The following is a 57,306-nucleotide window of genomic DNA, read 5'->3' on the forward strand; positions in this document are numbered from 1 at the left end:
GGCGGCCAGGAAGACATGATCGTCGATGTCGCACTCGATATGCTCAAGGAACGGGAGGCGGCGAACTGACGGGGCCGGCATGTGGCGGTGGGGCGCTTACCCGGCGAGTTGTGCTCCATCCACCGCCAGCGTCGCGCCGCTGATCTTGCGCGCGTCGTCCGACGCGAGGAAGGCGACGGTTGAGGCGATATCCTCCGGCTCCGCCGCGCCGCCCGCCAGCTTTGGCGCGTGGCGCATCATCAGCGACCAGTCGATGTCGCCGGCGGGCGGTGCGGCGTTGCCCATATTGGTGTTGACCTGCCCCGGACAGACCGCGTTGACGCGCACGCCGCGTGCCGCGAACTCCACCGCGAGCGACTTGGTGATCGCCACCACGCCATGTTTCGACGCGGAATAAGCGAGGCTGTAGGGGATGCCCGACAGCCCGGCGGTGGACGCCATATTGACGATGGACCCACGCGATCGAACAAGGTGCGGAAGGGCGGCGCGACACAGCGCGAAGACGCTGAACAGGTTGACGCGCAACACCCGCTCGAACCGGGCCTCGTCGAAATCGACCGTCGGCCCCCAATCGAGCATCCCCCCGATGTTGCACAGCACGTCCAGCCCATCCTGCGCGGCGGCGGCGACCAGCGCCTGGCAGGAGGGAGTGTTGCTGGCGTCGTAACGCTGCACCCGCACCGGGCGCTCGATCGCGGCGGCGGTTTCCTCCAGCCCCTCCTGGTTGATATCGCCGATCGTCAGCTTCGCGCCTTCGGCGGCGAAGCGCAGCGCGGTGGCCCGCCCGATGCCCGATGCCGCGCCGGTGACCAGCACATTCTTGTCAGCGAAACGCATGGGCTCTCTCTGCTCTTGATTTGCGTAGCATATTTAGCCAGAAATCTACGCAATGGCATTAGAAAATACCATAGAGGCCCGGGTCGCGCGCATGGAGGAGGATCGCGCGATTCGCGATCTGAAAGCGCGCTATCTGCGCGCCTGCGATGCCAAAGACCCCGATGGCGTGCGCGACACGCTGTTGCCGCACGGCGCGGTGATCGCGTTCGAGGGGTTCCCGCGGTTCGAGGATCGCGAGCCGTTCGTCGCGGTTTATGCGCAATTGGGGTGCGCGCCAGGGGTGTTCGATATCCACCACGCGGCCAATGGGATAATCAGTTTCGAGGATGAGGGCCGCGCGCGCGGATCGTGGTCGCTGCTGTTCTTCAACATCAATCTCGCCGCGCGCACGCTGACGCAGATGGGCGTGGAATATGACGATATCTACGTGAAGCAGGATGGCCGCTGGTGGATCGCGGAAACGCGTTCGCGCCAGACGTTCGCGCTGGTCCAGACGGTCGATGCCGACGGAAAGCCGGCGGTGAGCATCATGGGGAAGACGGCGGGGGCGTTCGGTGCGGCGGAATAATGGCGCAAGAAGCGTAATATATATGGCGGGAGAATAGCGTTGCTGGACTTGGAAGCCCGTATCGACCGCCTGGAGTCTCTGGATCAGATCCGGCAGCTTCCGGCCAAATATGCCCTGGCGCTCGACATGCGCGACATGGATGCGATGGTCTCCCTGTTTCCGGCGGACGTGCGCGTCGGCAAGGATGCGAGCGGGCGCGCCGCGCTGCGCGCCTATATGGATCGAACGCTGCGCTCGCCGTTCACCGGCACGTCGCACCATATCGGCGGCCATATCATCGAGTTCGACGATCCCGATCGCGCGCATGGCGTGGTCTATTCCAAGAACGAGCATGAGACCGGCGACGAATGGGTCATCATGCAGATGATGTATGTCGACGATTATGTTCGTGTCGACGGGCGCTGGCATTTCGCGCGACGGCTGCCGCTCTATTGGTATGCCACCGATCTCAACAAGCCGCCGATCGGCGCGAACAAGATGCGCTGGCCGGGGACCGATTGGGCGAAGGGCAATTTCCACAAATTGTTTCCGAGTTACGAAGAATTCTGGGCGCGTGCCGGCGACAGCGCCGCGCCGGTCGCCGCGCCCGCGCCGCTCGACGGCTTCATCAGCGCGATGCGCCGGGGCAATGCCGCGCCGCGCGTGAAAGTGCGGGCGGATTGAATAACGCCGGTCGCACGTAATGGCCGGCACGAGAGGATGGGATAGGATCACGATGACCGCCAAGAGCTTCCGGCACCTGCTTTCGCCCGGCCGCATCGGCCGGATGGAATTGCGCAATCGCATCGCGGTAACCGCGATGGGCGTGAGCCTTGGCGAGGATGATGGCCAGTGCGGCGAACGGCTCATCGCCTATCACGCGGAGCAGGCGAAGGGCGGCGCTGGCCTCATCATCACCGGCGTCGCCGGCGTCGCCTGGCCGATCGGCGCCAGCGAGGAGGCGCAGATCGCGATTTCCGACGATCGCTTCATACCGGGGCTGAAGGCGCTGGCCGATGCGGCCCATGCCCATGGCGCCAAAATCGTGCCGCAGCTTCATCACGGCGGCCTGGCCGCGATGGGGGACATGATCGCTGGCCGCCCCCGCTTGTGCCCCTCGCCACCCGAAGCGCCAACCGGCGATTTCACCGCGACGTTCCTGATCGAGGAACTCAAGGCGGCGCCGTTCGGACGCATCAAGAGCGTCGAGCTGAAGGTGATGACGCTTGAGGATATCAGGCTCGTCGTCAGCCAATTCGCGGCTGCGGCGGATCGCGCGAAGCGCGCCGGTTTCGATGGCGTGGAGATCCATGCCGGGCACGGCTACCTGCTGTCATCGTTCATCTCGCCCAAATCGAACAAGCGCGCCGACGAATATGGCGGCCCGCTGGAGAATCGTGCGCGTTTCCTCCTTGAGGTGATTCGCGCGGTGCGCGAGGCGGTCGGGCCGGATTTCCCGATATGGTGCAAGCTCGATTCGCGAGAGATCGGCAAGAAGGGCGGCATCACGATCGAGGACGCGATCGAGACGGCGCGGATGGCGGAAGCCGCCGGGGTCGATGCGATCACCGTATCCGCCTATCACGATAGCGGTCAGCCGAAGCTCCATTCGGGATCGCATACGCCGCACGAGCCGGGGCTGAACATTCCGTTCGCCCGGCGGATCAAGGCGGCGGTGGGCGTGCCGATCATCGCGTCCGGCCGGATCGAGCCGGAGGTGGGGGATGCAGCGATCGCCGACGCGTCGCTCGATTTCGTTTCGATGGGGCGCAAGCTTCTCGCCGATCCGCACCTGCCCAACAAACTGGCGGCGGGGCGAGCGGAAGACGTGCTGCCGTGCATCTATTGCTACACCTGCATCAGCGCGATCTATCTCGGCGATCCGCTGCGCTGCGCGGTGAACCCGGAGACGGGGTTCGAGCACCTGCGCCGCGAGGGGAAGGCGATGCCGCCGAAGCGCGTCGTGGTGATCGGCGGCGGCCCGGCGGGGATGGAAGCGGCGCGGCGCCTGCGGGAGAAGGGGCAGGAGGTGATCCTGCTCGAATCGAGCGCGCGGCTGGGCGGCACGTTGCGTTTCGCCGCGCTCGCTTATCCCGCGAACGAGCGGTTGCTCGATTGGCTTCAGCGGCAGGTGGCGGCGTCGGGCGCCGATGTCCGGCTCAATACGCGCGCCACGCCGGCGTTGCTGCGCGAACTGCGCCCCGATGCGGTGATCGTCGCGACCGGCGCGTTGCGCGAGATGCCGCCGATCCCCGGCTGCGATCTGCCCAACGTCCTGTCTGGGGACGATATGCGCAAGCTGATGCTCGGCGAAAGCTCCGACGAACTGAAACGCAAGACGAGCTTCGCCACGCGCATCGCGACCAGGGTGGGCGCGGCGACGGGGCTGACGGCCAATCTCGATTTCGTGCGCAAGGCGACACATCAATGGATGCCGCTGGGCGATCATGTCGTGATCGTCGGTGGCGAGCTGGTGGGATTGGAACTGGCCGAATTCCTGCTCGAACGCGGGCGGACGGTGACCGTGGTGGACGAGGCACCGCGCTTCGGCGCGGGGCTGACAGTGGTGCGGCGGATGCGGCTGCTTGAGGAGTTGAGGGAACATGGCGTCGCGATGTTCCCCAAGGCCGCCGACATCCGCGTCGAGCCGGGCGCGGTCACCTTCACCGATGCGAATGGCGAAGTGCAGCGTCCGCGCGCCGATCATGTGATCGTCGCCAAGGGCGCGGCCGGGGACGAGGCGCTGGCCGATGCGTTGCGCGCGGAAGGGTTCGACGTGCATGCGATCGGCGATTGCACCGGCGTCACCTACATTGAAGGCGCGATGCGCGGCGCGGCTGACGCGGTGGAAGCGATCCTGACGGCGGCCTGAATAGGCCGCGCGCCCGGCTCACATCAGAAGAAGCAACTGCCCCCGTTCGCCACCAGCACCGAACCTGTGACGAAGCTGGCGTCGTCGCTGGCGAGATAGGCGACGGCGGCAGCGATCTCGGCGGGGCGGGCGAGGCGACCGAGCGGCACGGCGGCCTCCATCGAGGTGATCCATTCCGCCGGAATGCTCTGCATGATCGGGGTGTCGGTCGGCCCCGGCGCGACCGCGTTGACGCGGATGCCGCGCGGCGCCAGTTCGCGCGCGAGTTGCCGGGTCAGCCCGATCACCGCCGCCTTGGAGGCGCAATAATGCGGCGAGCCTTCACCCGATTGCGCGCTGGTCGAGCTGATGTTGACGATCGTGCCGCCCGCTTCGTCCGCCGCCAGCACCCGCACGAATTCGCGCGCGAGGAAGAAGGCGCCGTCGAGGTTGACCGCCATCACCCCGCGCCAGCCGGCATCCTCCATATGGATCAACTGATCGGCGAAAGCGGTGGGCTTCGTGCCCGCCGCGATCTGCGCGTTGCGTTCCGCCATGCCGGCGTAGAACGGCTCGCTGCCATCGCCCGGCGCCGCGCCGATCCCGGCGTTGTTCACCGCGATATCGAGCCGCCCGAATGCGGTGCGCGCCTCACGCACCGCGGCTGCGACCGATGCGCTGTCGCTCACGTCGCAACGGATTGCCAGCGCGCCGCCGCTGCCACGCGCGTCATCGAGATTGAGATCGAGCGCGGCGACCTGTGCGCCCTCCGCCGTCAATCGCTCGACGATCGCGCGCCCGATGCCGCGCCCCGCGCCGGTGACGATCGCGCCGCGCCCGTGAAGCCGTCCTGCCATGATGCTGGTCCTTATGGTCAGTTGTTGGCGCCGGTCATGTCGCGCGCCGCGATATAGCCGAAAGTCAGTGCCGGCCCGATCGTGACGCCCGCGCCGGGATAGCTCTCGCCCATCGCCGAGGCCGCGTTGTTGCCCACCGCGTATAGGCCCGCGATCGGCTTGCCCTCGCGATCCATCACGCGCGCGCGCTCGTCGGTCAGCAGGCCGCCGTTGGTTCCGATGTCGCCGGGGTGGATCGGGAAGGCGTAGAACGGGCCTTTGGTGATCGGCGCCAGCGAGGGATTGGGCGTGACGCGCGGATCGCCATACATCTTGTCATAGGCAGCGTCGCCGCGATGGAAATCGGGGTCCGTTCCCTTCGCGGCATTGTCGTTGAAGCGCGCGACCGTGGCGGCGAGCTTCGCCGGATCGACACCGATCTTTCCGGCGAGTTCCGCGATCGTGCGGCCCTTGCGCATGATCTTGCGCACGCCCTTCGATTGCAGCCGATCGGGGACGAGCGGGAGCAGCGGCCCCATCGGATATTTGTGGCGGAAGCCGTGATCGAAGATCATCCAGCTCGGCTCGGCATCGCCATGTTCGCGCTGGCGCGCCGCCATCTGCTGCCCGACGATATGGTAGGACGCCGCCTCGTTGAGATAGCGTTCGCCCGACTGGTTGACCATGATGCAGCCCGGCAAGGCGCGCTCGATCGTGCACAGCCGCCCGCGATCCTCGCCCGGCACGTAGAAGACCGGCGCCGCCCATGCCGATTGCATGTTCAGCGTCGCCGCGCCCGCCGCCATGCCGGCGCGGATCGAATCGCCGGTGTTGCCGGCGATGCCGCCGCTGAACAATGCGCGCGGATAGCTTGGCGCATAGGCATCGCGCATCGCCTGATTCTTGTCGAAGCCGCCCGCCGCGAGCACCACGCCGCGCCGCGCGCGGATACGCATCGTGCGGCCCTTGTGCCGCGCCACGAGGCCCGCGACGCGACCGCCCTCCTCGATCAGTTCGATCATCGGGGTTTCGAGCCACACCGGCACATTGCGCGCGTTGAGCGCGATCCTGAGGCCGCCGACCAGCGCGTTGCCGAGCGTCAGCCGCCGATCCTTGCGCGAGCGCAGCCGAAAGGGGAGATCGAGCCAGTAACGCGCCAGCGATTTCGCAAGATGCATCTGCCAGCCCGGCGCGCGGAACAGCAGCACATAGGTTTCGTCGAAATGCCAGTTGAGATAGCCGAACAGGCTCGCCGCCGGGGAAGCGAAGCGCAACGTTTCCACGTCGCGTCCGAGCTGCCGCCCGTCGATCGGCAGCGGCATGTGCGTGCGATAGCCGGTCGGGCTGCCGCCGGGGTTTTCGGCATGGTAATCGGGATAGGGGAATGCCTGATAGTCGATCGGCGTATGCTCGCCCATCCAGCGCAGCATCGAGGCGGCATTGGAAACATAGGCGCGGATATTGGCATCGGGCACATTATCCGCCGAAAGCCCGCGAACATAGGCGAAGGCATCATCGACATTGTCGTGGAAGCCCGCCGCCGCGGCCTGATCGCTCGCGGGAATCCATATCCCCGCGCCGGAGGTGGCGGATGTGCCGCCCCACAGCTTTTCCTTCTCGATCACCAGGACATCGGCATGGTTTTGCGCGGCGACCAGCGCGGATAGCAGCCCTCCCGCGCCCGATCCGACGACGATCACGTCGACTTCCTTATCCCACCCCATCGCGTTCACCTTTTATCATTGTCCGCCGCCGGTGCCGCCGCCGGTCAGGACGGCAGATAGAGTTGCGCGGCCTTGCCGCCGTCAACCGGAAGCGCGGTGCCGGTGATGTAGCTCGACGCATCGGAGAGCATGAAGATGATCGCCTCGGCCAGTTCGTCCGGCTGGCCGCCGCGCCCCATCGGGATCGCCTCGGCTGTCTTGGCGGCGGTATCGGGGGCCTTGGTCGCGAAATCCTCGGTGCTGGGCGTCTGCACCTGTCCGGGGACGATCGCATTGACGCGCACGCCCACGCGCGCCGCCTCCATCGCGGCGACGGCGGTGAACTGGATCAGCGCCGCCTTGGATGCCGAATAGCTCGACATATATGGCGCCGCGCGGATGCCGCAGGAGGAGGAGATGTTGACGATCGAGCCGCGCTTGGCCGCCATCATGATCTTCATTGCCGCCTTGGTACCCACGAACACCGCATCTGCATTGACCGCGAAATCCTTGCGCCAATGCTCCAGCGACAGCTTGCTGATCGGAGCATAATGCACCGACATGGCATTGTTGACGAGCATATCGAGCCGGCCATGGCGCGCGGCGACATCCTCGATCAGCTTCGTGAAGGCGGCTTCGTCGGAAACGTCGAGCTGCACCGCCTCCACCTTGCCCTCTGCTGCGATCTCGGCGCGGGCTTCTTCCAGCTTTTCGGGGCGGCGCGCGCAGATTACGACAGTGGCGCCACGTTTCGCGAGCAGCCGCGCGGTCGCCCGCCCGATGCCGTCGCTGCCGCCGGTGATGATGGCGACGCGCCCTGCGAAATCCTGACTCATTGGGGTGTCCTCTCCAAAATTTTCACGCATTCTGCTGGTATGAGTGGCAATTTGTCAACGTAATGCGTAAGTGATAGCGAATAAACATACGAATATTAGGAGGTGTGGATGGGGCTGATGGCCGGAAAGGTCGCGCTGGTCACCGGGGGCGGGCAGGGCGTCGGCCAGGGAATCGCGCTTGCGCTGGCGAGCGAGGGCGCCGCGGTGGCGGTCAGCGGGCGCACCATCGAGAAGCTGGAGCACACCTGCAGCCTGATCGCCGAACGTGGCGGCACCGCGATCCCGCTTGCCTGCAACGTGAAGGAAGCCGGCGATCTCGCGCGGATGGTCGACGAAACGGTGGCGCGACTCGGCGGCATCGACGTGCTGGTCAACAACGCGCAGGAGGTGCCGAACGGCAAGCTGATGGAGGTCAGCGACGCGGCGTTTCTCGCCGGGTTCGAATCCGGCCCGCTGGCGACGCACCGGCTGATGAAGCTGGTCCATCCGCATCTCGTCGCGCGCGGCGGGGGCGTCATCATCAACCTCATCTCCTCCGTGTCGGTGCGCTGGGACATGACGGGCTATGGTGCTTATGCGGCGGTGAAGAAGGCGATCCACGCGCTGACCCGCGCGGCGGCTGCCGAATGGGGCCGCGAAGGCATCCGGGTGCTGTCGATCGCGCCGCACGCCGAATCGCCGGGCCTGAAATGGTGGATGAAGAACAACCCGGAAGAAGCCGAAGCCTTCTTCCGCACCATCCCGCTTGGCCGGGTGGGGCGGCTGGAGGAGGATATCGGGCGCGCGGTGGTGGCGTTGTGTTCGCCGGATATGGCCTATCTCACCGGGGCGATCGTGCCGCTCGACGGTGGGCAGGCGCATTTCGGTTGAGCCGGGTAATAACGGGAACAAGGAGTGGATCAGATGACGGAACCGAAGATCGCGCTGGTGACGGGCGCGAGTCGCGGCGCGGGGCGCGGCATCGCGCGCGGGTTGGGCGAAAAGGGCATGACCGTTTATGTCACGGGCCGCACCGTTACGCCGGGCGATGCGCGCGGCTGGGACGGCACGGTGCTGCCGGGCACGGTCGCCGAAACCGCAGCGGAAGTGACGAAGGCGGGTGGCGTCGGCATCCCGGTGGTGTGCGATCACGGCGATGATGCGCAGGTCGCCGCGCTGTTCGAGCGGATCGGGCGCGAACAGGGCCGGCTCGACATTCTGGTCAATAACGCCGCCTATATCCACCATCAGTTGATCGAGAAGAAGCCTTTCTGGGAGAAGGAGCTGGATGCAGTGCGCATCCTCGATGTCGGGCTGCGTTCGGCCTATGTGGCGAGCTGGTATGCGGCGCGGATGATGGTGAGGCAGGGCAGCGGGCTGATCGGCTTCGGCTCCTCGTTCGGCGCGAGCTGCTACATGCACGGCCCGGCCTATGGCGCGCAAAAGGCGGGGATCGACAAGCTCGCGCACGATATGGAGCATGATCTGCGCGGCACCGGCGTGCGCACCGCCTCGATCTGGATGGGGCCGCTGCTCACCGAGCGATCGGCGATCGCGAGCAAGACCAATCCGGAGCAATATAAGGATTTCATCGCCACGGCCGAAAATCCCGAGTTCACCGCGCATATCCTTTATGCGCTGGCGGCGGAGCCGCGCGGCGCGGATTATTCGGGGCGGACGCTGATCGCGGCGGAGATCGCGCGCGAGCTTGGCATCACCGATCGCGGCAACGATCGCCCGTCCTATCGCGAGATGCTGGGCAATCCGCCACTGCCCAATCCGGCGGCGGTTTATTGAATGCGCCGCGCGTGCGCAGGGGATTGCGTGAATGCGTAGTGTGTAATAGGTAAAGTTACGCAAAACAGAATGTCGATGGAAAAAACCATCGCGCTCACGAAGTGAGAGAGGATGATGGCGGCGCAGTTTAACCTTGCCGATTTGTTCGAGATCGTCGCCGGCGCGGTGGGGGAGCGAATCGCGATCAGCCATGATGGCGGCGCGATCAGCTATGCCGAACTCAACGCCCGCGCCGATCGGCTCGCGGCGGCGCTGGCGGATCGCGGCATCGCTCGGGGGGCGACTGTTGGCCTGTATCTGATGAACGGCCCGGAATATCTCGAAGGTTTTCTCGCGGCGATGAAATGCGGGGCCGCGCCGTTCAACATCAACTATCGCTATCGCGCCGGGGAGTTGCGCCATGTGCTGGACAATGCCGGCGCGGCGGCGGTGATCCATGGCGCGGAATTCACCCCCGTGTTGCGGGAGATTCGCGCGGACCTGCCCGCGCTCAAGGCCGCGATCGCGGTGGAGGATGGTTCGGGCGCGGATATCGCGGGATCGGAGCGTTACGAGGATCTGCTCGCCACCGCGCCGCGCGCCGGCTTCGATCGCGGCGAAGACGATATCATCCTGATCTACACCGGCGGCACCACCGGGATGCCCAAGGGCGTGATGTGGCCGCACAAGGCGCTCCTGTTCGCCTGCCTGGGTGGCGGGGGCCATTTTCACCCCGACGGCCCGATCGCCGCGCCGGAGGAAATCGCGAACCGCGCGCGCGAAGGGCATCCGCTGCGCATGTTCCCGATCGCGCCGCTGATGCACGGCGCGGCGACCTGGGGGGCATGGTCCGCGCTGCTTGGCGGGTTGACCGTGGTGCTCGATCCGATCCGCCGCTTCGATCCCGTCGCGATCTGGGACAGGGTGGAGCGCGAACAGGTCAACATCATCGCGATCGTCGGCGATGCGATGGCGGTGCCGCTGTGCGATGCGCTTCATGCCAATCCCGATCGCTGGAGCCTCCGCTCGGTGGTCAATTTTGGCTCGGGCGGCGCGGTTTTCTCCGGGCATGTCAAGGAAGCGATCAAGGCCAAGCTGCCGCCACACGCCATGGTCACCGATGGCATGGGCTCCACCGAAACCGGCATCTCCGGGATGGCGGAGGCAAGCGCGGATGGCGTGATGCGGCTGCCCGCCAATGCGGATCAGCAGGTCGTGGTCGGCGATCGCTTCGCCGTGGCGGGCGAGATCGGGCTGATCGCGCGAAGCGGCCATACGCCGATCGGTTATTTCGGTGATCCGGTGAAGACCGCCGAAACCTTCCGCATGATCGAAGGCAGGCTGTGGGCGGTGAGCGGCGATAGCGGGCGCCTTGATCCCGATGGCCGGATCACGATGTTCGGGCGCGGCGCCACCTGCATCAATACGGGCGGCGAGAAGGTGTTTCCCGAGGAGGTCGAAACCGCGCTGCGCACTCACCCGGCGATCCTCGACGCGGTTGTCGCAGGCCAGAAGGATTCGCGCTGGGGCGAGCGGGTGATCGGGATCGTTTCGCGCCGCGATGGCGCGGCGGAGCCGTCGTTCGAGGATGTCGCGGCGCATCTCAAGCGGCAACTCGCCGGTTACAAGGTGCCGAAGGCGCTGGTGTGGGTCGATGCGGTCAAGCGCTCGCCCGCCGGCAAACAGGATTATCGCTGGGCCATGGAGCTTGCAGGGCGCGCATGACGAAAACCGATCCCTTTCTGACCGAGTTGACCGCGCCGGACATGCCGTTCGCCATTGGTGAGCGTCGCGGGATGCGCCGCTTCACGAATGCGCCGCCGACGCTCGACGCGCTGATCGAAAGCGCGCGGCGGCACGGCAGCGCGACCTTCCTGGTGGAGGGCGGGGCGCGGCTGACCTTTGACGAGGTGTTCGCGCGGCGCGACGCGCTGGCCGCCGCGCTGCCGATCGCGTCGGGCGATCGCGTGGTGATCTGTATGCGCAATCGCGCGGCATGGATGATCGGTTTCCTGGCGGTGATGCGCGCGGGCGGCGTCGCGGTGCTGGTCAACAGCCGTGGCGCGCCGGAGGAATTGCGCGCGGCGGTCGAGGAATGCTCGCCCGCGCTGGTGCTTGCCGATCGCGAGCGCGCGGCGCTGCTCGATCAATCCGGGTTCGGCGGCGCGATCCTGCGGGCGAAGGATTTCCCGCTGGAGGGCGGCGCTGGTTTCGTGCCTCCTTCGCGAGGGGCGGACGATCCGGCGGCGATCCTGTTCACCTCGGGCACGACGGGGCGGGTGAAGGGCGCGGTGCTGACCCATGGCAATATGGTCACCGCGCTGATGAGCGTCCAGCTTTCCGGCCTGATGGTGCTCCACGATGTCGCGCGGCGGCTGGGGCTGGCGCCGGAGCAATTGCTGGCCGGGGCGCCGCAGGCCGGGGTGTTGCTGGTCTATCCGCTGTTCCACATCTCAGGGCTGGTATCCGCGTTCCTGTCGCCGCTGCTCGCGGGCAGCAAGGTGGTGGTGATGCGCCGCTGGGATGCGGACGAGGCGCTGCGGCTGATCGCGGTGGAGCGCATCTCGATGTTCACCGGCGTGCCGACGATGCTGTGGGACGTGCTCCATCGCGCGAAACTGAGCGAGGCCGATCTGTCCTCGCTCACCAATATCGCCTCGGGCGGGCAGGCGCTGCCGATCAACCTGCTCGATGCGATGCGCGAATTCTGCCCCGGCGCGGCAATGGGCACCGGCTATGGCATGACGGAAACCGCCGGCACCGTGGCGATGGCTGTGGGCGACGATTTCATGCGCCGCCGTGCCTCCGCCGGGCGCGTGCTCGATCTGTACGAGTTGCGGATCGAAGGGCCGGGTGGCGAGCAATTGCCGCCCGGCGAGGCGGGCGAGATCGTCGTGCGCGGGCCGACGGTGATGCAGGGTTACTGGAACCGGCCCGAGGAAACCGCCGAGGTGCTCAGCGCCGACGGCTGGCTGCACACCGGCGACATCGGTTATGTCGACGACGAGAATTACATCTTCATCGTCGATCGCAAGAAGGACATGGTGATCTCCGGCGGGGAGAACATCTATTGCGCGGAGGTGGAGCGCGTGATGAGCCTGCTTCCCGAGGTTGGCGAGTGCGCCGCCTTCGGTATGCCGGATGAACGGCTTGGCGAGCGGCTCGTCGCGGTCGTCGTCGCCAGCGGGCTCGATGAGGATTGCATCCGGCACCATGTCGGCGAGCATCTCGCGCGCTACAAGGCGCCGGTGCGCGTCGGCGTGTCGAAGGAGCCGCTGCCGCGCAATCCCATTGGCAAGATCGACAAGAACAGGTTGCGCGCATTGTGGCCGCACCTAGCTGGAGACCAGTAATCGTGCCCATGCCCAAAGACATCAGGATCATTGATTGTATGCTCGGCATCCCCGAGGCGGAAAATCGTGATGACTGGTTCCAGTTCTTCCGCCCGCTGCTGAAGGATGCGCAGTCGCTCGATCAGTTCGCGATGCCCGCGCAATATATGTTCAAGGATATCCCGGAAACGGGCAAGGTCGACGATTTCGTTTCCTGGACGGTCGATCAGATGGATCGGTTCAACATCCAGAAGGCGCTGGTCGGCTGGAACGACAACGCCACCTCGCGCCGCGCGAAGGAGCGTTATCCCGATCGCTTCTTCTTCGATGTGCCGAGCAATCCCAATAACGGGGTGGACGAGGTGCGGCGGATCAAGCGGCTGCATCAGGAAGTGGGAATCTCTGCGATCAGCGTGTTCCCCGCAGGCACGCTGCCACAGGTGGCGATCAACCATAAATATATGTTTCCGCTCTACACCTGCGCGGCGGAGCTTGGCATTCCGATCCTGCTCAACGCGGGCATCCCCGGCCCGCGCATCCCGATGGAGACGCAAAAGGTAGAGCATCTTGATGAGGTGTGCTGGTTCTTCCCCGATCTGAAGGTGGTGATGCGCCACGGCGCGGAACCATGGGAAGACCTTGCGGTCAAGCTGATGCTGAAATGGCCGAACCTGTATTATTCCACCAGCGCCTTCGCGCCGAAACATTATCCAAAAGCGATCATCAATTACGCCAATACGCGCGGCGCGGACAAGATCATCTACGCCGGCTATTTCCCGATGGGGCTGAGCCTCGATCGCATTTTTTCCGATATGCAGAACGTGCCCTTCAAGGATGAGGTCTGGCCGAAATTCCTGCGCGAAAACGCCATCAAGGTCTTTGGTTTGGGAGAATGACGATGTCCGAGCATGAAAAGGGCGCGCCCGTCGATGCGCGTGTTCCACCCGTCGCCGTCTGGCAGGTGCTCGAAAAGCTGAAAGGGCAGGCTTTGCTCGACTGGCGCCTCGCCGAGGTCAAGAATCGCCCGTCGGTGAAGGAACGCAATCTCGATACCGGCTTCGCCTTTGGCTGGTATCCGGTGATGCTGTCGCGCGATCTTGAGGCGGGCGTGGTAAAGCCGCTGCGCTATTTCTCGACCGATCTTGCAATTTGGCGTGGCATGGACGGCAAGGTTCGTATGCTCGATGCTTATTGCAAGCACCTCGGCGCGCATCTGGGGCACGGCGGCAAGGTGAGCGGCAATCTGCTCGAATGCCCGTTCCACGCCTGGCGCTACGATGGCGAGGAAGGCGTGGTGAAGGAAATCCCCTATGCCCGCGCGATCCCGCCGCAGGTGAAGCGTAAATGCACCCGCACCTGGCACGTCACCGAGGCCAATCGCTGGATCTGGATGTGGTATCACCCGCAGGATGTCGCCCCGATGTGGGAGGTGGTGGAGCAGCCCGAAGCGACCGATCCCGAATGGACCGATTTCGAAATCCACGAATGGAATGTGTGGGGCAGCCTGCAGAACATGGCGGAAAACGGCGTGGATTTCGCGCATTTCCAATTCATCCACGGCACCGCGAACCTGCCCAAGGGCGAATTGCGCTGGGGCGAATGGGGGCGCGGCGCCGATGTGCGAGCCAAGATGGGCACGCCGATGGGCGAGGTCGACGGGTGCATTTCCTATGACACGATGGGGCCGGGGCAGAGCTGGACGCGCTTCACCGGCATCTCTGAAACGCTGCTGATCGCGTGCCTCACCCCGGTGGAGGAGGATCACGTCCACGCGCGCTTCTGTTTCACTCAGCCGAAAACGCAAGCCGAAGGCCCGATGGGCGGGCTGGCGCGCGCGATGATCCGGGACATCTGCAAGCAGTTCGACCAGGACAAGGTGGTGTGGGACAGGCAGAAGTTCGAGCCGAACCCGATCATCTGCGACGGCGACGGCCCGATCCCGCAATTCCGCCGGTTCTTCGGTCGCTATTATGTCAAGCCCGAGGGCGATCCCGCCGAGGGCAAGGTCGAGCCGCTGAAGGCCGCGAGCTAGGCGACGGGCATGGCCGAAAGGGGTGTCGAGCGCCTGCTGGGCGAGCGCGATGCGCTCGGGCTGGCCGCGCTGGTGAAGGCCGGGGAGGTTTCCCCGGCCGAACTGCTGGAGGCGGCGATCGCGCGCGCCGAGGCGCTCGATCCGCAATTCAATTTCATGGCGCAGCGGCATTACGATCGCGCGCGCGCCGCGATCGCGCGAGGGCTGCCCGATGGGCCGCTTGCCGGCGTGCCGTGGCTGCTCAAGGATTTGAACACCTATATCGAAGGCGAGCTGACCGAGAACGGCAGCCGGCTCTATCGCGGCAATCGCGCCACGCAATCCTCCGAACTGGTGCGCCGGATCGAGCGTGTCGGGATGGTGATCTTCGGCAAGACCACGACGCCCGAATTCGGGCTGACCGGCACCACCGAATCCGCGCTGTGCGGGGCGACGCGCAATCCGTGGAACCCGGCGCATATCGCGGGCGGCTCGTCCGGCGGGGCGGCGGTGGCGGTGGCGGCGGGGGTGTTGCCTGCCGCGCACGCCACCGACGGTGGTGGCTCGATCCGCATCCCCGCGTCGTGCTGCGGGTTGTTCGGGCTGAAGCCCAGCCGTGGCCGCGTGCCGATGGGGCCGGCGCGCACCGAAGGGTGGGGCGGGCTTTCGGCGCACCATGCGGTGACGCATAGCGTGCGTGATTCCGCCGCGATCCTCGATGCGACGCACGGGATCGAGCCGGGCTCGCGTTATGGGGCGCCCGCGCCGGCAGAGGGATTCCTCGCGCAGGTCGGGCGCGATCCGGGGCGGTTGCGCATCGCGTTGATGACCGCGCCGCCATCGGGCAGCCCGGTCGATCCCGAATGCGTCGCGGCGACGCGCGCCGCCGCGCGGCTGTGTGAGAGCCTGGGGCATATCGTCGAGGAAGCGGCGCCCGCGATTGATGCCGCCGCCTTCGGGCAGGCTTCGTTCGTGCTGATCGGCGCATCGGTGGCCGCCGATGTCGAGCAGCGTGCAGCCGCGATCGGCAGGGCGGTGGGGCCGGATGTGCTGGAGCCGATCACGCTCGGGTTCGTCGACTATGGCCGCCACACCACCGGCATGGATTTCGCACGCGCCAATGCGACGGTGCAGGAAATCGCGGTGACAGTCGCGCGGTTCATGGCCGATTATGACGTGATCCTGTCGCCGACGCTGGGCACGTTGCCGCTCGAAATCGGGGTGATCGGCCTCACGCCGCCGAGCGATTTCGAAACCTGGGGCAGGCTGGCGAGCACCTTCGCGTCGTTCACCGGCGTCTATAACGGCACCGGGCAGCCGAGCATGTCCGTGCCGCTCGGCATGTCTGAAAGCGGGCTGCCGATCGGGGTGATGTTCACCGCGCGTTATGCCGAGGAGGCGCTGCTATTCCGGCTCGCGGCGCAACTGGAGACCGCCGCGCCATGGGCGTGCCGCCGCGCGCCGGCGCGGGCGGGATAATCGCCGGACATTCCCAGTCACGTTGATGCCGCCGGCGTCAGGGGCGGTGCGCGCCTGTCAGCCGCGGGAATCGGGTGGCGTCCGTGCGGGCCGCGTCCGCGCTTCGGCAAAATGCACAACCTGGGTCCGATGTGAAACGCAACCGATGTAAAAATACGGCGCATGATGCGTCTTCTCGTAATGCCACTTGACATATGTTACGCAAATAACGAAAGTGCGCAGAACAAATCCTGCGACAAGCAGGGCTTCGCCTAGGAGAGATCAGATGCTGAAGGGGAGGAATTACGGGTTGTGGCTTGTCGGTGGGGCCAGTGTGCTCGCCATTGCCACACCGGCATTCGCGCAGACTCAAGATCGGGCGCCGCAGCCTGCCGCGAACGACGCGTCCGCCGCGAGCACTGGCTCCGGTCTCGCGGACATCGTTGTCACCGCGCAGAAGCGTGAACAGAATCTCCAGGCCGTCCCGCTCGCCGTCAGCGCGATTTCCGAGGCGAAGGTCCAGCAGCTCGGCATCAAGGATGCGCGCGACGTGAGCGGCCTCGCGCCCAACGTCACGATCGACCCGCCGACGACCAGCATGACCTCGGCGGTGATCTCGATCCGCGGCATCGCGAGCGGCGCGCAGGAATCGCTGAGCCTCGATCAGGCCAACGGCCTGTATGTCGATGGCGTTTACATCGCGCGTTCGGGCGCGGCGGCGCTCGATGTCACCGATATCGAGCGGGTCGAGGTGCTGCGTGGTCCGCAGGGCACGCTGTTCGGTCGCAACACCACGGGCGGCGCGATCTCGTTCATCTCGCGCGATCCGTCGGAAAAATTCCAGGGCAGCGTCAACGCCGGCATCGGCAATTACGGCCTGTGGACCGCGCGTGCGTCGATTGATCCCGGCGAGATCATGGGCATCAGTTCGACCTTCACTTATGCGCACAGCCAGCATTTCGGCTATGTCGACAATATCCTTCAGCCCAGCCGCCTGAAGGATCCCGGCTCGCGCCAGATGGATTCGTTCCGCGCCGCGCTCAAGGCCAATCTGGGCGGCACCGGCAGCATCAAATACATCTTCGACTATTCGAATGTTCGCGGCAACAACGCCTCGTTCCAGTTGCTCGATGTGGCGAACGGGACGAAGATGCCGAACGTGATGGTCGGCGGCCTTTCGGTGCCGATGCCGGCGCAGGCGCCCGTGGCGGGCTATCTCAACGAGGTGACCTTCCTGGAGCCGGGCTGCGCCGCGCTATCCACCCCCAGCCGCGTCTATCGCGACAAGACCTGCCTCAACAGCGATCTCGGCGCGCGTGACCAGATCTGGGGCCACAACCTGCAGATCCAGAACGATTTCGGCGGCTTCAAGGTGAAGTCAACCACCGGCTATCGCATCTGGCACAGCGACGCCTATGGCGCCGATCTCGACGGGTTGGGCACGATCAAGGGGCCGCTGTTCACCAACACCACGTTGCTGAACGGTATGCCGCAGGCGCTGCTGCAGAATATCTATCCGGCGGGAACCGCGGCGTTTCTTGCCGGCTCGCCCGTGCCGACGACGACGGCGGACATATTCCAGACCGTCAATTATCGCCGGCACAAGCAGTTCAGCGAGGAAGTCGAAGTTTCGGGTGATACCGACAATCTCGATTGGGTCGTCGGCGGCTTCTATTTCTACGAGAAGGGCTCGGAATATAATCCGCAGACCTCCGGCTTCGTGCTCGATACCAACACGATCTTCGGGAATCCGGCTGGCCCGTTCGGCGCGCTCGGCCCATTGCTCGCCGCGGCGAACCCCGCGCGTTACCGCATGGTCGTCACCAAGGGGCTGGTCAATTATGTGACCAACGCGGAATCGACCGCCGTTTATGGTCAGGCGACCTATTATGTCGGCGGTCGCGATGCGCCGCTCAGCCTGACCGGCGGCCTGCGCTACACCTGGGACAGCAAGAATATCATCCTGTTCCAGAACGGCGCCGCGCCGCTGGCGACCCCGGATAGCGAACACGCCAGTTTCCAGCGGCTGACGTGGAACGCGATGGCGCGCTATGCCTTCGATCGCGATATCAGCATCTATGCGCGCGCGGCGAGCGGTTATCGTTCGGGTGGCTTCAATCCGGCGGATACGCCGCCGCTGGCGGCTTTCAAGCCCGAGACGGTTACCTCGTATGAGATCGGCCTCAAGAGCGAGTTGTTCAACCGCCACCTGCGGCTCAATGTCGCCGGTTATTACAATAAATACAAAGATATGGCGGTCGTCATCCCGATCCCGGCGACGGGCGGCGCGTTCAACACCAAGATCATCAACGCGGGCAGCGTCGATTATGCCGGTGTCGAGGTCGAGGGCCAGGCGATCCTCACCGACAATTTCTCGATCGACGGCAATTTCGGCTACGTCAACGTCGACTATAAGCAGCTCAATATCTTCGCCACGACGCTGCCGGGGGCGCCCGCGATCAACGCGGCGTCGATCGCGCATTCGACCTACACATCGCCCTACACCGGGAACATCGCGTTCAACGCGCAATTCCCGATCGGGGATGACGGAGCGAAGCTGATCGCGCGCGTGGGCTACACCTATCTGGCGGCGCAATATCCGTTCAACAACGTGCTCTCCGCGCCGTTCCTCAATTCGATCAAGAGCGATACGCAGAATCTCGTCGATGCGCAGATCATCTTCGACAAGATTTCGCTCGGCGGGATCAAGGCCCAGCTCAAATTCTGGGGCAAGAACCTCACGAACCAGCACAACATGCTGCGCGCGATCGACTTTGGCCCGCTGGGGCTTGCGGGGGGCTATTATGGCGAACCGCGCACCTATGGCGCGACGATCGGGTTCAAATTCTAAGGCGTATCGAGCGCGGCCCCTCCCTCCCTCTGGGGGCCGCGCTCCAGTTTTCAATGAAGGTTTGAGATCATGCGCGGATTGGCAGGCAAGGTCGGCATCGTTGCCGGCGGTGGTCGCGGCATCGGCTCGGCGACCGCACGCCGGCTCGCGGCGGAGGGCGCCGCCGTGGTGGTCGGCGATATCGCCGCAGAATGGGCGGAGGAAGTCGCCGCCGATATCCGCGCGGGGGGTGGCCGCGCGCTCGGCATCCGGCTCGATGGCACCGCGCCGGAATCGCAGGCCGCGATCGTGGAGGCCGCCAGGGCCGAATTCGGCGGGCTCGATTTCTATCATTCCAATCTCGCCGGCGGAACGCAGGGCGATGTCGATGCGCTTGATTGCCCGCTGGAGGTGTTCGACAAATCGGTGGCGATCAATTCCAGGAGCCACCTGATCGCGACGCAGGCGGCGCTGCCGGCCCTGCTGGAGCGCGGCGGCGGGGCGATGATTTACACATCATCGGGCGCGGCCTCCGGCGGCAGCGCCTGGCAGGTGGCCTATCCGATGACGAAGAATTCTATTCATGCGCTTGCGCGGCATGTCGCATCGCGCTGGGGCAAGCAGGGCATTCGTGCCAATGTGATCTGCCCCGGCGTGGTGCTGACCGAAGCGGTGAAAGAGCATATGACCGAGCAACAGGTGGAGCAGAGCCATCGCCGCGTTCCCCATCCCCGGCTCGGCAAGCCGGATGATATCGCGGCGGCCGTGGCGTTTCTCGCATCGGAGGATGGCGAATGGGTGAACGGGCAGGTGTGGCACGTGAATGGGGGGATGCAGATGCGGGATTGACGCGCGCTGGTGGCGGGCGCCGCCTCAGCAACAAATGGCTCGTGCTGTTCCTGTTGCTTGGCGTCGGGCTGTTCAATCAGGGCGATCGTTTCCTGCTTGCCGGGCTGGTCGAGCCGATCAAGGCCGAATTCGGCGTGTCGGACGGCTTCATGGGGCTGCTCATGGGGCCGGCGTTCGCGTTGCTCTATTCGCTGCTGGCGATCCCGATCGCGCGCGCGGCGGATCGCATGTCGCGGATTTTCATCATCGTCGTCGGCTGTCTGGTGTGGAGCGGGTTCACCGCTGCCTCCGGGCTGGCGCAGGGGCCGTGGACGCTGGCGGGCGCGCGCGTCGGCGTGGGCATCGGTGAGGCCGCTTTTCAGGCGCCGGCCTACGCATTGATCGCCGCTTACTTCGTGCCGGAGCAGCGTGGCCGCGCCTTCGCAATCATGGGGCTCAACACCTATATCGGCCAGACGCTGGGCTATGTCGTCGGCCCCGCGCTCGCGGCGGACGCGACCTGGCGCTATCCCTTTATGGTGATGGGCGGCAGCGGCTTCGCGATCGGCGTGCTCGCGCTGCTGCTGATCCGTGAGCCCGCGCGCGTCGTCCTCCACGCCGAGGTGAAAGCGCCCCGCCTTTCGGTGTTGGCGCGCCAGCTCGTCGGCATCGCAAGTTACCGCAACATGATGCTTGGCATGGCGCTGGGCGTGCTTTCGGGAATTTCGTTCGGCCTGTGGGGACCGGCGCTGTTCGCGCGCGCCTATGCACTGCCGATCAAGCAGGCGAGCACGCTGTTCGGGCTGGCGTTCGGCCTGGCGGGGCTGGTGGGCATGTTGTTCTTCGGCGTGCTGGCCGATCGCGCGTCGAAGCGCGAGCCGGCCGCGCCGTTGCGGCTGGCGGCGCTCGCGCTTGGCGCGGCGACCGCGCTCATCATGGTTGTCACCTGGACGCCCTCATTGGAAGTCGCGCGCTGGCTCGCGGTGCCGTGCGGCCTGTTTGGCGGCGGCTGGTCGGTTGGCGTGGTCGTCGCGCTCCAGAATCTGCTGCCGGATCGCATCCGCGCGACTGGCACCGCGCTTGGTATGCTTGTCGTCAATCTGCTCGGCGCGGTTGGCGGGCCGTGGCTGGCGGGCGCGCTCAGCGGCGCGGTCGGCGGCGATGCGACTCACAGCCTCAGGATCGGGCTCAGCGTGGTTATTCCGCTCGGCTTCATCGGCGCGTGGCTGATCTGGCGCGCGCGCGGCGATCTGGTCAGAGATCGCGCGGTGTTGGCGACGCTCGACGGCTGAGCCAGGGTCGGGGCGGTGCGCTCGCCGCCTCAGCCGCCCGGCGAACCGGGCGCTTGCTTGGGCGCCCTCACCGGCGCGCCAAGCACGCCCGGATCGCCGATCTGGGCGATCATCTCATAACGCCATTGCGTCGCGCGCCACCCCGCCGCCGTCCGGCGCCAGGTGACGCGATAGCGGCCGAGCACCTCGAACGTGCGGATCGCCTCGGGCCGGTCGCAATGGAATGCGCGGAACGCGGTGACGCTTGTGGCGCGATCGTCCGCAAGGCTTTCGATGCGCGTCTGGCCGAGCAGATGCTGGGTCGGGCCGCACGAATCGAGATACCGCCGGATCATCGCGACAAAGGCGTTGCGCCCGCGCACCGCGGCGGATGAGGCCCCGGTTTCGATTTCTTCGTCGAACACGCCGTCGAGTGCCGTCCAGTCGCGGCTGTCGATCGAGTCGGCATAGAGCGCCATGCCGGCTTCGATGTTGCGGATGTCCTGATCCTGATTGCTCATGCGGCGCGTTCCCCGGTCGCTCTCCATCGGCCTGTCGGCCCGCGCAGCGCTTGCCGCCGGGCGCGACTGTTGCCGCTTACTTTAAGTGAAATTGCGGAATTTTGGCAATCATATTGCGCATACGCCGTCATTCATCCAGATATGATCCGCAATGGCGTTGGATGTTGCGATGACTGGTACGCAAATCGCCGCCGCGGCGCGGCGGGGTGAGGCTTGCGGGGCAAGGGGCCATGAATTGCATGGACGGGCGATGATCCGGGATTTAGGCCGGTGCGATGTTTGACGGGCGGCCGCATAACGTCGCTGGCCGAGGCAATGCATTGGAAAGGGGCCAGATGGGGGATTCGATCGCGATCGACGATGTTGATCGTAACATCGTCGAACTGCTGCGGGAGAATGGACGATGCACCAACCAGCAGATCGCCGATAGCCTCGGGCTGACGGCGGCCACCGTATCGTCGCGTATCAGGCGGATGGAGGATGCCGATCTGCTGCGCGTTGTCGCGGTTTCGGATTTTTCGGCGCATGGCTATCACCTGCTGATGGAGGTTGCGATCGAGGTCGATGGGCGGCCCGCCTCCGATGTCGCGATGGAACTCGCGCAATTCCCCGAGGTGTTCGCGGCGCATCTGGTTTCAGGGCGCTATGATATTGATATCCTTGTCGCGCTGCGCGATTTCGAGGATCTCCCCCATCTGTTGCTGGAAAAGATTTCGCGCGTGCGCGGGATCAGGGCGATGGTGCCCGCGATCGCTGTCGATGTGGTGAAATATCAGTTCGACGTGGCCCCGATTGAAACGAGAACACCGCGATGACCATGCCGCAGCTTGATGAACTCGATCGCAAGCTGATCGAGGTGCTGTCGCACGATGCGCGCGTCAGCAACCGCAAGATCGCGGCGGACCTGGGGGTTACCGAGGGAACGGTGCGTGGCCGGATCAAGCGGCTTCAGCAGGAGAAGCTGATCGCCTTCACCGCGATCACCAGCTTCGATCTTGCCGATACGACCAGGCTGGCGTTCATCGCGATCCAGGCCGAGGTGATTAATGTGCGCGAGATCGCGCGCAACATCGCCGATCTTCCAATGGTCAGCGGCGTGATGATTACGATGGGGCGGTTCAACATCCTCGCCATCTGCCTCTTTAGCGAACTCGATCGGCTTTATGAGGTCGCCTCGGATCAGATTCTGAGCCTCCCCGGCGTCCATCACGTGGAAACCTCGATCGCGGTGCGCACGATAAAATACGATCCCCGCATCGTCCGCATCACCAAGAGCGACGAGGCCAAGTGACGCGCGTTGCCGCTTTCATGCGTAGTATCGTATGACGCATGTTACGCAAATCGGCCAATTTGTCCGCGTTTGTTCGATAAGAACGCTGTCGCCCTTGCCTTCGCGCTACGCCCTGTAGTAAGCGTAAGGGAATAGATCGACAGGAGAGGGCAGATGGCCACGACAGCCGAATACCGGCTCGGCGAGTTCACGTATCCGCGTGGTTGGTTCATGGTCGCGGCGTCAGCCGAAGTAACCGGCACGCCGATCGGCGTGCGCTATTTCGGCGAAGACAGGGTGCTGTATCGCGGGCGTTCCGGCCAAGTCTATATGGTGGAGGCCTATTGCCCGCACATGGGCACGCATCTGGCGAACAATCACACCAGCTACATCGTCAAGGATAACGAGCACGTCGAAGGCGAGTCGATCCGCTGCCCGTATCACGGCTGGCGTTTCGGCCCCGATGGCAAGTGCAACGAAATCCCCTATTCCCCCGCGCCGATCCCGAAGGCGGCCTGTCTCAAATCGTGGAAGGTGGTGGAACGCGCCGGCTGCATCTGGACCTGGCATGATCCCGAAGGGCAGGAGCCGGATTACGATCTGCCCGCCTTCGATCAATATGGCGCCCCCAATTGGGTGAGCTGGAACATCCGCCCGTTGGGCGAACTGGCATCCCACCCGCAGGAAATCATCGACAATATGGCGGACAAGGCCCATCTCGGCCCGGTCCATGGCTCGATCGACATGGTACTGTTCGAGAATGTGTTCGATGGTGTCACCTGCCGTCAGGTGCTCACCGCGGGCCACAAGACCCTGGCCGGCGACGGCAATGAGCCGATGACCAACGATACCTGGTACACCGGCCCCGGCATCCTCCAGTCGATCATGATCGGCGAATATCCGTCGCACATGCTGATCGCGCACACGCCGGTCGACGATGGCGTGGTGAAAGTGTGGTACGGCCTGATGGTGAAGGTGCCGAACGAAGTGCCGGCGGAGGCGGATATCGCGCTCGCGGGCGGCTATGAGCAGGCAGGCGTCGATGCCTTCGCGCAGGATTTCGAAATCTGGGGCAACAAGCGCCCCTGCATCCACCCGATGATGGTGCAGGGCGATGGACCGTTTCATAAAGTGCGCATCTGGTACAAGCAGTTCTTCAATCCGCGCGCCCGCGCGGGCGAGTTCCAGGAGCGTGTCAACGGCCGCATCGTCACCAAGGGGACGATGCAGGATCCCTGGATCGAGGCGGCGTGACCGAGCGCCGGCCGGGGTGATCCGGCCGGCTTTTCTCGCGGAATGCCATGCGCGGCGCCGGCGTTTGTCGGCGCCGTCTGTTTTGTGCGGAAGCGATTGGGTGGGACGACCCAGACGCTTCGTCGTTTCCGCCCCGCCATGACAAGTCGGGAGCGGGAGCAAAAGCCCGCCGCGCCGCCGTGGCGTGCTGGCCGGTTCGCTGGCAGCGAGGCAAGGCGGCCATCGGGTCTCGCCCGCCGCTGCTCCGCAATTCGCGTTCGCCGGATCAGGCGTAACTCATATCGGCCTTGAAGGCGCGGTGACGACGGATCGCGGCCCATGCCGGTCGGCGATCTCGCGCGCGTTGCATCGGATCGCCGCTCGACTTTATCTTGCTCACCGCGTTGGCGGGCGTTTCCGTCCGCCACGAAGCGGCGCTGGCGCGTCACACGGCGGTGGCGCCGCCGTCAATCACCAGCGGATGGCCGGTGACGAAGCTCGCCGCGTCGGAGCATAGCCACAGCACCGCGCCGGCGATTTCCTCCGGCTGGCCCATGCGGCCCATCGGGGTCATGCTCTCCATGACCTTGCGGATCGCCGGATTGGCGGCGACCGCCTCGGTCATCGGGGTTTCGATCACGCCGGGGCAGACGCAGTTGACGCGCACGCCGGCGCGTGCCCAGCGCAGCGCGCCATGGCGGGTCAGCCCGACCACGCCGTGCTTGCTCGCGACATAGGCCGGCTGCGCGCCATTGCCGACCAGCCCGTTGATCGAGGCGGTGTTGACGATCGCGCCGCCGCCTTGCGCTAGCATCACCTCAGCCTCGGCGCGCATACATTTCATCACGCCGGTAAGGTTGATGCCGATGGCGCGTTCCCACACCGCTTCTTCCCATTCATCGGCTTGCGGGCTGTTGATGCCCGCATTGTTGTGCGCGAAATCGAGCCGGCCCCATTCGCTGGTGGCGCGGTTCACCATCGCCTGCACGTCGGCGGTGTCCGATACGTCGCAGCGTTGGAAGATGGCCGTGCCGCCCGCGCCTGCGATCATCGCGGCGGTTTCCGTGCCGCCGGCCTCGTTCACATCGGCGACCAGCACCCTGGCGCCGGCCCTGGCGAAGGCGATCGCGGTTGCGCGGCCGATGCCGCCGCTCGCGCCGGTTACCAGCGCGACCTTGCCGTTGAAATCGTAGCTGACCATCCTCACCTCGCTTGATTTGCGTAAAATGTGGCATAATGTATAACGCAAATATCGGCAACAACACATCAGAATGAGGCGTTTCGAATGGCGAATGTGTTGCTCGATCCGGTGATATTGGGGGGCATGGAGCTTCGCAACCGTATCGTCATGGCGCCGATGACCCGCGATCGCGCTGGCGCGGATGACGTGCCGGGCGATATCATGGTGGAATATTACCGGCAGCGCGCAACCGCCGGGATGATCGTGACCGAGGGCGTGCAGCCGACGCCGGCGGGCAAGGGATATTGGCGGACGCCGGGCATCCACAGCGCGGCGCAGATCGCGGGCTGGCGGCGCGTGGCCGATGCGGTTCACGCGGAAGGCGGGCGGATCGTGATGCAGCTCATGCATTGCGGCCGCGTCGTGGTGGCCGCCAACCGTGGATTTGACGCCGATGTGATCGCGCCGTCGGCGCTTTCCTGCCCCGATCCCGTGCCCGGCCCGGATGGCAAGCCGGTGCCGACCGAAATGCCCCGCGCGCTCGACGCGGCGGAAATTCCGTTCATCGTCGAGGAATTCGCCCAGGCAGCGCGCAATGCCCGCGCGGCGGGGCTAGATGGGGTCGAGCTGCACTGCGCGAGCGGCTATCTCGTCAATCAGTTCCTCAACCCCGCGAGCAACACGCGCAACGACGAATGGGGCGGCAGCGCGCGGAATCGCGCGCGCTTCGCGATCGCGGTGCTTGCGGCGCTGGCGCGCGCGATCGGCGGGGATCGGGTGGGTTTCCGCATCTCGCCGGGCAATCCGTATAACGGGATGGACGCAAGCGATCCGGCGGCGACTTTTGTGCCGCTGCTTCAGGGGGCGGACGAGCTTGGCCTGGCCTACGTCCATGTCGTCGATATGAACCTGCCCGATCTGGACACGCTGGCGATGGTCCGCGCGCACTGGCGTGGGGCGGTGATCGCGAATAATATGCTGAAGCCCCAGAGCGCGCAGGCGTTGATCGCGGAAGGGCGGGCCGAGCTTGCATCATTCGGGCGCGCGTTCATCGCCAATCCCGATCTCGTCGCGCGCATTGGCGCGGATGCGCCGCTGGCGAAGCCGGATTACGCTAAACTCTACACCGGAGAGGCCGCCGGCTATACCGATTATCCGGCGCTGGCGGGATAGATTCCGCCGCGCCGCGCAGCCCCCGGCTCAGCCCGCCGCGTCGCTCAGCGGATCGTTCCTGCTGGTGTCGCGCATCAGGATCGCGGTGACGAACGCGACCGCGCAGATCGCGGTGACATACCAATAGAAGCCGCTTTCATTGCCCGCCTGCTTGAAGCGCAGCGCGACATATTCCGCCGTGCCGCCGAACAGCGCATTGCCGATCCCATATGCCAGGCTGACGCCCAGCGCGCGGATGTGGATCGGGAATAGTTCGGCTTTGAACAGGCCGCTGATCGAGGTGTAGATGCTGTTGATCGTCAGCCCCGCCAGGATCAGCCCGAACGCGGCGATCGCGCTGTTTACGCCGGCGAGCAGGCTGAGGATCGGCATCGTCAACAATGTCGACAACGCGCCGAACAGCAGCATGTTGGTGCGGCGCCCGATCCGATCGGAAAGCGCGCCGAACACGGGCTGCAGCAGCGCGAACGGGATCAACACCGATGTCATCACCCAATTGACCGTGCCGGGGTCCATATGCGCGGTGTTGACGAGGTATTTCTGCATGTAGGTGGAGAAAACGTAGAACATCAGCGATCCGCCGGCGGTCAGCCCGAGCACGGTGGCGAAGGGGCGCCAATGCGGGAGCAACCCGCGAAGCGTGCCCGCATCGGGATGATCGTCGGGGCGGTTCGCGGTTTCGTGCAGCGCATCGCGGAGTAGCAATATGGTGAGCGCGGCCACCGCGCCGAGCGCGAACGGCACGCGCCAGCCCCAGTCGCGCATCGCCTCCGCGCTCAGCATCTGCTGGAGAAGCAGGATCACCATGAGCGCGAGCAACTGCCCCCCGATCAGCGTGACATATTGGAACGAGGCGAAGAATCCCCGGCGCCCGCTGAAGGATATTTCGCTGAGATAGGTCGCGGCGGTGCCATATTGTCCGCCGGTCGAGAAGCCCTGGATCATGCGCCCGATCAGCAGCAGCACGGGCGCCGCCGCGCCGATCGCGGCATGATTGGGCAGCGCCGCGATCAGCGCCGATCCGGCGCCCATCATGACGATCGACACGATCATCGCCCGGCGCCGGCCATGCCGATCGGCGAAGCGCCCGAAATACCAGCCACCAAGCGGGCGCAGCAGAAAGCCGACCGCGAAGATGCCTGACGTGCCGAGCAATTGCGCGGTACGATCGCCGCTGGGGAAGAATTCCGCCGAGAAATAAAGCGCGGTGAAGGCATAGACGTAGAAGTCATACCATTCGATCAGATTGCCCATTGATCCCGCGACGATCGCGCGCAGCCGCGCGGCGGTGGAAAGCGGGGCGGATTGGCCGTCGCGTTGCGCGGGCGCGGTTTCGGGCGGGAGGACGGCTTGGGTCATGTGTCTGGCTTGCGTCCACTATGGCGCCGCGGCGATCGCTTCGGCATCTGCCTTGGCGACATCGGGCGCTAGTCACCCGAATCGGAAATTCGTTATATTAATCCGTTAATTGTCACTTTCCGACCATTGAAATCGAACGATAGATGTGGCGATCTCGTCAGGCCGAAGCGATGATCGCTGCCGAAGCAAGCCTTCGCGCCGGACCGCCGACATCGTCTCGTCGAAGAAGCCCATGAGGAATTTGCCCTTGGGATGGCGCTTGTACCATCGCTCGACCGCGTGGAGCAGCAATGTCCAGCTCCCGCCGCCATTGTCGCTGATCGAGCCGCCTTGCCAATAATAGAATTGTTCGCCGAATTCGTAGCCGAACAGCGCGGCCAGCACCGCGCCGCCGCCGCGTGCCGACATCGCCACAGCGAGGTTCGAGCGTGGTGTCACGGCGAGAATCTGGCGGAGCAGGATGCGCGGCCCGAAATCGTTGACGCCCAGCCGTTCGGCGGTTTTCTTCAGCATCCGCGTCAACGCCGGCACGTCGCGCAGCACGGCGCGACCGCGATGTTCCTGGATCTCCAGATCGGCGTAATTTTCCCGTGCCTTTTTCACGTTTCGCCGCACATTGGTGCTGATCGAGGAAAGATATTCCGGCCAGCTATTCCACCGGCTGAAATCGATCGCATGGAAAATCAGTGGTCGAACGGATTCGATCCTGACCCCTGGGAGCCGCGCCAGCAGCGCCTCTTGCTTCGGTGCGATCGACCAGGTCCAGCCATAGCTATAGGTGCCAGGGCCGAGAAAGCGCAGCACCGCCAGCATCGCCTCGCCGCGCATCGCTTCATCTTCCGGCGCGATGAGCAGCCCGTCGTACAACATGCGCACGCCGCCGGTGGTCTCGACCATACATTGCGCGACGCGCCTCGGTGAGCCTTCGACGTCTTCCACCACCAGCGCGACGAAACGCGACTTGTGAATATGACGCCAGCGCAGGAAGCGGACCTGCGCGCCCGTCGAGCGCCACGAGCCATTACAGCGCGCGGCAAAATCATCCCAATCCGCCGCGAGCGCACCCAAAGAGATCGCACGGACACGAAGCAATGGCACAGTCCAGCCCCCAACTCCCCGGTATTCTTGCAGCTTTATTGGATCGCAAGCGGGAGTAAAGAGGAATAAAATGTCATGATAACCGTATCTTGATCGCTTCATGGCCGGGGCGATTCAATCGCCTGGCGCCAAAGATCGGTGTCATCCGCGCGATAGGAACGTCTCCCTTGCCTTTATGTTGCGGCATTGTGCCATCTTGCGGTGCGCCTCAAGTCGCCGGAATCCGAAGATTGTTACATTTTTTTGACGCAAGCGTTTGACGAAAGCGCGGATTCCATCGCGCTGTTTCATCCATTTGCAAGGGGCGGTGATGAAGGCGCCGGTCCGCGTTCTGATCTTCCGGAAAACGAGGGCGGAACGCCACGCAATCCGTGCCGGCCCGATCGACCCGAGTGGCGATCGGGCTGCGCCGCCGTTCAAGCGCGTTCGCCGGCGTGATAATCGGGATCGCCCCTTGTTTTTCGGGGGATTCGCGTTGTGCTGTCTATGTGGCATGAGAAAGAGAGGGGCGGCGGCTTCAATCGGCTGCGCCCAAAGGGGTGCGGCACGCCATATGCCATCACATGCGACTATCCGAACCGCCGGCATCTCGGCCATGATGCTGCTCCTGTCGGGGTGCGCGGGCGGCAATTATCGCCCGGTGCGCGATGCGCCGGTGCGGATCGGGCCGCCCTATGCGGTGCGCGGGACGACCTATGTTCCGGCGGCGGCACCGGGATATGACATGCTTGGCTATGCGAGCTGGTATGGCAACGAATCCGGCAACCGCACCGCCAATGGCGAGCGTTTCCGCCCCGGATGGATCACCGCCGCCCACACCACGCTGCCGCTGCCAACCTATGTCGAGGTGACGGCGCTCGATACCGGGCGGCGGATCGTGGTGCGGATCAACGATCGCGGCCCGTTCCTTCGAAAAGGGCGGATCATAGATTTGTCACGCGGAGCGGCCGAGCGGCTTGGCATCAAGGATCGCGGGGAGGCCGCAGTCCGGGTGCGGCGCGTCGAGCCTTCTGAGAAAGATCGCGAGCGTCTGCGCGCGGGCAAGCCGGCGGGCGCGCTTGAGCCGCTGTCGCGATCCGATCTGGAGGCGCTCCGCACACGATTCGCGACCGGGGGGTGGGCAGGGGCCGGTGAAGAAGGCGCGCGCGTGCCGATCAGCGGCGGCGATCGGGGCGGCGGCGGATGATCCCGCCGGTCTGACGGCGATGGGGCCGGGAAGCAGGCACCGGCGCAACCGGGCGCGCGATTTGCTTCCGCCGCCAACGCGGCTAAGCCGGCGCTTATGTCCGCAAGCATAGATCCGTTTCACGCCATCGCCATCAGCCGCGCCGCGCACCGCCTTTCCGCCGAGGGGCGTTCGGTGATCCATATGGAATTCGGCCAGCCTTCGACCGGCGCGCCGGCGGCGGCGATCGCGGCGGCGCATCGCGTGCTCGACAGCGATGGGATGGGCTATTGGGAAAGTGGCGCGCTCAAGGCGCGGATCGCGCGCCATTATGCGGACGCCCACGGCGTTTCGGTCGATCCCGAACAGGTGATCCTGACCTGTGGCGCATCGCCCGCGCTGGTGCTCGCGCTGTCATGCCTGTTCGCGCCGGGGGAGCGGGTGGCGTTCGCCCGGCCGGGCTATGTCGCCTATCGCAACACGGTGAAGGCGCTGCACCTCGCGCCAGTCGAGATCGGGTGCGGCGAGGCGGAGCGATTCCAGATCACCGCCGCCGCGATCGAGCGGCTCGATCCCGCGCCGCACGGCCTGATCCTCGCCAGCCCGGCGAATCCGACCGGCACGATCATCGCGCCCGATGAGATGGCGGCGATCGTCGCGGTGTGCAGGCGGCGCGGCATCCGCATCGTTTCGGACGAAATCTATCACGGGCTGAGCTATGTCGGCGCGGCGCGATCGGTGCTGTGCGACGATGCGGGCGCGCTGATCGTCAACAGTTTCTCCAAATATTTCAGCATGGCCGGCTGGCGGCTCGGCTGGCTGGTGGTGCCGCCCGATCTGATCGACGCGGCGCGCGCGCGGATGGGCAATCTGTTCCTCACCCCGCCGTCGCTCGCCCAACATGCCGGGCTGGTCGCGTTCGACGAGCGTGACGAACTGGAAGGCAATATCCGCACCTATGCGCGCAATCGCGAATTGCTGCTGGAGGCGCTGCCCGCGCTTGGCCTCCGCCGTATCGCGCCGCCCGACGGCGCCTTCTATATCTATGCCGATGTCGGGCATCTGACCGGCGACAGCATGGATTTCTGCATGAGGATGCTGCTCGATACCGGGGTGGCGACCGCGCCGGGGATAGATTTCGATCCGGTTGACGGCCATCGCTTCATGCGGCTGAGCTTCGCGGTATCGACCGACCGGATCGAGGAGGCGCTGCGCCGCCTCGCGCCATGGTTTGCGGCGCAGGCGGCGGCGCGGGCATAGCTGCGCGGGCGTGCCCGCCCGAAATCCCGCGCGACGTGGCGATGACCGCGCTGCGCGGGGAAGTTGCCGCTAATTGATATCGAACGACAGGCTCATGCCATAAGTGCGCGGCGGGGCATAAGGCACCAATGTCTGCCGGTAAGGCCCGAAATAGGTGACGTAATTCGGCACGAGCGTATTGGTGAGATTCTTGCCCCATACCGAAAGCTCCCATGCCTTGCCCGGCGCCCGCACCGAAATGCGCGCATCGAGATTTTCGTGGCTGGGCCAGAGTTGCTGCGGGATATTGGATGCATCGAAATAGGCGTTGCTGACCCAGGAATAATCGGCGCGGGTGCGGATGCGCCAATCGCTTGCCATCAGATCATATTGCGCGCCGATGTTGAATTTGTTCTTCGGCGAACGCGGCAGTTCGTTCCCGGTGTAATTCTGCCCCGGAATATTGTACGAAATGAATTTCGCGTCGAGATACGAATAGCTGCCGTCGATCTCGAAGCCGGGGAAGGGGCGGGCGATCGCTTCAACTTCAACGCCCTGGATTTTCGCCTTCGCGGCATTGCTGACCACGACGCAGCAAAGCGGGACAAGCTGTGAAACCTGCAGATTCTTGTAGTCGGTTCTGAACAAAGCGAGGTTGAACGTCAGGCGCCGATCGAACCATTGCGTCTTCGCGCCGGCTTCATAGCCCCACGCCAGTTCGGGGTCGTAAGGCGTGGCGGCGCCGGCGGCGGTGCCGGACAGGCCCTGAAAGCCCCCGCTCTTATAGCCGCGCGCGACCGATCCGTAGAACATCACATCGGGCGCGACCTTCCAGTTCAGCGCGAAGCGCGGCGTGAAGGCGCTCCAGCTCTTGGCGCCGGTCACGTCATATCCGGCAAGCGAGCCGAGCGGCGGCGGCAGGCCGGGGCCGCTGACCTTGAAGCCGGCGAATTCGCCCTCCTTATGCTCCCATGTCATCCGGGCGCCGGCGGTGGCGGTGAAATTGGGCGCGATCTCGTAATCGAGCTGGCCGAAAACGGCGAAGCTGCGCGCCTTCACATATTGCGGATAGATCGCGGTGCCGGTGAGCGCGGGGGTCGCGAAATCCTGGATCTGCCCTTCGATGCGATTGTTGTTTTCGTGAAGGTAATAGATGCCGGTCTGGCCGTGCAGGCGATCGCCGAAGCCGGTGAAGGCCAGCCGCAATTCCTGGCTGAACTGCGTATCCCATTCATGGCCGAAATCGGTGGATTCGATCTGGTTCGGCGGATTGATCGGATTGCTGAAGAACGGCGTGAGGAATTTGAAATCAACCTTGCGCACCGCCGTCAGCGACGTGATCGTCCCGATCGGCACGGTCCAGTTTATCTCCGCGCTGTAGCTCTGGGTGAAGCGCTTGATATAGCCGTCGGTATAGGCGTTCACCACGCGCGGATCGGGATTGATCCCGGCGCAATGGACGCCGCCGGCGAAGGAGGCGTCGCAGATATTGTGGCGCGGATTGCCGAGCTGGTTCTGATCCGAATAATCACCGCGCAGGATGATATCGAGATTGTCGGTGGGCACGAAGCGCAGCGCGGCGCGCCCGGTCGTCAGATTTTCGTTGTTTACGCGGTTGCCGGTGGTTTCGTTATATTCGAAGCCATCGCGCTGCTTATGCGAGAAGCCGACCGAGAGGAAAATCTTGTCGGTGATCGGCGTGTTGCCATAAGTGACCATGCTGTAGCGATTGTAATTGCCGTATGTCCCCTCGATGTGGAACGAGGGATCGGCAGAGGGCTTGCGGCTGATGAACTGGACGAGCCCGCCGATCGCGTTCTTGCCGAACAACGTGCCCTGCGGGCCGCGCAGCACTTCGACCCGTTCGAGATCGAGCGAGTCGATATCCGGGGTGCCGCCGCGCCCGGCATAAACGCCATCGACGAATACGACGACGGAAGGATCGCCGCCCGCATTCTGGCTGATCCCGGCGGCGGTGCCGATGCCGCGCATCGCGAAATTCTGGTTGATCGGATCGACCTGGCTGACGCTGAGGCCAGGGGTGCGTGTCGCGATGTCCTGCATCGATTCCACGTTGTTGCCCTTGAGCTGATCGGCGCCGAACGCGGTGACCGCGACGGGAACGTCCTGCAGCTTCTGCTCGCGGCGCTGCGCGGTGACGATGATGTCGCCGCTGGCCGCTTCGGCGGCGGTGTCCGGCGCGGCGATGTCGCCTGTGGTGGCGGTCTGCGCGACGGCGATCGCCGGCAGCAGCATGGCGGGGAGAATCAGCCCGGAAAGGGCGATATGCCTAAGCGCATTGGGGCGAATCATGTCGATCTGGCTCCTCTCCGTTGTCCCGGCGGCATCGGCAGGTGCCGGGCCGGGATTCTCTTTTTAATTAGGAAGCAAAGTAAACTTCTTCGATCCGTGTCGCAAGATGGTTCATTCCCGGAAGGGTTTTGCCCGGTTCGGTGCGGGTGCATTCGCGACTCGCGCGCTGGCATGTCGATGCTTCGAGCTGCCGATACTCAGTGGCGCGCCGCAAGATTGACGCGTTATCATTTGTTATATCAATGTGTTGTCCAAGTTGCTCAAACGCCATTCGTTGCTATCATTTATGCAATAACCGTGGGGAGGACCGTTCGCGATGCAGCGGGCGTTGCGAAGGGCCAGCCGCGATGGGCGTGATGCCCGCCATGGCCCGTTTTGCGCTTCCGCTCGCGCGATATGGCGGCGGCGCATTTTCCGGAACACATGCGCAAGATGCATCCCGCGACCGATCCGCGCCGGCTGGAGGTCGTCACGTGGATGACGGTCGCACTAAGCTACGCCGCGACCGGGATGGTGGACGAGGAACCCGATCGCGACACCGTGTTGATTGAGTTTGAATCCTGGGCACCGGAACGGAGAGGCGGGCGGATGGAGTGGAGCAACTGGTCAGGAAGCGTCAATGCACGGCCGCAGGCGATCACGGCCCCGCGCGACGAGGGCGAATTGCGCGCAGCGATTCTTTCGGCGGACCAGGTGCGGGTGCGCGGCGCGGGCCATTCGTTCATGCCGTTATGCGCGACCGATGGCACCTTGCTCGACATGAGCGATTATCGCGCCACGGTCGAGATCGCGCCCGATCGCCGCAGCGTCTGGGCGCCCGCCGGGTGGAGCCTGGCGCGGCTGACCGAAGCCTTGTGGGCGGAAGGCTTGTCGCTCATCAATCAGGGCGACATCAACCCGCAATCGCTCGCCGGGGCGACCGCGACCGGCACGCATGGCACCGGCGCCGAACTCGGCAGCCTGTCGACGCAGGTGATCGGGTGCGAGTTGATGCTGGCGGATGGCTCGCTCATCCAGTGCGATGAAGCGACGCATCCCGATCTGTATCAGGCGCAGCGTCTGTCGCTCGGGATGTTCGGGGTGGCGACGCGCATCCGCATCAATGTGCTGCCGGCTTATTATCTGGAGGAGCGGATCGAAAGCCGCCCGCTCGGCGAAGTCGCCGAACGCTGGCAGGAACTGGGCAACGCCACCCGGCATTTCGAATTCTTCGTCTTCCCTTATGCCGATCGCGTGATCTTCAAGACGCTCCACCCGGTCGAGGGGCCGGGCGACCCGCATCGCGGCACCGATATCGACGAACGCCCGTTCCGCATCGCGTGCGAGATCGCGCGCGCGATGCCGTTCGCGATTCCGTCGCTGCAACGGCTGATGATGCGGCTGAGCGGCAAATCGACGCGCCGTGTCGGGCCGGCGTGGCGCATCTTTCCCGCCGATCGGACGATCCGGTTCGAGGAGATGGAATATGAGCTGCCCCGCGCGGATGGGATGCCGACCTTGCTGGAGGCGATCGGCTATATCCGGCGCAAGCGGCTGCCGGTCGCCTTCCCGTTCGAATTCCGGCTGGTGGCGGGCGACGATATCTGGATGAGCCCGTTCAATCGCGGTGCGGGCGCGTCGGTGTCGTTTCACCAGTATGCGCGGATGCCGTGGCGCAGCCTGTTCGCGGAGATCGAGCCGGTGCTGCGCGGCGCCGGCGGGCGCCCGCATTGGGCCAAGCGCCACACCTTGCGCGCGGAGGATGTCCACGCGCTCTATCCCCGCACCGGCGATTTCCTGAAGATGCGCGCCGAAGCCGATCCGGCGGGCAAATTCGTCAACGCCGATCTCGCGCGGCTGTTCTGCATCGCGCGCGGCTAATCGAGGTGAATCGCATGACCGACGAGGAACTCCACCGCCATCTGATCGGTCGACAGGGATCGCGGCGCGATCTCAACACCCCGGTGCTGGTGATTGATCGCGACGCGCTCGATCGCAACATCGCGCGGATGGCGGACTTCGCCGCCGCGCACGGGCTGAAATTGCGGCCTCATGCCAAGACGCACAAGAGCGGCGATGTCGCGCGCCGCCAGATCGCGGCGGGCGCGATCGGGCAATGCTGCGCCAAGCTGGGCGAGGCGGAGGCATTGGCGGACGCCGGGATCGCGGGGCTGCTGATTACATCGCCGGTGGTTGCCGCAGCCGGAATCGAGCGGCTCGTGGCGCTCAACGAGCGTTCCGCCGGGCTGATGTGCGTGGCGGACAACCCGCATGTCGCGCGCGCCACCGCGGCGGCGGTCACCGCGAAAGGCGGTCGGCCACTCACCTTGCTGATAGATATCGACCCCGGCATCCACCGCACCGGCGTCGCCAGCCCGGAATGCGCGGTCGAACTGTATCGCGCGATCGCCGCCGAGCCCGCGCTCGTTTACGGCGGCGTGCAATATTATTGCGGCTCGCAACAGCATATCGAGAGCTTCGCCGAGCGCGAGGCGGCGATTCATGACCGCGCCGATTATCTGCGCACGGTGCTCGCCGCGCTTGAGGCAGCGGGGGGCAAGCCGCCGATCGTGTCCGGCGGCGGCACCGGCACCCACCGGATTGATGCGACGCTCGATCTGTTCACCGAGCTTCAGGTGGGGTCATACATTTTCATGGACGACCAATATCGCGTCTGCGCGCTGACACCGGAGGAAGGGGAGATTCCGTTCGAGACGGCGCTGCTGATCGACACGCGCGTCATCAGCGCCAATTCGCCGGGGCTGGTGACGGTTGACGCCGGGTTAAAGGCGATGGCGACCGATGCCAAACCTCCGTTGCTCGCCGGTGGCGCGGCGGCAGGCACCGTCTATTTCTTCATGGGGGACGAGCAGGGCGCGCTGGTGAACCCGGCGGGCACGCTGCCCGCGCTTGGCGAAACGGTGACGCTGGGCGCGCCGCATTGCGACCCGACCGTCAACCTATACGATTTCTATCATGTGGTGAGCGATGGCACGCTCGTCGATATCTGGCCGGTAAGTGCGCGCGGCCGATCGCGCTGAACGCGCCTCCGCCCTGCCGGCGATGTTGCCGGGGTCGATCCCATAACCTCAGGGCATGGCAATAGCGCGTATCTGACTTTGGCCGCGCGCCCGCGACGAGCGACAATGCGGCTCCATTCGGAGATTACCCGTGCAGATTGAAACCCCCTATCTCCTCTATCTCGGCAGTGCGACCGATCCGCTCGCGGTGAAGACGGCGCGCGGGGTGGCCCATTGGCGGCCCGAACTGTCCGTGGGCCAGATGAGCGGCGCGGGGTGCACGGTCAGTATCGGCCTCGATGAGCTGACGTTCGATCAGGCGGTGGCGCGGGGCGCGAAGACGTTCTTGATCGGCATGGCCAATGCGGGCGGCGTCATGTCCGCGGAAACGGTCGAGGCGGCGCTCGCCGCGATCGAAGCGGGCATGAATGTCGCGTCCGGCCTGCACGAGCGGCTTTCAGCCCACCCCAAGATCGTCGAGGCGGCGGCGCGCCGCAATGTCCAGCTTTCCGACGTGCGCGAGCCGCCCGCCCGGCTGAATACCGGCACCGGCATCCGGCGCGCGGGCAAGCGCCTTCTGGCGGTCGGCACCGATTGCGCGGTGGGCAAGATGTATTCGTCGCTGGCGCTGGAGAAGGAATTGCGCGCGCGCGATGTGCTCGCCGATTTCCGCGCCACCGGGCAGACCGGCATCTTCATCGCTGGCGGCGGTATGCCGATCGACGCGGTGGTGGCGGATTTCATTTCCGGCTCGGTCGAGGAATTGTCGCCGGCGCGGCATGACGGCGGCTGGGATCTGATCGAGGGGCAGGGATCGCTGTTCCACCCCGCGTTCGCCGGGGTGTCGCTCGGCCTGCTGCACGGCGCGCAGCCCGATGCGCTGTTGCTGTGCCACGAGGCCGGGCGCACCCGGATGCGCCATCTGCCGGGGCACGCCGTGCCCACGCTGGAGGAATGCCTTGCCCGTAATCTTGAGGCGGCGCGGCTTACCAACCCCAATGTGATCGCGGTGGGCGTCTCGCTCAACACCTCGGCGCTTGATGCCGGGGCTGCGCTTCGTGCCTGCGCGGAGGTGGAGGATCGGCTCGGCCTGCCGTGTCAGGATGCGGTGGCGCATGGGCTGGGCCGCGTGGCGGAAAGGTTGATCGAATGCTTCGCACCGTCCGTTCCAGCATAGAGAACTGGCCGCTGAAGGCGCCGTTCCGCATCGCGCGCGGTGTGCGAACCGCCTCGGCGCTCGTCACCGTGGAGGTGGGCGAGGGCGGCGTGATTGGCCGGGGCGAGGGCGTGCCCTCCGCCCGCTATGGCGAGGATGTCGCGTCGGTCACCGCGCAGATCGAGGCGGTGGCGGGCGCGATCGGCGAAGGCGCGACGCGCGACGAGCTGCGCGCGCTGCTGCCCGCCGGTTCGGCGCGCTGCGCGCTCGATTGCGCCTTGTGGGATATGGAGATCAGGCTGGGCCGGGCGACGCTCGATCCGCTTCATCCGATTACCACCGCGCTGACCGTTAGCATCGACACGCCCGAGGGCATGGCCGCCGCCGCGCGCAAGCTGGGGGATGCCGCGCTCGTCAAGGTGAAGGTCAATGGCGAGCAGCCGGAGGCGTGCCTGCGCGCGGTGCGGGCGGAAGTGCCGAACGCCACGCTGATCGTCGATGCGAACGAAAGCTGGACAATGGCGCAGGTCGAACGCCTCCAGCCGGTGCTGGCCGAATTGCGGATCGCGATGCTGGAGCAGCCGCTGCCGGCCGGCGCGGACGATGCCTTGCACGGCTTCGCCGCGCTGGTGCCGATCTGCGCCGATGAATCCTGCCATGTCACCGCCGATCTCGATCGGCTGCGCACGCGTTATTCGATGGTCAATATCAAGCTCGACAAGACGGGCGGCCTGACCGAGGCGCTCGATCTGCTGGCGGGTGCGCGGACCATGGGGCTGGGCGTGATGGTGGGGTGCATGGTCGGTACGTCATTGTCGATGGCCCCGGCATTCCACGTCGCCCAGCAGGCCGATTTCGCGGACCTCGACGGGCCGTGGCTGATGCGGGAAGATCGACCGGGCGGCCTAGCCTTCGCCGCGGACGGCAGGGTGACCCCGCCTGTGGCGGGTTTCTGGGGAACAACGCGCGCGACACCGCCAGGGGCCTGAGCGCGCGTGATGGAATTCCGGCGCGGGAGCGGCTAGGTTCCCCGCCGTCCCATGAGCCAGAACGACCCCGCCCGCACGACGCAATTGCTCAGCCTGCGCCATATCGAGGTGTTTCACGCAATCTATGCGAACGGCTCGGCCAGCGCGGCGGCGGTGGTGCTCAACGTGTCGCAGCCGTCGATCAGCAAGACGTTGCGCCACGCCGAGGATCGGCTGGGGTTCGCCCTGTTCCACCGCGTGAAGGGGCGGCTCTCGCCCACCGAAAAGGCGCATATCCTGTTTTCTGAGATCGACGAGATTCACGAAAAGCTAATCTCGCTCCAGCGATCGGCGCGAAATCTGGGCGTGCGTGGCGAGACGCTGAAGGTTTCCGCGCTGCCCGGCTTCGGCCTGGATTTCCTGCCGCGCGCGGTGGCCTGTTTCCGCGCTGTAGAGCCACATGCCCGGTTCGAACTGGGGACACTGCACTCGGCGGATATCCTGCGCCGCCTGCAAAGCCGCGATTGCGACATCATGATCGGCTGCGAAGCGCCGATGCATCCGCAACTGGCCTGCCAGGAAATCGGATCGGGGCAGATCGTCGTGCTGCACAGGCCGGGCGCGCTCGGATCGGCTGGCGCGGTGATGGATCGCGAGAGGCTTCGGCGCCATAAGTTGATCGGCATGTCGGCCCAGAGTGGCCCGCTCGCGCGGATCTTCCACCAGGAAGTGGCGCGACGCGGCATTGATCTGGATGGCGATCTGACGGTCGACACCATGTATATCGGCGCGGTGCTTGCCCGGCTCGGCGCGGGGCTGGCGGTGAGCGACGATCTCTCCGCGCCCGCGCTTCTGGGCGAGGGGCTGATCTCCACGCCGTTCGAGCCGCCGATTGATTACCGGATTTTCGCCGTCCACCTTGCCGATGCGCCGCTGTCGCGCATCGCCGTGCGCTTCGTGAAAATGTTGCGGACGATGCTCGCAGCACCGGAATCCGTCGTCTGAGCGTTGGGGCGTCGCGCGACGCCCCTCGCCGCCGCCGGTTATCCCGCGCGGAGCCCGGACGCGGTGTGCATCGCATCGCCGAACAGGTTCGACCATTGTTCGGGCGTGAGCGTGATCTTCTGCCCCCGGAGCAGCGATGGGTTCTGGATCGCCGTGCCGGCCTTCACCCCTTCGCGCTCGCCCACTTTGGCGAACCATGATGCAAGCGCGGGATAGTCCGAAAGCGCGATGTCGATCACCGAGATCGCGCGCACCCATGGCCAGCACGCCATATCCGCGATCGAATATTCCGCCCCGCCGACCCAGGGCGCCTCGGCCAGCCGCGTATCGAGCACCGTCAGCAGCCGCCGCGCTTCCTTGCCGTAGCGCGCGAGGGCATAGTCGATATCCTCGGGCGCATAGCGATAGAAATGATGCGCCTGGCCGTGCATCGGGCCGAGCCCCGCCATTTGCCACATCAGCCATTCGATCACCTCACCGCGCGCGCGCGGCGCGGAGACCGGCGGGATGAATTGCCCATGCTTGTCCGCGAGATAGATCAGGATGGCGCCCGATTCCATCATGGTGAGTGGCGCGCCGCCATCGACCGGCGCGTGATCGACGATCGCCGGCAGCCGTCCATTGGGCGAGATGCGGCGAAACTCGGGGGCAAGGTGATCGCCGGCCAGCATGTCGTAACGGATCAGGCGATGCTCGATCCCGGCTTCCTCCAGCAGGATGGATACCTTCTGCCCATTGGGGGTGGGGACATAATGCAGGTCAATCACTTCTCTCTCCCTTCGCGATGCCGGTCACGTAGCGCCGTGGCGGCAGTGGCCCGCCATTCGTCCCGAAGCGCATCAGCCGGCCCGCCGGCTGCGCGCCGTAACGCCTTGCCACCGCTCGTTGTTTATCCGCTGACGCTGCTCCGGCGCGGCAATGAATGTCAAGTAAGTCGACGTACGTGGCGGAAATTAATGTCTGAATATTTGACAAAAACACCCGATGCCTTAGCTTTCTAATATTCTGGCGAAGACCGGGGACGATGCGGGAGGGTGCGATGATGGGCGTTCGTGGTTCGGCGATCCGCGCATCTGTTTCACACCGCGCACCTTCGGCGTCGATTGGGGATTCACATTCTGATGCACGCGCCGGTGAAAGAGACGATCGCCCCCGCAACAACGGATGTCGCGCCCCAGCCGGCAACCCCGCGCGAGCGGCGCTGGGCGCTCGGGCTGCTGCTCGCGGTGTCGACCGTCGCGTTCATCGACCGCACGATCCTCAATACCACCGGCCAGGCGATCAAGACCGATCTGAAGCTGAGCGATCTTCAACTCGGGCTGCTCGGCGGAACGGCATTCGCGTTGCTCTATGGCGTGCTGGGCATCCCGGTGGCGCGGCTGGCGGAACGCTATAACCGCGTTCGCATCATCGCGATCGCGATGGCGGCATGGTCGGCGATGACCGCATTGTGCGGCATGGCGAGCGGATTCACCGGGCTGCTGCTGGCGCGGATCGGGGTCGGCATCGGCGAAGCGGGCGCGGGGCCGCCGTCGCAATCGTTGATCGCGGATTATTTCCCACCCGATCGGCGCGCCTCGGCCTTCGGCGTCCTCGGGCTGGCGACGCCGATCGGCATCATCGTCGGCGCGATCGGCGGCGCGGTGGTGGCGCAGCATTTCGGCTGGCGCGCGGCATTCCTGATCGTCGGCTTACCGGGCCTGCTGCTCTCCGCGATCGTCTGGTTCCTGCTGCGCGAGGCGCCGCGCGGATTGGCGGACGGCCATCTGGCAGGCGGCGAAACCCCGCCGCTGAGCGCGGTCGTGCGCCGGCTGGCGGGAAGCCGCGCGTTCCGCAACCTGCTCATGGCCGGGATCGTGGTGAGCTTCGTCGGCTCGTCCGGCATGACCTTCACCCATCCGTTCTTCGTGCGCAGCTTCCCCGTCGGCTATACCGAGGCGGCGATCGCCTTCGCGCTGATGAACAGCGTTTCGCTCGCGGGCGGCTATCTGCTGGGCGGGTTCGTGACCGATCGGCTCGGGCGGCGCGACGTGCGCTGGTATGGCTGGATGCCGGGGATCTGCATGATCCTCACCGCGATCACCTATGTGATCGGTTTTTCGCAATCGACCTGGTTCTGGACGATCGTGTTGCTGATCCCGCCGGGGTTGTTCGCGGGCGTCTATTTCGGCCCGACTTTCTCGATCCTGCACAATCTGGTCGAGCCGCGGATGCGGGCATCGGCCACCGCGATCCTGACGCTGACGACCGGGATGATCGGGATGACGCTGGGGCCGCTGGTCACCGGCTGGCTGAGCGATATCTATGCCGCGCGCGCCTTTGCGGGCGATTATGCGCTGGCCTGCGCCGATGGCGGCACGGCGCAGGCGTGCATCACCGCGTCCGCCTCCGGCCTGCGCGCCGCGCTGGTGACGGTGTGCGCGGTGTTCGCGGTCGCGGGGTTCAACTTCCTGCGCGCGGCCGGCAGCCTGCCGCGCGAACTCGCGCATATGAGCAACGGCACTGGCGCGGCGGGCGCGGGATAAAGCGGCGCACGCGGGTCGTGGCGATCTGACCAGCCTTGCCGCCGGTCAGCGCCGTTCATCATCGCCCGGCCCTTGTCTGTTTCCGCTCGCGGTGCGCGCCTGTGCATCCGCCGTGCCACGGGCGAATAAAAATGTCCGAACGGGAAGTGCCGCGCGCGAATGATAAAGTTTTGCCAACTCTTTCCATGCGACACGGGCGTATGAAGCCGGCGGGGAAATTGTCTGGAGCGGCCTGGCGCTGGATCGGGCTGGCCCTGATCGTTCTCGCGACCTGCTGGGGCATTCCGGCGCGCGCCGAGACGATCAATGTGAAACCCGCGCTTTGCCATGCGGTGACGGATCGTGAGCAACGCGACGATACGCTTTCGTCGCTGCGATTTTCCTGCACGGGAACGCCGCAGGATTATCAGCAACGCAGCCTGTGGCTGACCATCCCGACCGCGCGCCTGCCCGCTGACCGCAGGGATCTGGCGCTGATGGTGCACCAGTCGCGTTTCGACCGGCTGGCGGTTGCCTTTTCCTATGCCGATGGCGCGGTGAAGTGGCAGGAGGTGCGCGGCGGCCAGTTCGGCGCGCACTGGCGCGCGGCCGGGCAGATCGTGTTCGAGGCGCCCGATCGCGATGCGCCGCTTACCGGCGTGACGATGCGGTTCGATCATTTCGCCGGTTACGGCCTGTTGCACGCGCGCCTGATGTCGAAAGCGGCCAGCACCGCGCAATCCACCGCGCTGGCCGCCGTGGCGGCGGCGGCGCTCACGCTGTTGCTGATCGGCAGCATCTATACCTTCTCGCTCGCGCTGGCGGTTCGCCGCCAGTATCTCGCGTGGCACGGCGCCTGGGCCGCCTGCATGTTTCTGTGGGGCCTGATCTGGTCGCAACTGCACCTTCTCGTCATACCGGCCATGGCGGGGCGCGCTTCGGCGCAGACGGGCACGTTCCTGTCCTGCCTCGCCATCACGCTTGGAACCGCAAGCGCGCTAACAGCGCCCCGGCCCGGCGCGGTGCCGCGCTGGGCGAAGGTTGGTACGCTGGCGCTGGGCGTGACCATCCTGCTGCTGGGCATACCGCTGACGTTCATGCGCGGCGCGGGGCTGATGGAACTCGACGCGATACTCGGGTTCCTCATTCTGGCCGATCTGCTCGCGGTCGCGCTCTGCCTCGCCTGCGCGTGGCGGCGCGGGGAGGCGAAGGCGCGCGATTTCGCCGGGGCATGGTTCGTGCCGATGGCGACGCTGGCGTTCATCCAGCTCGTCGATGTCGATGACGGTTTCTGGAACGGCGGATCGAAGCTGCTGATCCTCTTGGCGACGACATGGCAGACCTTGTGGCTGTCCGGCGCGGCGACGCGGCGGCTGGGGCGCCTGCGCATCGAGCGCGATCGTGCGCGCGCCGCCGAGATTCAGGCCCGCGAACTCGCGCGGCGCGATGCGCTGACGGGGCTGCGGAATCGTCGCGGCCTGATCGAAAGCGCGGCGCGGTTGCTGGAACATGCGCGGGCGAACCAGTTGCCCGCGGCATTCCTGCTCGTCGATATTGATCGGTTCAAGGCGATCAACGACGTGCATGGGCACGATGCCGGCGATGCGGTGCTGCGGCAGGTGGGGCGAAGGATCGCGGCGTGGGAAGGCACCATGTGCACCGTCGGTCGCATCGGGGGCGAGGAATTCGGCCTGCTCACCATCGGACTCGAAGGCGTCGTTCTTCGGCGTTTTGCCGAAAGCGTGCGGCTGGGGATAGCCGCCTGCGATCATGGCGAGGCGATCGGGGCGCAGTCGGTCACCGCCAGTATCGGCGTTGCCGAGGCGGTGCGGGCAACCGAATTCCAGCGACTGTTCAGGCGCGCGGACGAGGCGCTTTACGATGCCAAGCGCGCGGGCCGGGATCGTGTCGTGTCGCGGCGGGTGGAGGCCGGGGGGGGGCAGCCACGGGGTCGCGCCGGGCGCCCGGCAAGCCGAAGCGGCGGATAAGAGTGCGCGTGGCGAGCCGGGGCGTGCGCTTGCCCCGGCTCGGGCCGGCTATCGCTGGATAGGGAGGCGCCGGGAAACGTCCGTCGGCGTGCTGCTGCCAGCGTGGCGGATTATCGCCATGTAATACAGCAATATTTTGAAATTTCCCTTAGGACTTGAAGCGTTTTGGGCGGGGCGCTATCAGCCCCGTAAGAGCGCGTGTAGCGCCGGAAAATCGAAAGGAGGGGATCGAACCAGTGAATCCGGAGGGGATTATGCGTACACGATATTTCACCATGCTGGCTGCTGGAAGCGCGCTGATCGCGCTCGCGCCGGCTGCTAATGCCCAGGCTGGCGAAGCAACCGATAACGGCGGGCTGCCCGATATCGTCGTCACCGCCACCAAGCAGAAGCTGACGTTGCAGGAAGTGCCGATCTCGGTCGGTGTCGTCAGCGGCAAGGGGATGGAGGACCAGGGGGTCCGCCAGTTCACCGATCTCCAGTCGACGGTGCCCAACCTCCAGATCGACAATACCAACGGCAATTACGCGATCACCATCCGCGGCCTTGGCTCGGGTTCGAGCAATCTCGCGTTCGAGCAATCGGTTGGCCTGTTCGTCGATGGCGTCTATTCCAGCCGCGCGCGTTCGCTGCAGGTGCCGTTCCTCGATGTCGAGCGTGTCGAAGTGGTGCGCGGGCCGCAGGGCGCGCTGTTCGGCAAGAACACCAACGCCGGCGCGATCAGCATCATCACGCGGCGCCCGACGCGCGATTTTCAGGCGGAAGCGCGGATCGGCGGCGAGCTTGCGCAGGGCGGGTTCAACGCCAGCACCTATGTTTCGACGCCGGTGAGCGATACGCTCGCCATCCGCCTGAGCGGGCAGGCCGGCCGCACCGACGGCTATATCGACAATCGCATGACCGGCCAGAAGGAAAACGGCGGGAAATATATCTCCGGTCGCGCGCAGGTGCTGTGGCAGCCGACCGGCAATTTCGAGGCGCTGCTGAAGGTCGAGGCGTTCCGTAACGAGATCGACGGCTCGAACGCGGTGTTCAACAACATCGGCAACGCGGGGTGCTCGCTGTGCGATCTCGTGCGCAATGCGAGCGGCGGCGCCAACGCGCAGCAATATCCCGGCTTCTGGCGCACCAGCCGCGGCAATCCGCCCGAAACCGATATCACCCGCTCGAACACCCAGTCGCTGACGCTCAACTGGAACCCGGCGGACTGGAATATCACCTCGATCACCGCCTTCCAGAAGATCAACGCGGGGCGGACGTTCAACACCATTCCGGGCGGGCTGCCGCTGCTCAACACGCTGCAGGCGGAGAATACCACGCAATTCTCGCAGGAAGTGCGCGCGGCAAAGAGCATCGTCGACGGGCTGCGCGTCACCGCCGGCCTGACCTATACGCACGCCGACACCAGCATCGTGCAGGACGTGACCTATACCGGCATCGCCGCCGGGGTGGCGACCGTGCCGGACGGGATGGCGCACCGCCCGTTCGATCAGAAGACCTGGTCGCTCTCGCCTTATGCCATCCTCGATGCCGATCTTTCGAGCCATCTGAAGTTCAACGGCAGCCTGCGTTACAGCTATGAGGACAAGAGCGCGCGCGCGCAGAGCGTGTTCAACGGCGTGCGGCGCCCGGCGAACAACCTCGATTACGACATCTCCGGCCAGCGCAAGGAAAAGCTGTGGGATTACTCGCTGCGGATGCGCTATGAGTTCAGCAAGCAGGTTTCGGCCTATCTGAGCTATGCGACCGGCACCAAGGGCGGCGGGTTCATCTCGAACGACGGCCTGCTGCTGTACAATATCAACAACAACAAGGGCCGGTTCGATTTCGATTCCGAGCGCGCGCGCGCCTGGGAACTGGGCACCAAGATGCGGCTGCTCAACCGCCGCCTCGATATTGATCTCGCGCTGTTCCGCACGCGGTTCGAAAATCTCCAGGTCTCGTCGTTCAACGGCACCGCGTTCATCACCGGCAACGCCGCCGAGGCGACCGCGCAGGGCGTCGAGGTCGACACGCGCTTCCGCCCGAACCGCGTGCTCAGCATGGGCTTCGCGGGCGCCTATCTCGACGCGAAGTACGACAATTATCCCGGCGGCCCGTGTGTCTATAACGCACCGGCGGGCTGCACCCCGGCGACCAACAATCTGGCGGGCTCGCCCCTGGTGCGCGCGCCGGAATGGAAGGGATCGGGCTATATGCAGGTCGATGTGCCGGCGGGTGACAGCGTGATCGTCTCCGCGCGCGGATCGGCGGATTACACCAGCCGGTCTTACATGCAGGGCGATCTCAATCCGCTGAACAGCCAGCCCGCCTATACGCGCTACGATGCGCGGCTGGGCGTGCGCGCCAGCAACGACAAGTGGGAGGTCGCGCTCGTCGGGCGCAACCTGTCGAACGAGGTTATCATCAGCCAGGCGTTCAACACGCCGCTGCTGGGGAATAACAGCCACGTCGTGATGGTCGCGCCGCCGCGCACCATCTCGATCGAGGCGCGTATCCGCTACTAAGCGGGCGCAGGCCGCATAACGCGGGAAGCTTGGGCGGCCGCCGGCGGGGTTTTTCCACCGGCGGCCGCTTCACGTTGGACGCCGCGCGCGCGATGCGGCACAGCCGGGGCATGTGGTTCGGCTGGACGGGAATGGCATGGCGGTGAAGAAGGCTCTTGTCGCATTGGCGGCGGCGGTATCGTTGTTGCCGATGGCGGCGGCGGCGCGCGAGATGGCGGATGTGCTGATCCGCCACGCGACATTGGTGGATGTCGAACACGCCCGCGCCATCCCCGATCAGGCGGTGGCGACGGTGGGCGAACGGATCGTCGCGGTCGGCAAGGATGCCGATGTGGCGAAGGCGTGGGGCGCGCGTCGCCAGGTCGAGGGCAAGGGGCGCTATCTGATCCCTGGTCTCTGGGACATGCACGTCCATTTCGGCGGCGGCCCCGAACTCATCGACGAGAACAAGGCGCTGCTGCCGCTCTACGTCGCTTATGGCATCACCACGGTGCGCGATGCTTCGGGCGATCTGCCCTATGATGTGCTCAAGTGGCGCGGGGAGATCGCGGACGGCAAGCTGTTCGGCCCGCGGCTGCTCAGTTCCGGCCCGAAGATCGAGGGGCTCAAGCCGGTGTGGAAGGGCACGCTCGAAACCGGCTCCGAAGCCGATGTCGATCAGGCGATCGCGAAGCTTGGCGCGCTCAAGGTCGATTTCGTCAAGATCACCGACAGCACGTTGAAGCCGGAGCTGTTCCTCTATGCCGTCAGCCATGTGCGCGCCGCGGGCCTGCGCGCATCCGGGCATATCCCGATGGCGCTCACCGTGGGGCAGGCGGTCGATGCCGGGATCAGTTCGATCGAGCACCTGAGCTATGCCTATAAGGCGGGCGTGAAGGATGAGGCGGGAATCGCCGCCGATTTCGCCGCCGGTCGCATTGATCGCGCGGGCGCGCAGGCGCGGCTCGACGCGGGTTTCGATCAGGCGACGGCGATGGCGTCTTATGCCAAGCTCAGGGATCGCGGCGTGTTCGTTACGCCGACGCTCAACATCGAGCGGCTGCTCGCCTTTCTCGACAGCGACGATCATTCGAAGGACGCGTTCCTCGCCTATATCGGGCCGGGGCTGCGCAAGACCTATCAGTGGCGGATTGATCGCGCCGCCCAGGCCACGCCAGAGCAGATCGAGGCGCGGCATCGCCGCTATCGGCAGACGGCGGCGGTGATGCCGCTGCTGCAAAAAGCTGGCGTCACGATCATGGCCGGCACCGATGCGGGCTTCCTCAATTCGTTCGATTATCCAGCACTCGGGCTGCATCAGGAACTGGCGCTCTATGTCGAAAACGGGCTGACCCCGGCGGAGGCGCTTTCCGCCGCGACGCGTGCCGGGCCGAAATGGTTCGGTATGCTCGATCGTTACGGCTCGGTGGAGGTGGGCAAGCAGGCCGATCTCGTGCTGCTCGATCGCAATCCGCTGGAGGACATCGCCGCCACCCGCACGGTCAACACGGTCGTGCTGCGGGGCAGGGTGGAGGATCGCGCCGCGCTCGACAAATTGCTGGCCGATGCAAAGGCGAAGGTGGCGCGCTGGAACGCCGAAGCGGCGAAATGACGGCGGAGGCGGAGCGGGATTTCCTGCGCGCCGCGATCGAGCTGGCGCGCGGGAATGTCGCGGGCGGCGGGCGCCCGTTCGGCGCGCTGGTGGTGAAGGATGGCGCGGTGATCGCCACCGGCGTCAACGAGATACTCGCGACCGGCGATCCCACCGCCCATGCCGAGATGGGCGCGATCCGCGCGGCGAGCCGGGCGCTGGGCTCGCCCGATCTTTCGGGGTGCGCGGTTTATGCCAGCGGTCATCCGTGCCCGATGTGCATGGCCGCGATGCGGATGGCGGGCATAACGGCGGTGAGCTTCGCTTATTCGAACGAGGATGCCGCGCCGTTCGGCCTTTCGACCGCCGCGATCTACGCCGAACTGGCGTTGCCCTTGGCGCAGCAACGGATGCGCATTCGCCATGTGCCGGTGGACGATGTCGCCCCGCCCGCGCTTTATGCCGAGTGGCGCGGTTAACGCACGGACCAGCGCCGCAATTCCATCCCCTTGCTCGCGGCGGGCAGGCTGAACACCATCCCGTCCTCTCCCACGGTGATCGTGCCGCCGAAACGCTGGCGCGCGTCGCCGAGGAACGCGGGATACATCAGCCGCGAGGGCAGCGGCGGGATATTGTGGCTGAAGACGAGGTGCTTCACCCCCGCCGCCTGCGCTTCGGCGGCGGCGTCCTCCGGTGAGGTGTGATAGTTCAGGATATCGCGGGTGATCCGCGTGAACGCGGGCTGGCGGCGCTGGTCCAGCGCCTCGGTCATCAGCCCGACGAGCCGGGGTTGTAGCCCTTCATGGATCAGCAGATCCGCGCCACGCGCATTGCGCGCGATCGCGGGCGTCGGGCTGGTATCGCCGCTGAACACGATCGAACGCCCCTTGTAGCTGAAACGATAACCCACCGCCGGCTCGACTGGCCCATGATCGACGCGGAAGGCGGTGACGGTCAGCCCATCCCCCTCGAACACCGAGACGGGGGACCAGTCGCCCCTGGGCGGCAGCGCGAAGGGCATGGCCTCGCCGCCGGTGCCCGATGGCGGCGCCACCGACGCGCCATGATGCGCGGTGCGGAAGCCGGCGTCGATCGCATAGGCCTGATTGAACCCCGCGACCACGCGATCGGTGCCCGCCGGCCCGTAAACCGGCAGCGGGCGGGTGCGCCCCGCGCCCGTCCAGGCGAGCAGCAGCAGCGGCCCCAGCCCGTCGATATGATCCGAATGAAGATGCGTCAGGAACACGCCCTCGATGCGGCCATTGGGGATGCCCATCAGCATGATGTTGCGCGCGCCGCCCTCGCCCGCGTCGAGCGCGAACATGTGCCGCCCGGCGATCACCACGCTGCACGGCCCGGCGCGCGTCGGATCGGGCATCGGCGAGCCGGTGCCGCATAGCGCGACATGCAGGCCGTCGGGAAGCGCGCGTGTCGCATCGACGCCGGCGCGGCGCTCGATCGCGGCGCGCGCCACCTCGCGCCCGATCGCGCCGGGAAACGCCGCCGCCGCGAGCACCGCCGCCCCGCCCGCCGTCCATCCGATCGCGTGCCGCATCTGAACTCTCCCCCAGGCCCGTCTGCGTGGAGGATAAGCGATATTATGGCATTATCAATGCCGATATCTTGCGCGCGCGGAAACGCATGATAGGATCGCGTGATGAGGCAAGGGGGAGGATGCGGCTGTGACGCAGATATCGCGCGTGCTCGTTGCGCTGGTGGCGCTGCTCAATATCGCGCTGGGGCTGGGCTTTCTGATTGATCCGGCGGGATCGGCGCAGCGCTTCTTCCTGGAGCCGCTGGGCACGCAGGGGATGGCGACGCTGCGGGCGGATTTCACCGCCTTCTTCGTCGTCGGCGGGGTGGCGGCGCTGCTCGGGGCGACGCGCAACGATCGCGCGCCGCTGATCGTGCCGATCGCGTTGCTGTCGATCGCGATCGCGGGGCGCGCGGTTAGCCTCGTCGCCGATGGCGCGCCCGCCACCGCCTTTCCGCCGATGGTGGTGGAGGCGGTGATGGTCGCGATCCTGCTGCTCGCGCGGCGGATATTCGCGGATGCGCGCGGGTGAAGCGCTGGAAGAAGATCGCGCTCGGCACCGTCGGCGCGGCGGCGGTCGCGGGGTTCGCGGCGAAGGATTATGTGCTGCTGCACCTGCCGGGCTGGCTCTCCCCGCATGTCGCGCCCTTCCACGAGATCGCGTGGCGGCCCGGCCCCGCCACGCCTGCATTGCCGCCGGAGAAGCGCCCGCCCAATATCGTGCTGATCGTGGCGGACGATCTTGGCTTCAACGATATCAGCCTCAACGGCGGCGGGGTGGCGCGCGGGCTGCTCAAGACGCCCAATATCGACGCGATCGGGCGACAGGGGGTGATCTTCGCGCAGGCTTATGCCGGCAACGCCACCTGCGCGCCCTCGCGCGCGGCGCTGCTTACCGGGCGCTATCCGACGCGTTTCGGCTTCGAATTCACGCCGACCGATACGCGCTTCGCCAGGACGGTGGCGAGTTTCCCGAGCAACTGGCGATATAAGACGATCCTCGACAAGGCGGCGGTGGACAATGATCCCCCGCCCGATGCGAAGGGCATTCCCACCAGCGAGCGGACGATCGCGGACGTGCTGCGCGCCGGCGGGTATCACAATGTCCATCTCGGCAAATGGCATCTTGGCGGGGAACCGGGGATGCGCCCCGAGCAGCGCGGCTTCGATGAGAGTCTTGGCTTCATCATCGGCGCGCAGATGTTCCTGCCGCAGAACGACCGCAACGTCGTCAATTCGAAGCAGGATTTCGATCCGATCGACAAATATCTGTGGGCGAACCTGCCGTTCAGCGTCCAGTATAACGGCGGTGAACGGTTTCACCCCGATCGCTATATGACCGATTATCTGACGCATCAGGCGGTGCGCGCGATCGACGCCAACCGCAACCGGCCGTTCTTCCTCTATCTCGCCTATAACGCGCCGCATACGCCGCTTCAGGCACTGAAAAGCGATTACGACGCCTTGTCCGCGATCCCCGATCATCGCACGCGCGTTTATGCCGCGATGATCCGCGCGCTCGATCGCGGCGTGGGGCAGGTGATGCAGGCGCTGAAGGAGCGCGGGCTGGACGACAATACGCTCATCATCTTCACCAGTGACAATGGCGGCGCGCATTATATCGGGCTGCCGGAGATCAACCGCCCGTATCGCGGCTGGAAGGCGACCTTCTTCGAAGGCGGCATCAGGGTGCCGCTGCTCATGCGCTGGCCCGCGCGGATCGCGGCGGGCACGCGGGTGAACGGCACGGTCAGTCATTTCGATATCTTCGCCACCGCCGCCGGCGCCGCCGGGGTCAAGCCGCCTGCCGATCGCGTGATCGACGGGATCGATCTTGCGCCCTATGTCGATGCGCGGCGCGCGCCGATGCCCAGACGCACCTTGTTCTGGAAAAGCGGCGCTTATCAGGCGGTGCGCGATGGCGATGCGAAGTTGCAGATCCTGGATATCCCGCGCCGGTCGCTGCTCTACGATCTTGGCGGCGATCCGACCGAGCGGCGCGATATCGCGGGCGGCAATCCGGCGGAGGTTCAGCGGTTGACCGCGCTGATCCGCGCCCATGATGCGCAGCAGGCGAGGCCCTCATGGGCCGCGCTGTTCCGCTCCCCCGTCGCGATCGACCGTCCGCTCGGCACGCCGCCGCGCGCGGGCGAAGCGTATAGCTATTGGTCGAACTGATGGCGGGGGAAGACGGGCGACGCAAACGATCGGAGGAAAGCCGGCGCAAGATCATCGAGGCGCTGGTGGCGTTGGTCGGCGAGGGGCATGTCACCCCGGCCGCGGAGCAGATCGCCGCGCGGGCCGGGGTGGGGCTGCGCACCGTCTTTCGCCAGTTCGCCGATATGGAGGCGATCTATGCCGGGATGGCGCAGCGGATGGCGCGCGAATATCACAACTGGCTCGATCCGTTCACCGCGCCCGACTGGCGCGGGCAACTTGGCGAGATGCTCGACCGGCGGCTGGAAACCTATGAACGGCTGATGCCCTACAAGCGCGCCGCCGATGTGCATCGCCATGCGTCGGCGGCGATCCAGCAGCGCCATGCCGGCGTGCTGGCGGCGATGCGCGGGCGTCTGGTCGGGCTGTTGCCCGCCGCGATCGTGGCGGATGCGATCCGGCTGGAGACGATCGACCTGCTGCTGAGTTTCGAGACCTGGCAGCGGCTGCGGATCGACCAGCAATTGCCGCCCGCGCTTGCCCGCGATGTGGTGTCGAGCGGGGTCGCGCGACTGTTGCAGCCCGAGGAGTGATTGCGATGACGCTGGCCTATGATTGCTTCTGGTCGTTCCGATCGCCCTATTCCTATCTCGTCACCCCGCGGCTGATGGCGCTGGAGCGCGATTTCGATGTGCGCTGCGCTGTCCGCATCGTGCGGCCGATCGCGGTGCGGCAGCCGGAATTCTTCAGCAACGGCGATCCGTTGTGGGTGAGCTATCTGATGCGCGATACGGTGCGGACGGCGGAATTTCTCGGCCTGCCCTATCGCTGGCCGCGCCCCGATCCGGTGGTGATGGATGTCGCGACGCGAACCTATCCGCAGGCGCAGCCCTATATCCATCGCCTGAGCCGGCTCGGTCAGCTCGCCGCCGAGCGTGGGCGCGGATTGCCGTTCATTGCGGCGGTTAGCCACCTGATCTGGAGCGGGGCGGTCGATGGCTGGCACGAGGGCGATCACCTTGCCCGCGCCGTTGCCAGCGCCGGGTGCGATCTGGCCGAGATGGACGCGGTGTTGGAAAACGATGGCGCGCGCCTCGCCGCCGTGATCGAGGCCAATGAGGCGGCGCAGCGCGCGGCGGGCCATTATGGCGTGCCGCTGATGGCGTTCGGCGGAGAGCCGTTTTTCGGGCAGGATCGCTTCGATCAGATGGTCTGGCGGATGGAGCGGGCCGGGCTGGCGCGCCGCGCGTAATCCACCACGCGGCGGGCGCTGCGGGCGGCGCGGCGCGGCCTGTCGGTTCTTACGTACTGGTTATCTGGGCGCGAATGTGCGGCGGCGCAAAGCGGCGGCGCGGGCCATCGGATATTTTTGCCGGTGCCGCGATCGCGCGGATAACAGGAAAGGAACCTTGAAAATGGGCAAATCCACGCTCCTCATCAGCGCCGCCGCGGCAGTCGCGATGGGCGTCGCCGTTCCGGCATTTGCGCAAACCAGTGCGGGCGGATCGAACGTCACCGGCGCATCGGGCGCTGACAGCGACACTTCGGTCAGCACCGAGAGCACGACGGTGACCAAGAATATCAACGTCAGCAAGGGCAACAATTCCCCGCGCACGAAGAACGAGACTGAGAACAGCTACAACAGCAACAGTTCTCAGCACAACAAGATGAAGGTTGAGGATAGCTACAATACCAGCACCGACAATTCTCAACACAACAGGCTGAAGGTTGAGGATAGTTACAATGTTGACAATTCTCAACACAATCGTTCCAAGGTTGAGGATAGCTACAACACGAATAGTTCGCAGCACAATGGCAACATCCATCTCGTTGCGGATCAGGATCTGAATGCCACCGTGAGCAGCCATGGGAAATATAATTTCAGTGGCAACAGCTCGAACTACAGCAGCGGCGGAAACAGCATCGCGGGCAGCGCTTTCGCGGCCTATTCCGGCATCCTGAACCAGGGCTGGAACACCGGCAACAACAGCGCGTCTCAGGCCGCGACCAACATTGCCGCACAGGGCACGACCAGCTTCACGACCCATTGATACCCCCCGCCTGCCGGGCGGGCGCCGCCCGCCCGGCGTCTTTTTTGTTGCAAGCGCGGACGCAAGGAGACGCACGATGTCGATCTCTTTTATCAGGCGCCGCATCGCGGTCGGCATCGCCGCCGCGCTCGCGTCGTTCACCGCTCCGGTCGCTCTGGCGCAAACCGCCGCACCCGTGACAACAACGCCCCCCGCGATACACGCCGCCGCGCTCGATGACGCGGTGCTCGGCGAGGAACGCGGCGGACAGGCGATCGTGATCGGCAACCAGGCGCTGCAAAGCAGCATCTCGGGCAATTCGATCGCGGGCAATTATATCGCGGGCGCCATCACCCTTTCGGACAATGCCTTCGCCAATTTCAACGGCATGGGCAATGTCGTCATCAATTCCGGCGCGCAGGCGAATTTGCAGAGCGCGATGAACCTCACCGTCAATCTGGGGAATTAGCCATGGCGCGGTGGCCTGCCGCGCGGCAACGCGAAATGGCGGCCTCCGCGATAGTGCTTTTCAGCCTCGTCGCGTCGCCCTGTGTGGCGCAGACGCGGCCGCTGGCGCAGATGCCGGTCGATGCTCCGGGACGCGAGCCGGGGTATACGGTGCGGGTGCGGAGCTGGGCTGAAATCCCCTTCCGCACGATCGTGCGCCAGCGGTTTGATTATAGCTGCGGCTCCGCCGCCGTCGCGACGCTCCTGACCTATCAATATGGCGTGCCCACGGACGAAGCCGCCCCGTTCAAGGCGATGTACGACAAGGGCGATCAGGCCAAAATCCGCCAAAAGGGCTTTTCGCTGCTCGACATGAAGAATTATCTCATCGCGCGCGGCTTCGCGGCGCAGGGTTACCGGCTGGGGATCAACGACATGCGCGCGCTCGGCAAGCCGATGATCGCGCTCATCAACGTCCGCGGCTACACCCATTTCGTGGTCATCAAGGGCGCGCGCGACGGGCGCGTGCTGATCGGCGATCCGGCGCGTGGGCTGCTCAAGGTTTCCGATGCCGAATTCGCGAAGATGTGGAGCGGCATCGCGCTGATCGTCACCGATCCGCCGAAGGGCGTGGACGGCGCGTTCAACCTCGCGCGCGATTGGGATCCCTGGTCGACCTCGCCCACGCGAATCTTCCAGGGTGAACGCACGATCACCGCGACAACCGACAATCTGCCGCCGATCTATCAGATCCAGCAGCAGATTTTGCCAAATATCCGCGTAGGAGGCATCCCATGACCCGTAATGCCGTGAGCCGCGCCGCGCTTCGCGTGCTGATCGTGGCGGCGATGGCGGCTGACACGATCGCGCCAGCCGGCGCCGTTGCGCTTGATCCGGAGGGGATCGCGCCCGCTGTCGGGGTTTCCGGGCAGTCTGATGCCGCGTCCCCCTTCGCGCACATGACCGCGCTGAGCGACAGCGAGATGGCCGAGGCGCATGGCGGGTTCGATTGGGGCGGGATGAACATCACGTTCGGCGCGGACGTGCAGACCTATCTCAACGGTCAGCTCGCATTGCAGACCGTGGTGAACTGGACCGCGAGCGGCGCGACGACGCAAACGATCGTCGGAAGCCAGCTCGTGCTCGCCGATATGACATCGGCGTCGGGCGGTGGTGGTGGCATCACGCTGCCGTCGACCATTTCGGGCAGTCAGGTCTATTTCGCCAACGCCGGGCAAACCGCGCTGATCCAGAACACCAATGGCGCGCTGCAAAATGTGCTCGTCAACGCGATGGCCAATCTGAACGCGGTGCAGCAAACCAACGCCACGGTGACGCTGGGCAATTATACCGCCTTCGCCGCCGCGCTTCATGCCGGCGCGCTGAACATGGGGCTGGGGCACGAGATCGGCAACTTCTCGCACTGACCGGCCCCCCCCTCCCGGTGTGCCCCCCGCCGAACCGCTAGAAGGTGAACGGCAGGCGCAACGTCATCGCGACGCCCGGCGCGTCCTGCGTCACCCCGAACTGGAAGGCGAGCGTCACCGACTGGCGCGGGTTGACGCGGTAGGACATGCCGAGATCGAGCGTCCCCACCTGTAAGGTCGATGAATCCTGGAAGCTGCCGTTCAACTCGGTCCGCGTCGGCAGGATATAGGTGTGGCTATAGCCGAGCGAGAACGAGAAGCGCGGATTGATCGCGAAGCCGAAGCCGATGTTGGCCGAAATGGCGCCGCCGGGGTGGACATGCCCGATCAGGATATCGTTGACGGTGCGATTGATGTTGCGGGGGAATTGATAAAGATATGATATCCCGCCGTATATCACCGCCGGATCGGTTGGCAGCAGCATCGTGATTCCCGGCTGGATTCCCCAGAAACCCGATCCTGTCGCCAGCCCATGGGCAATGCCGAATTCGTCATAGGAAATCGAGAACGGGCTCACCCCGGTATCGCTTTTCACGCGCAGCCCGGCGATGAAGATCGGCGCCTCGGGATTGACGGGCGCGTTTAGCTGCCAGCGCAGCGCCCCTTCGATATCGCCGATCGCGCTTCGGTGGAGATCATATCCTTCCGTCACGGTGCCCTCGCGCACCTGCGTCAGATGGATGCTGTCGGTGCGGATCATCGCCGGGATCATCAGTTCGGCTTCGAGCCGGTCGGTGAAGCCGTGCCATATCGTCAGTGCGTCCACCGTCGTGTTGCGATCGGCGGTGGAAGCCTGGATCGAGCCGATCTGAAGCCCCGGCACCAGCTCGATCCCGGCAAAGACCAGCCGATTGTTGGCCGAACGAATGTATGTGAGCGACGATTGCACCGTGGTCTTGCCCGCAGGCGTCAGCACGCCCTGGCCTTGCGGCACGGCCTGGGTCTTCTCGGCGATGTCGGGCTTTGCCGCCTGCGCGTCCCCCACGGTGGTCTGTGGCGCGGGAACGGTTTGCGTCGCGGGCGGGCCGGCTTGCGCGCCTGCGCCCACGCCGGCGCCGCGCGCGGCGGCGAGGTCGGCGGCAGTCTCGGTCCTGAGCGCGGTAATCTCCTCGCGGTAAGCGGCGATCTGCTTTTGTTGCGCGTCGATCTGCGCCTGCTGCGCCGCGATTCTGGCGGCGAGATCGGCGAGTTGCTGCTCCACCGATGGCGTCGCGGCGGGTGCCGGTGTTGCTGCCGGGATCGGTGCCGGTGTCGGTGCGGAGACCGGCGTTACCGTCGCCGCCGCTGGCGCTGCCGCCGCGGGCGGCGCCGGGTCGTCAGCGGCCCATGCGGTGGTGGGGAGGGCAATCAGGCTGCCGGCGCAGAGCC

Annotated in this window: 49 protein-coding genes (1 of these 49 only partly in view); 37 read left to right on the forward strand and 12 right to left on the reverse strand. The window is 65.6% G+C overall.

The features are described 5' to 3' along the window. Window positions 1-96: 96 nt before the first annotated feature. On the reverse strand, window positions 97-837 hold the full coding sequence (locus Q0316_RS05410) for an SDR family NAD(P)-dependent oxidoreductase (RefSeq protein ID WP_298670518.1): 741 nt from the start codon (window positions 835-837) through the stop codon (window positions 97-99). Window positions 838-889: 52 nt separating this feature from the next. Here Q0316_RS05410 and Q0316_RS05415 point away from each other — a divergent pair, with 52 nt between their 5' ends. From Q0316_RS05415 to Q0316_RS05425, 3 genes are read left to right on the forward strand one after another with little or no spacing between them, the layout of a single operon-like run. Then, on the forward strand, window positions 890-1,405 hold the full coding sequence (locus Q0316_RS05415) for a nuclear transport factor 2 family protein (RefSeq protein ID WP_298670519.1): 516 nt from the start codon (window positions 890-892) through the stop codon (window positions 1,403-1,405). A 39-nt stretch (window positions 1,406-1,444) separates the two neighbouring features. Further along, complete coding sequence (locus Q0316_RS05420; protein ID WP_298670520.1) at window positions 1,445-2,068, forward strand: nuclear transport factor 2 family protein; 624 nt, start codon at window positions 1,445-1,447, stop codon at window positions 2,066-2,068. A gap of 52 nt (window positions 2,069-2,120) precedes the next feature. Beyond that, window positions 2,121-4,256: an FAD-dependent oxidoreductase gene (locus Q0316_RS05425; RefSeq protein ID WP_298670521.1), complete on the forward strand. Its 2,136-nt coding sequence runs from the start codon at window positions 2,121-2,123 to the stop codon at window positions 4,254-4,256. A 23-nt stretch (window positions 4,257-4,279) separates the two neighbouring features. On the opposite strand, the gene Q0316_RS05430 is transcribed toward Q0316_RS05425, so the two are convergent. Genes Q0316_RS05430 through Q0316_RS05440 form a run of 3 tightly spaced genes read right to left on the reverse strand, consistent with a single transcriptional unit; the run spans window position 4,280 to window position 7,610 of the window. Next, window positions 4,280-5,092, reverse strand: a complete 813-nt coding sequence (locus Q0316_RS05430) for an SDR family oxidoreductase (RefSeq protein WP_298670522.1) — start codon at window positions 5,090-5,092, stop codon at window positions 4,280-4,282. A gap of 17 nt (window positions 5,093-5,109) precedes the next feature. Further along, complete coding sequence (locus Q0316_RS05435) at window positions 5,110-6,795, reverse strand: FAD-dependent oxidoreductase (protein WP_298670523.1); 1,686 nt, start codon at window positions 6,793-6,795, stop codon at window positions 5,110-5,112. Window positions 6,796-6,839: 44 nt separating this feature from the next. Next, window positions 6,840-7,610, reverse strand: coding sequence for an SDR family NAD(P)-dependent oxidoreductase (locus Q0316_RS05440; protein WP_298670524.1), 771 nt, complete (start codon window positions 7,608-7,610; stop codon window positions 6,840-6,842). 117 nt (window positions 7,611-7,727) lie between these two features. Here Q0316_RS05440 and Q0316_RS05445 point away from each other — a divergent pair, with 117 nt between their 5' ends. From Q0316_RS05445 to Q0316_RS05490, 10 genes are all read left to right on the forward strand, one after another. Continuing rightward, window positions 7,728-8,480, forward strand: coding sequence for an SDR family NAD(P)-dependent oxidoreductase (locus Q0316_RS05445; RefSeq protein ID WP_367179635.1), 753 nt, complete (start codon window positions 7,728-7,730; stop codon window positions 8,478-8,480). 33 nt (window positions 8,481-8,513) lie between these two features. Further along, the gene (locus Q0316_RS05450; protein ID WP_298670526.1) at window positions 8,514-9,386 is read left to right on the forward strand and encodes an SDR family NAD(P)-dependent oxidoreductase; all 873 of its coding nucleotides are present in this window, start codon (window positions 8,514-8,516) and stop codon (window positions 9,384-9,386) included. Window positions 9,387-9,500: 114 nt separating this feature from the next. After that, window positions 9,501-11,090 (forward strand): AMP-binding protein, encoded by a 1,590-nt coding sequence (locus Q0316_RS05455; protein ID WP_298670527.1) that lies wholly within the window; start codon window positions 9,501-9,503, stop codon window positions 11,088-11,090. Further along, window positions 11,087-12,718, forward strand: coding sequence for a class I adenylate-forming enzyme family protein (locus Q0316_RS05460; RefSeq protein WP_298670528.1), 1,632 nt, complete (start codon window positions 11,087-11,089; stop codon window positions 12,716-12,718). Before Q0316_RS05455 ends, Q0316_RS05460 begins: the two co-directional genes overlap by 4 nt. Window positions 12,719-12,726: 8 nt before the next feature. Next, window positions 12,727-13,593, forward strand: coding sequence for an amidohydrolase family protein (locus Q0316_RS05465; RefSeq protein ID WP_367179636.1), 867 nt, complete (start codon window positions 12,727-12,729; stop codon window positions 13,591-13,593). Window positions 13,594-13,595: 2 nt separating this feature from the next. Then, complete coding sequence (locus tag Q0316_RS05470) at window positions 13,596-14,729, forward strand: Rieske 2Fe-2S domain-containing protein (RefSeq protein WP_298670530.1); 1,134 nt, start codon at window positions 13,596-13,598, stop codon at window positions 14,727-14,729. A 9-nt stretch (window positions 14,730-14,738) separates the two neighbouring features. Further along, a complete protein-coding gene (locus tag Q0316_RS05475; RefSeq protein ID WP_298670531.1) occupies window positions 14,739-16,187 on the forward strand; it encodes an amidase in 1,449 nt (482 codons plus the stop codon). 265 nt (window positions 16,188-16,452) lie between these two features. Beyond that, entirely contained in the window at window positions 16,453-19,017 is a 2,565-nt protein-coding gene (locus Q0316_RS05480; protein ID WP_298670532.1) for a TonB-dependent receptor, read from the forward strand. Between the two features lie 69 nt (window positions 19,018-19,086). Beyond that, complete coding sequence (locus tag Q0316_RS05485) at window positions 19,087-19,845, forward strand: SDR family NAD(P)-dependent oxidoreductase (RefSeq protein ID WP_298670533.1); 759 nt, start codon at window positions 19,087-19,089, stop codon at window positions 19,843-19,845. After that, window positions 19,791-21,116: an MFS transporter gene (locus tag Q0316_RS05490; RefSeq protein WP_298670534.1), complete on the forward strand. Its 1,326-nt coding sequence runs from the start codon at window positions 19,791-19,793 to the stop codon at window positions 21,114-21,116. The genes Q0316_RS05485 and Q0316_RS05490 overlap by 55 nt, the downstream gene beginning before the upstream one ends. A gap of 29 nt (window positions 21,117-21,145) precedes the next feature. On the opposite strand, the gene Q0316_RS05495 is transcribed toward Q0316_RS05490, so the two are convergent. After that, a complete protein-coding gene (locus tag Q0316_RS05495; RefSeq protein ID WP_298670535.1) occupies window positions 21,146-21,616 on the reverse strand; it encodes a nuclear transport factor 2 family protein in 471 nt (156 codons plus the stop codon). Between the two features lie 335 nt (window positions 21,617-21,951). Between Q0316_RS05495 and Q0316_RS05500 the strand changes: the two genes are divergently transcribed. From Q0316_RS05500 to Q0316_RS05510, 3 genes are all read left to right on the forward strand, one after another. After that, window positions 21,952-22,431, forward strand: coding sequence for an Lrp/AsnC family transcriptional regulator (locus tag Q0316_RS05500; RefSeq protein ID WP_298670536.1), 480 nt, complete (start codon window positions 21,952-21,954; stop codon window positions 22,429-22,431). Continuing rightward, window positions 22,428-22,907: an Lrp/AsnC family transcriptional regulator gene (locus Q0316_RS05505; RefSeq protein ID WP_298670537.1), complete on the forward strand. Its 480-nt coding sequence runs from the start codon at window positions 22,428-22,430 to the stop codon at window positions 22,905-22,907. Before Q0316_RS05500 ends, Q0316_RS05505 begins: the two co-directional genes overlap by 4 nt. A gap of 153 nt (window positions 22,908-23,060) precedes the next feature. Further along, the gene (locus Q0316_RS05510) at window positions 23,061-24,140 is read left to right on the forward strand and encodes a Rieske 2Fe-2S domain-containing protein (protein ID WP_298670538.1); all 1,080 of its coding nucleotides are present in this window, start codon (window positions 23,061-23,063) and stop codon (window positions 24,138-24,140) included. A 424-nt stretch (window positions 24,141-24,564) separates the two neighbouring features. On the opposite strand, the gene Q0316_RS05515 is transcribed toward Q0316_RS05510, so the two are convergent. Next, on the reverse strand, window positions 24,565-25,320 hold the full coding sequence (locus tag Q0316_RS05515; RefSeq protein ID WP_298670539.1) for an SDR family oxidoreductase: 756 nt from the start codon (window positions 25,318-25,320) through the stop codon (window positions 24,565-24,567). Between the two features lie 84 nt (window positions 25,321-25,404). Here Q0316_RS05515 and Q0316_RS05520 point away from each other — a divergent pair, with 84 nt between their 5' ends. Next, window positions 25,405-26,472, forward strand: a complete 1,068-nt coding sequence (locus Q0316_RS05520; RefSeq protein WP_298670540.1) for an alkene reductase — start codon at window positions 25,405-25,407, stop codon at window positions 26,470-26,472. Window positions 26,473-26,499: 27 nt separating this feature from the next. On the opposite strand, the gene Q0316_RS05525 is transcribed toward Q0316_RS05520, so the two are convergent. Next, complete coding sequence (locus Q0316_RS05525) at window positions 26,500-27,831, reverse strand: MFS family transporter (protein WP_298670541.1); 1,332 nt, start codon at window positions 27,829-27,831, stop codon at window positions 26,500-26,502. Between the two features lie 105 nt (window positions 27,832-27,936). After that, window positions 27,937-28,923: a GNAT family N-acetyltransferase gene (locus Q0316_RS05530; protein ID WP_298670542.1), complete on the reverse strand. Its 987-nt coding sequence runs from the start codon at window positions 28,921-28,923 to the stop codon at window positions 27,937-27,939. 604 nt (window positions 28,924-29,527) lie between these two features. Here Q0316_RS05530 and Q0316_RS05535 point away from each other — a divergent pair. After that, on the forward strand, window positions 29,528-30,115 hold the full coding sequence (locus tag Q0316_RS05535) for a septal ring lytic transglycosylase RlpA family protein (protein WP_298670543.1): 588 nt from the start codon (window positions 29,528-29,530) through the stop codon (window positions 30,113-30,115). Between the two features lie 96 nt (window positions 30,116-30,211). Continuing rightward, entirely contained in the window at window positions 30,212-31,354 is a 1,143-nt protein-coding gene (locus Q0316_RS05540) for an aminotransferase class I/II-fold pyridoxal phosphate-dependent enzyme (protein WP_298670544.1), read from the forward strand. Window positions 31,355-31,423: 69 nt separating this feature from the next. Here the strand turns inward: Q0316_RS05540 and Q0316_RS05545 are convergent, their stop codons facing one another. Further along, window positions 31,424-33,646 carry a TonB-dependent receptor gene (locus Q0316_RS05545; RefSeq protein WP_298670545.1) on the reverse strand — a complete coding sequence of 741 codons (2,223 nt, stop codon included), beginning with the start codon at window positions 33,644-33,646 and terminating at the stop codon, window positions 31,424-31,426. 423 nt (window positions 33,647-34,069) lie between these two features. On the opposite strand from Q0316_RS05545, the gene Q0316_RS05550 reads away from it, so the two are divergent. From Q0316_RS05550 to Q0316_RS05570, 5 genes are all read left to right on the forward strand, one after another. After that, a complete protein-coding gene (locus tag Q0316_RS05550; RefSeq protein WP_298670546.1) occupies window positions 34,070-35,506 on the forward strand; it encodes a D-arabinono-1,4-lactone oxidase in 1,437 nt (478 codons plus the stop codon). A 14-nt stretch (window positions 35,507-35,520) separates the two neighbouring features. Next, window positions 35,521-36,666 carry a DSD1 family PLP-dependent enzyme gene (locus Q0316_RS05555; RefSeq protein WP_298670547.1) on the forward strand — a complete coding sequence of 382 codons (1,146 nt, stop codon included), beginning with the start codon at window positions 35,521-35,523 and terminating at the stop codon, window positions 36,664-36,666. Window positions 36,667-36,796: 130 nt separating this feature from the next. Beyond that, complete coding sequence (gene dgcN / locus Q0316_RS05560; RefSeq protein WP_298670548.1) at window positions 36,797-37,822, forward strand: N-acetyltransferase DgcN; 1,026 nt, start codon at window positions 36,797-36,799, stop codon at window positions 37,820-37,822. Continuing rightward, the gene (gene dgcA, locus Q0316_RS05565; RefSeq protein WP_298670549.1) at window positions 37,795-38,790 is read left to right on the forward strand and encodes an N-acetyl-D-Glu racemase DgcA; all 996 of its coding nucleotides are present in this window, start codon (window positions 37,795-37,797) and stop codon (window positions 38,788-38,790) included. The genes dgcN and dgcA overlap by 28 nt, the downstream gene beginning before the upstream one ends. Before the next feature lie 51 nt (window positions 38,791-38,841). After that, window positions 38,842-39,774 (forward strand): LysR family transcriptional regulator, encoded by a 933-nt coding sequence (locus Q0316_RS05570; protein WP_298670550.1) that lies wholly within the window; start codon window positions 38,842-38,844, stop codon window positions 39,772-39,774. 38 nt (window positions 39,775-39,812) lie between these two features. On the opposite strand, the gene Q0316_RS05575 is transcribed toward Q0316_RS05570, so the two are convergent. Next, on the reverse strand, window positions 39,813-40,541 hold the full coding sequence (locus tag Q0316_RS05575) for a glutathione S-transferase C-terminal domain-containing protein (protein WP_298670551.1): 729 nt from the start codon (window positions 40,539-40,541) through the stop codon (window positions 39,813-39,815). A gap of 354 nt (window positions 40,542-40,895) precedes the next feature. Between Q0316_RS05575 and Q0316_RS05580 the strand changes: the two genes are divergently transcribed. The 5 genes from Q0316_RS05580 (at window position 40,896) to Q0316_RS05600 (ending at window position 48,822) form a co-directional block, all read left to right on the forward strand. After that, a complete protein-coding gene (locus tag Q0316_RS05580) occupies window positions 40,896-42,299 on the forward strand; it encodes an MFS transporter (RefSeq protein ID WP_298670552.1) in 1,404 nt (467 codons plus the stop codon). A gap of 185 nt (window positions 42,300-42,484) precedes the next feature. Continuing rightward, the gene (locus tag Q0316_RS05585; RefSeq protein ID WP_298670553.1) at window positions 42,485-44,266 is read left to right on the forward strand and encodes a GGDEF domain-containing protein; all 1,782 of its coding nucleotides are present in this window, start codon (window positions 42,485-42,487) and stop codon (window positions 44,264-44,266) included. A 254-nt stretch (window positions 44,267-44,520) separates the two neighbouring features. Then, window positions 44,521-46,773 carry a TonB-dependent receptor gene (locus Q0316_RS05590; protein WP_298670554.1) on the forward strand — a complete coding sequence of 751 codons (2,253 nt, stop codon included), beginning with the start codon at window positions 44,521-44,523 and terminating at the stop codon, window positions 46,771-46,773. A gap of 112 nt (window positions 46,774-46,885) precedes the next feature. After that, window positions 46,886-48,364: an amidohydrolase family protein gene (locus tag Q0316_RS05595; RefSeq protein WP_298670555.1), complete on the forward strand. Its 1,479-nt coding sequence runs from the start codon at window positions 46,886-46,888 to the stop codon at window positions 48,362-48,364. Beyond that, window positions 48,361-48,822, forward strand: a complete 462-nt coding sequence (locus Q0316_RS05600; RefSeq protein ID WP_298670556.1) for a nucleoside deaminase — start codon at window positions 48,361-48,363, stop codon at window positions 48,820-48,822. The genes Q0316_RS05595 and Q0316_RS05600 overlap by 4 nt, the downstream gene beginning before the upstream one ends. Here Q0316_RS05600 and Q0316_RS05605 read toward each other — a convergent pair. Continuing rightward, window positions 48,819-49,898: an MBL fold metallo-hydrolase gene (locus Q0316_RS05605; protein ID WP_298670557.1), complete on the reverse strand. Its 1,080-nt coding sequence runs from the start codon at window positions 49,896-49,898 to the stop codon at window positions 48,819-48,821. The genes Q0316_RS05600 and Q0316_RS05605 overlap by 4 nt on opposite strands. Window positions 49,899-50,025: 127 nt before the next feature. On the opposite strand from Q0316_RS05605, the gene Q0316_RS05610 reads away from it, so the two are divergent. From Q0316_RS05610 to Q0316_RS05645, 8 genes are all read left to right on the forward strand, one after another. Continuing rightward, window positions 50,026-50,409: a DUF4345 family protein gene (locus Q0316_RS05610; RefSeq protein WP_298670558.1), complete on the forward strand. Its 384-nt coding sequence runs from the start codon at window positions 50,026-50,028 to the stop codon at window positions 50,407-50,409. Then, the gene (locus Q0316_RS05615) at window positions 50,406-52,055 is read left to right on the forward strand and encodes a sulfatase-like hydrolase/transferase (protein ID WP_298670559.1); all 1,650 of its coding nucleotides are present in this window, start codon (window positions 50,406-50,408) and stop codon (window positions 52,053-52,055) included. Before Q0316_RS05610 ends, Q0316_RS05615 begins: the two co-directional genes overlap by 4 nt. Then, a complete protein-coding gene (locus Q0316_RS05620; RefSeq protein WP_298670560.1) occupies window positions 52,055-52,627 on the forward strand; it encodes a hypothetical protein in 573 nt (190 codons plus the stop codon). The genes Q0316_RS05615 and Q0316_RS05620 overlap by 1 nt, the downstream gene beginning before the upstream one ends. Before the next feature lie 5 nt (window positions 52,628-52,632). Next, window positions 52,633-53,286 carry a 2-hydroxychromene-2-carboxylate isomerase gene (locus Q0316_RS05625; protein ID WP_298670561.1) on the forward strand — a complete coding sequence of 218 codons (654 nt, stop codon included), beginning with the start codon at window positions 52,633-52,635 and terminating at the stop codon, window positions 53,284-53,286. A gap of 163 nt (window positions 53,287-53,449) precedes the next feature. Beyond that, window positions 53,450-54,085: a hypothetical protein gene (locus tag Q0316_RS05630; protein WP_298670562.1), complete on the forward strand. Its 636-nt coding sequence runs from the start codon at window positions 53,450-53,452 to the stop codon at window positions 54,083-54,085. Window positions 54,086-54,161: 76 nt separating this feature from the next. Further along, window positions 54,162-54,533 (forward strand): hypothetical protein, encoded by a 372-nt coding sequence (locus Q0316_RS05635; RefSeq protein WP_298670563.1) that lies wholly within the window; start codon window positions 54,162-54,164, stop codon window positions 54,531-54,533. A 2-nt stretch (window positions 54,534-54,535) separates the two neighbouring features. Beyond that, complete coding sequence (locus Q0316_RS05640) at window positions 54,536-55,309, forward strand: C39 family peptidase (RefSeq protein WP_298670564.1); 774 nt, start codon at window positions 54,536-54,538, stop codon at window positions 55,307-55,309. Beyond that, a complete protein-coding gene (locus Q0316_RS05645; RefSeq protein WP_298670565.1) occupies window positions 55,306-55,938 on the forward strand; it encodes a hypothetical protein in 633 nt (210 codons plus the stop codon). The genes Q0316_RS05640 and Q0316_RS05645 overlap by 4 nt, the downstream gene beginning before the upstream one ends. 37 nt (window positions 55,939-55,975) lie before the next feature. Here Q0316_RS05645 and Q0316_RS05650 read toward each other — a convergent pair whose 3' ends face one another. Continuing rightward, a protein-coding gene (locus tag Q0316_RS05650; RefSeq protein WP_298670566.1) for a transporter crosses the window boundary here: on the reverse strand, window positions 55,976-57,306 show its 3' portion. 22 nt of this gene lie beyond the right edge of the window; the window shows 1,331 of its 1,353 coding nt (coding positions 23-1,353); its start codon lies off the right edge, out of view; it ends in the stop codon at window positions 55,976-55,978.

Source organism: uncultured Sphingomonas sp., assembly GCF_937871615.1.
Taxonomy (GTDB): Bacteria; Pseudomonadota; Alphaproteobacteria; order Sphingomonadales; family Sphingomonadaceae; genus Sphingomonas.

Excerpts from the sequence above, each read along its gene's own strand:
- Q0316_RS05645 (WP_298670565.1), top strand. The coding sequence starts at position 55,306 with ATGACCCGTAATGCCGTGAGCCGCGCCGCGCTTCGCGTGCTGATCGTG.
- dgcA (WP_298670549.1), top strand. The coding sequence starts at position 37,795 with ATGCTTCGCACCGTCCGTTCCAGCATAGAGAACTGGCCGCTGAAGGCG.
- Q0316_RS05535 (WP_298670543.1), top strand. The coding sequence starts at position 29,528 with ATGCTGCTCCTGTCGGGGTGCGCGGGCGGCAATTATCGCCCGGTGCGC.
- Q0316_RS05520 (WP_298670540.1), top strand. The coding sequence starts at position 25,405 with ATGGCGAATGTGTTGCTCGATCCGGTGATATTGGGGGGCATGGAGCTT.
- Q0316_RS05410 (WP_298670518.1), bottom strand. The coding sequence starts at position 837 with ATGCGTTTCGCTGACAAGAATGTGCTGGTCACCGGCGCGGCATCGGGC.
- Q0316_RS05430 (WP_298670522.1), bottom strand. The coding sequence starts at position 5,092 with ATGGCAGGACGGCTTCACGGGCGCGGCGCGATCGTCACCGGCGCGGGG.
- Q0316_RS05635 (WP_298670563.1), top strand. The coding sequence starts at position 54,162 with ATGTCGATCTCTTTTATCAGGCGCCGCATCGCGGTCGGCATCGCCGCC.
- Q0316_RS05485 (WP_298670533.1), top strand. The coding sequence starts at position 19,087 with ATGCGCGGATTGGCAGGCAAGGTCGGCATCGTTGCCGGCGGTGGTCGC.
- Q0316_RS05590 (WP_298670554.1), top strand. The coding sequence starts at position 44,521 with ATGCGTACACGATATTTCACCATGCTGGCTGCTGGAAGCGCGCTGATC.
- Q0316_RS05475 (WP_298670531.1), top strand. The coding sequence starts at position 14,739 with ATGGCCGAAAGGGGTGTCGAGCGCCTGCTGGGCGAGCGCGATGCGCTC.
- Q0316_RS05510 (WP_298670538.1), top strand. The coding sequence starts at position 23,061 with ATGGCCACGACAGCCGAATACCGGCTCGGCGAGTTCACGTATCCGCGT.
- Q0316_RS05555 (WP_298670547.1), top strand. The coding sequence starts at position 35,521 with ATGACCGACGAGGAACTCCACCGCCATCTGATCGGTCGACAGGGATCG.
- Q0316_RS05540 (WP_298670544.1), top strand. The coding sequence starts at position 30,212 with ATGTCCGCAAGCATAGATCCGTTTCACGCCATCGCCATCAGCCGCGCC.
- Q0316_RS05445 (WP_367179635.1), top strand. The coding sequence starts at position 7,728 with ATGGCCGGAAAGGTCGCGCTGGTCACCGGGGGCGGGCAGGGCGTCGGC.
- Q0316_RS05515 (WP_298670539.1), bottom strand. The coding sequence starts at position 25,320 with ATGGTCAGCTACGATTTCAACGGCAAGGTCGCGCTGGTAACCGGCGCG.
- Q0316_RS05480 (WP_298670532.1), top strand. The coding sequence starts at position 16,453 with ATGCTGAAGGGGAGGAATTACGGGTTGTGGCTTGTCGGTGGGGCCAGT.
- Q0316_RS05505 (WP_298670537.1), top strand. The coding sequence starts at position 22,428 with ATGACCATGCCGCAGCTTGATGAACTCGATCGCAAGCTGATCGAGGTG.
- Q0316_RS05620 (WP_298670560.1), top strand. The coding sequence starts at position 52,055 with ATGGCGGGGGAAGACGGGCGACGCAAACGATCGGAGGAAAGCCGGCGC.
- Q0316_RS05580 (WP_298670552.1), top strand. The coding sequence starts at position 40,896 with ATGCACGCGCCGGTGAAAGAGACGATCGCCCCCGCAACAACGGATGTC.
- Q0316_RS05625 (WP_298670561.1), top strand. The coding sequence starts at position 52,633 with ATGACGCTGGCCTATGATTGCTTCTGGTCGTTCCGATCGCCCTATTCC.
- Q0316_RS05640 (WP_298670564.1), top strand. The coding sequence starts at position 54,536 with ATGGCGCGGTGGCCTGCCGCGCGGCAACGCGAAATGGCGGCCTCCGCG.
- Q0316_RS05490 (WP_298670534.1), top strand. The coding sequence starts at position 19,791 with ATGGGTGAACGGGCAGGTGTGGCACGTGAATGGGGGGATGCAGATGCG.
- Q0316_RS05550 (WP_298670546.1), top strand. The coding sequence starts at position 34,070 with ATGCGCAAGATGCATCCCGCGACCGATCCGCGCCGGCTGGAGGTCGTC.
- Q0316_RS05460 (WP_298670528.1), top strand. The coding sequence starts at position 11,087 with ATGACGAAAACCGATCCCTTTCTGACCGAGTTGACCGCGCCGGACATG.
- Q0316_RS05415 (WP_298670519.1), top strand. The coding sequence starts at position 890 with ATGGCATTAGAAAATACCATAGAGGCCCGGGTCGCGCGCATGGAGGAG.
- Q0316_RS05450 (WP_298670526.1), top strand. The coding sequence starts at position 8,514 with ATGACGGAACCGAAGATCGCGCTGGTGACGGGCGCGAGTCGCGGCGCG.
- Q0316_RS05470 (WP_298670530.1), top strand. The coding sequence starts at position 13,596 with ATGTCCGAGCATGAAAAGGGCGCGCCCGTCGATGCGCGTGTTCCACCC.
- Q0316_RS05495 (WP_298670535.1), bottom strand. The coding sequence starts at position 21,616 with ATGAGCAATCAGGATCAGGACATCCGCAACATCGAAGCCGGCATGGCG.
- Q0316_RS05630 (WP_298670562.1), top strand. The coding sequence starts at position 53,450 with ATGGGCAAATCCACGCTCCTCATCAGCGCCGCCGCGGCAGTCGCGATG.
- Q0316_RS05585 (WP_298670553.1), top strand. The coding sequence starts at position 42,485 with ATGCGACACGGGCGTATGAAGCCGGCGGGGAAATTGTCTGGAGCGGCC.
- Q0316_RS05455 (WP_298670527.1), top strand. The coding sequence starts at position 9,501 with ATGGCGGCGCAGTTTAACCTTGCCGATTTGTTCGAGATCGTCGCCGGC.
- Q0316_RS05440 (WP_298670524.1), bottom strand. The coding sequence starts at position 7,610 with ATGAGTCAGGATTTCGCAGGGCGCGTCGCCATCATCACCGGCGGCAGC.
- Q0316_RS05465 (WP_367179636.1), top strand. The coding sequence starts at position 12,727 with ATGCCCAAAGACATCAGGATCATTGATTGTATGCTCGGCATCCCCGAG.
- Q0316_RS05525 (WP_298670541.1), bottom strand. The coding sequence starts at position 27,831 with ATGACCCAAGCCGTCCTCCCGCCCGAAACCGCGCCCGCGCAACGCGAC.
- Q0316_RS05425 (WP_298670521.1), top strand. The coding sequence starts at position 2,121 with ATGACCGCCAAGAGCTTCCGGCACCTGCTTTCGCCCGGCCGCATCGGC.
- Q0316_RS05435 (WP_298670523.1), bottom strand. The coding sequence starts at position 6,795 with ATGGGGTGGGATAAGGAAGTCGACGTGATCGTCGTCGGATCGGGCGCG.
- Q0316_RS05600 (WP_298670556.1), top strand. The coding sequence starts at position 48,361 with ATGACGGCGGAGGCGGAGCGGGATTTCCTGCGCGCCGCGATCGAGCTG.
- Q0316_RS05605 (WP_298670557.1), bottom strand. The coding sequence starts at position 49,898 with ATGCGGCACGCGATCGGATGGACGGCGGGCGGGGCGGCGGTGCTCGCG.
- Q0316_RS05570 (WP_298670550.1), top strand. The coding sequence starts at position 38,842 with ATGAGCCAGAACGACCCCGCCCGCACGACGCAATTGCTCAGCCTGCGC.
- Q0316_RS05545 (WP_298670545.1), bottom strand. The coding sequence starts at position 33,646 with ATGATTCGCCCCAATGCGCTTAGGCATATCGCCCTTTCCGGGCTGATT.
- Q0316_RS05500 (WP_298670536.1), top strand. The coding sequence starts at position 21,952 with ATGGGGGATTCGATCGCGATCGACGATGTTGATCGTAACATCGTCGAA.